62 protein-coding genes, 2 tRNA genes and 2 pseudogenes (1 of these 66 only partly in view) are annotated in these 55,065 nt (G+C 53.0%); 25 read left to right on the forward strand and 41 right to left on the reverse strand.

Going from position 1 to position 55,065, the window contains the following annotated elements; all coding sequences use genetic code 11:
- Nucleotides 1–20: 20 nt before the first annotated feature.
- From BP727_RS07420 to BP727_RS07435, 4 genes are read left to right on the forward strand one after another with little or no spacing between them, the layout of a single operon-like run.
- The gene (locus BP727_RS07420) at nucleotides 21–338 is read left to right on the forward strand and encodes a hypothetical protein (protein WP_286858114.1); all 318 of its coding nucleotides are present in this window, start codon (nucleotides 21–23) and stop codon (nucleotides 336–338) included.
- A gap of 4 nt (nucleotides 339–342) precedes the next feature.
- Nucleotides 343–765, forward strand: coding sequence for a hypothetical protein (locus tag BP727_RS07425; RefSeq protein WP_286858116.1), 423 nt, complete (start codon nucleotides 343–345; stop codon nucleotides 763–765).
- Entirely contained in the window at nucleotides 762–1,511 is a 750-nt protein-coding gene (cbiQ, locus tag BP727_RS07430; protein ID WP_286858118.1) for a cobalt ECF transporter T component CbiQ, read from the forward strand. The genes BP727_RS07425 and cbiQ overlap by 4 nt, the downstream gene beginning before the upstream one ends.
- Nucleotides 1,512–1,549: 38 nt before the next feature.
- A complete protein-coding gene (locus tag BP727_RS07435; protein WP_013719968.1) occupies nucleotides 1,550–2,380 on the forward strand; it encodes an energy-coupling factor ABC transporter ATP-binding protein in 831 nt (276 codons plus the stop codon).
- 193 nt (nucleotides 2,381–2,573) lie between these two features.
- Here the strand turns inward: BP727_RS07435 and BP727_RS07440 are convergent, their stop codons facing one another.
- From BP727_RS07440 to BP727_RS07455, 4 genes are all read right to left on the reverse strand, one after another.
- Nucleotides 2,574–3,314 carry a hypothetical protein gene (locus BP727_RS07440; RefSeq protein ID WP_273270707.1) on the reverse strand — a complete coding sequence of 247 codons (741 nt, stop codon included), beginning with the start codon at nucleotides 3,312–3,314 and terminating at the stop codon, nucleotides 2,574–2,576.
- A gap of 368 nt (nucleotides 3,315–3,682) precedes the next feature.
- Nucleotides 3,683–4,549, reverse strand: coding sequence for a DUF4198 domain-containing protein (locus tag BP727_RS07445; RefSeq protein WP_157863791.1), 867 nt, complete (start codon nucleotides 4,547–4,549; stop codon nucleotides 3,683–3,685).
- Between the two features lie 516 nt (nucleotides 4,550–5,065).
- The gene (locus BP727_RS07450; protein WP_286858121.1) at nucleotides 5,066–5,803 is read right to left on the reverse strand and encodes a hypothetical protein; all 738 of its coding nucleotides are present in this window, start codon (nucleotides 5,801–5,803) and stop codon (nucleotides 5,066–5,068) included.
- Nucleotides 5,804–6,174: 371 nt separating this feature from the next.
- Nucleotides 6,175–6,249: transfer RNA gene (locus BP727_RS07455), tRNA-Met, on the reverse strand.
- Between the two features lie 266 nt (nucleotides 6,250–6,515).
- Here BP727_RS07455 and rnhB point away from each other — a divergent pair.
- The 4 genes from rnhB to BP727_RS07475 all read left to right on the forward strand — a co-directional run bounded on the left by rnhB (nucleotide 6,516) and on the right by BP727_RS07475 (nucleotide 11,338).
- Nucleotides 6,516–7,148 (forward strand): ribonuclease HII, encoded by a 633-nt coding sequence (rnhB, locus tag BP727_RS07460; protein WP_013719972.1) that lies wholly within the window; start codon nucleotides 6,516–6,518, stop codon nucleotides 7,146–7,148.
- 35 nt (nucleotides 7,149–7,183) lie between these two features.
- Nucleotides 7,184–8,329, forward strand: coding sequence for a pyridoxal-phosphate-dependent aminotransferase family protein (locus tag BP727_RS07465; RefSeq protein ID WP_013719973.1), 1,146 nt, complete (start codon nucleotides 7,184–7,186; stop codon nucleotides 8,327–8,329).
- A gap of 466 nt (nucleotides 8,330–8,795) precedes the next feature.
- Nucleotides 8,796–10,148 carry a TrpB-like pyridoxal phosphate-dependent enzyme gene (locus tag BP727_RS07470; RefSeq protein WP_013719974.1) on the forward strand — a complete coding sequence of 451 codons (1,353 nt, stop codon included), beginning with the start codon at nucleotides 8,796–8,798 and terminating at the stop codon, nucleotides 10,146–10,148.
- Between the two features lie 65 nt (nucleotides 10,149–10,213).
- Complete coding sequence (locus tag BP727_RS07475) at nucleotides 10,214–11,338, forward strand: ATP-NAD kinase family protein (RefSeq protein ID WP_273271788.1); 1,125 nt, start codon at nucleotides 10,214–10,216, stop codon at nucleotides 11,336–11,338.
- 10 nt (nucleotides 11,339–11,348) lie between these two features.
- On the opposite strand, the gene BP727_RS07480 is transcribed toward BP727_RS07475, so the two are convergent.
- The 12 genes and pseudogenes from BP727_RS07480 to BP727_RS07535 all read right to left on the reverse strand — a co-directional run bounded on the left by BP727_RS07480 (nucleotide 11,349) and on the right by BP727_RS07535 (nucleotide 21,128).
- On the reverse strand, nucleotides 11,349–11,552 hold the full coding sequence (locus BP727_RS07480; RefSeq protein ID WP_048132363.1) for a hypothetical protein: 204 nt from the start codon (nucleotides 11,550–11,552) through the stop codon (nucleotides 11,349–11,351).
- Entirely contained in the window at nucleotides 11,545–12,240 is a 696-nt protein-coding gene (locus tag BP727_RS07485; protein WP_013719976.1) for a V-type ATP synthase subunit D, read from the reverse strand. Before BP727_RS07485 ends, BP727_RS07480 begins: the two co-directional genes overlap by 8 nt.
- Nucleotides 12,241–12,244: 4 nt before the next feature.
- Complete coding sequence (locus tag BP727_RS07490) at nucleotides 12,245–13,630, reverse strand: V-type ATP synthase subunit B (protein WP_013719977.1); 1,386 nt, start codon at nucleotides 13,628–13,630, stop codon at nucleotides 12,245–12,247.
- A 12-nt stretch (nucleotides 13,631–13,642) separates the two neighbouring features.
- Nucleotides 13,643–15,373 carry a V-type ATP synthase subunit A gene (locus BP727_RS07495; protein ID WP_013719978.1) on the reverse strand — a complete coding sequence of 577 codons (1,731 nt, stop codon included), beginning with the start codon at nucleotides 15,371–15,373 and terminating at the stop codon, nucleotides 13,643–13,645.
- Nucleotides 15,364–15,663: a V-type ATP synthase subunit F gene (locus BP727_RS07500; protein WP_013719979.1), complete on the reverse strand. Its 300-nt coding sequence runs from the start codon at nucleotides 15,661–15,663 to the stop codon at nucleotides 15,364–15,366. The genes BP727_RS07495 and BP727_RS07500 overlap by 10 nt, the downstream gene beginning before the upstream one ends.
- A gap of 1 nt (nucleotide 15,664) precedes the next feature.
- The gene (locus BP727_RS07505; RefSeq protein WP_048132365.1) at nucleotides 15,665–16,714 is read right to left on the reverse strand and encodes a V-type ATP synthase subunit C; all 1,050 of its coding nucleotides are present in this window, start codon (nucleotides 16,712–16,714) and stop codon (nucleotides 15,665–15,667) included.
- A gap of 5 nt (nucleotides 16,715–16,719) precedes the next feature.
- On the reverse strand, nucleotides 16,720–17,268 hold the full coding sequence (locus BP727_RS07510; RefSeq protein ID WP_013719981.1) for a V-type ATP synthase subunit E: 549 nt from the start codon (nucleotides 17,266–17,268) through the stop codon (nucleotides 16,720–16,722).
- A 28-nt stretch (nucleotides 17,269–17,296) separates the two neighbouring features.
- A complete protein-coding gene (locus BP727_RS07515; RefSeq protein WP_013719982.1) occupies nucleotides 17,297–17,563 on the reverse strand; it encodes an ATP synthase C subunit, lipid-binding protein in 267 nt (88 codons plus the stop codon).
- Between the two features lie 67 nt (nucleotides 17,564–17,630).
- On the reverse strand, nucleotides 17,631–19,646 hold the full coding sequence (locus tag BP727_RS07520) for a V-type ATP synthase subunit I (protein ID WP_273271789.1): 2,016 nt from the start codon (nucleotides 19,644–19,646) through the stop codon (nucleotides 17,631–17,633).
- 10 nt (nucleotides 19,647–19,656) lie between these two features.
- A complete protein-coding gene (gene ahaH, locus BP727_RS07525; RefSeq protein WP_013719984.1) occupies nucleotides 19,657–19,983 on the reverse strand; it encodes an ATP synthase archaeal subunit H in 327 nt (108 codons plus the stop codon).
- Nucleotides 19,984–20,139: 156 nt separating this feature from the next.
- A pseudogene (locus BP727_RS07530) lies at nucleotides 20,140–20,852 on the reverse strand (RuBisCO large subunit C-terminal-like domain-containing protein).
- A gap of 54 nt (nucleotides 20,853–20,906) precedes the next feature.
- Nucleotides 20,907–21,128, reverse strand: coding sequence for a hypothetical protein (locus BP727_RS07535; protein ID WP_269798798.1), 222 nt, complete (start codon nucleotides 21,126–21,128; stop codon nucleotides 20,907–20,909).
- Between the two features lie 363 nt (nucleotides 21,129–21,491).
- On the opposite strand from BP727_RS07535, the gene BP727_RS07540 reads away from it, so the two are divergent.
- From BP727_RS07540 to BP727_RS07555, 4 genes are all read left to right on the forward strand, one after another.
- Nucleotides 21,492–22,430, forward strand: a complete 939-nt coding sequence (locus BP727_RS07540) for a class 1 fructose-bisphosphatase (RefSeq protein WP_013719985.1) — start codon at nucleotides 21,492–21,494, stop codon at nucleotides 22,428–22,430.
- Nucleotides 22,431–22,484: 54 nt separating this feature from the next.
- Nucleotides 22,485–23,879 carry a class II fructose-bisphosphate aldolase gene (locus BP727_RS07545; RefSeq protein WP_013719986.1) on the forward strand — a complete coding sequence of 465 codons (1,395 nt, stop codon included), beginning with the start codon at nucleotides 22,485–22,487 and terminating at the stop codon, nucleotides 23,877–23,879.
- Between the two features lie 216 nt (nucleotides 23,880–24,095).
- A complete protein-coding gene (gene fbp, locus BP727_RS07550; RefSeq protein WP_013719987.1) occupies nucleotides 24,096–25,211 on the forward strand; it encodes a fructose-1,6-bisphosphate aldolase/phosphatase in 1,116 nt (371 codons plus the stop codon).
- A gap of 77 nt (nucleotides 25,212–25,288) precedes the next feature.
- On the forward strand, nucleotides 25,289–26,170 hold the full coding sequence (locus BP727_RS07555) for a hypothetical protein (RefSeq protein WP_273278371.1): 882 nt from the start codon (nucleotides 25,289–25,291) through the stop codon (nucleotides 26,168–26,170).
- A gap of 90 nt (nucleotides 26,171–26,260) precedes the next feature.
- Here BP727_RS07555 and BP727_RS07560 read toward each other — a convergent pair whose 3' ends face one another.
- The 5 genes from BP727_RS07560 to BP727_RS07580 all read right to left on the reverse strand — a co-directional run bounded on the left by BP727_RS07560 (nucleotide 26,261) and on the right by BP727_RS07580 (nucleotide 30,359).
- The gene (locus BP727_RS07560; protein ID WP_286858129.1) at nucleotides 26,261–26,968 is read right to left on the reverse strand and encodes an ABC transporter ATP-binding protein; all 708 of its coding nucleotides are present in this window, start codon (nucleotides 26,966–26,968) and stop codon (nucleotides 26,261–26,263) included.
- 31 nt (nucleotides 26,969–26,999) lie between these two features.
- Nucleotides 27,000–28,160, reverse strand: coding sequence for an ABC transporter permease (locus tag BP727_RS07565; RefSeq protein WP_013719993.1), 1,161 nt, complete (start codon nucleotides 28,158–28,160; stop codon nucleotides 27,000–27,002).
- A gap of 2 nt (nucleotides 28,161–28,162) precedes the next feature.
- The gene (locus BP727_RS07570; RefSeq protein WP_013719994.1) at nucleotides 28,163–29,329 is read right to left on the reverse strand and encodes an ABC transporter permease; all 1,167 of its coding nucleotides are present in this window, start codon (nucleotides 29,327–29,329) and stop codon (nucleotides 28,163–28,165) included.
- A gap of 1 nt (nucleotide 29,330) precedes the next feature.
- Nucleotides 29,331–29,678: a hypothetical protein gene (locus BP727_RS07575; RefSeq protein WP_013719995.1), complete on the reverse strand. Its 348-nt coding sequence runs from the start codon at nucleotides 29,676–29,678 to the stop codon at nucleotides 29,331–29,333.
- 66 nt (nucleotides 29,679–29,744) lie between these two features.
- Complete coding sequence (locus BP727_RS07580) at nucleotides 29,745–30,359, reverse strand: hypothetical protein (protein WP_286858132.1); 615 nt, start codon at nucleotides 30,357–30,359, stop codon at nucleotides 29,745–29,747.
- A gap of 187 nt (nucleotides 30,360–30,546) precedes the next feature.
- On the opposite strand from BP727_RS07580, the gene BP727_RS07585 reads away from it, so the two are divergent.
- On the forward strand, nucleotides 30,547–31,101 hold the full coding sequence (locus BP727_RS07585) for a helix-turn-helix domain-containing protein (protein WP_286858134.1): 555 nt from the start codon (nucleotides 30,547–30,549) through the stop codon (nucleotides 31,099–31,101).
- A 141-nt stretch (nucleotides 31,102–31,242) separates the two neighbouring features.
- Here BP727_RS07585 and BP727_RS07590 read toward each other — a convergent pair whose 3' ends face one another.
- The 5 genes from BP727_RS07590 to BP727_RS07610 all read right to left on the reverse strand — a co-directional run bounded on the left by BP727_RS07590 (nucleotide 31,243) and on the right by BP727_RS07610 (nucleotide 33,071).
- The gene (locus tag BP727_RS07590; RefSeq protein WP_157863794.1) at nucleotides 31,243–31,584 is read right to left on the reverse strand and encodes a hypothetical protein; all 342 of its coding nucleotides are present in this window, start codon (nucleotides 31,582–31,584) and stop codon (nucleotides 31,243–31,245) included.
- A 30-nt stretch (nucleotides 31,585–31,614) separates the two neighbouring features.
- Nucleotides 31,615–31,788: a hypothetical protein gene (locus BP727_RS07595; protein WP_286858137.1), complete on the reverse strand. Its 174-nt coding sequence runs from the start codon at nucleotides 31,786–31,788 to the stop codon at nucleotides 31,615–31,617.
- Between the two features lie 68 nt (nucleotides 31,789–31,856).
- Nucleotides 31,857–32,063 (reverse strand): helix-turn-helix transcriptional regulator, encoded by a 207-nt coding sequence (locus tag BP727_RS07600; protein WP_342766275.1) that lies wholly within the window; start codon nucleotides 32,061–32,063, stop codon nucleotides 31,857–31,859.
- A complete protein-coding gene (locus BP727_RS07605; protein ID WP_013720000.1) occupies nucleotides 32,060–32,443 on the reverse strand; it encodes a hypothetical protein in 384 nt (127 codons plus the stop codon). The genes BP727_RS07600 and BP727_RS07605 overlap by 4 nt, the downstream gene beginning before the upstream one ends.
- Before the next feature lie 235 nt (nucleotides 32,444–32,678).
- Nucleotides 32,679–33,071, reverse strand: a complete 393-nt coding sequence (locus BP727_RS07610) for a winged helix-turn-helix transcriptional regulator (protein ID WP_273271155.1) — start codon at nucleotides 33,069–33,071, stop codon at nucleotides 32,679–32,681.
- A 99-nt stretch (nucleotides 33,072–33,170) separates the two neighbouring features.
- On the opposite strand from BP727_RS07610, the gene BP727_RS07615 reads away from it, so the two are divergent.
- From BP727_RS07615 to BP727_RS07640, 6 genes are all read left to right on the forward strand, one after another.
- Entirely contained in the window at nucleotides 33,171–33,734 is a 564-nt protein-coding gene (locus BP727_RS07615) for a flavin reductase family protein (RefSeq protein WP_273278376.1), read from the forward strand.
- Nucleotides 33,735–33,756: 22 nt separating this feature from the next.
- Entirely contained in the window at nucleotides 33,757–34,575 is an 819-nt protein-coding gene (locus BP727_RS07620; RefSeq protein ID WP_273271152.1) for a nitroreductase family protein, read from the forward strand.
- 82 nt (nucleotides 34,576–34,657) lie between these two features.
- Nucleotides 34,658–35,392 carry a carboxymuconolactone decarboxylase family protein gene (locus tag BP727_RS07625; protein ID WP_273271151.1) on the forward strand — a complete coding sequence of 245 codons (735 nt, stop codon included), beginning with the start codon at nucleotides 34,658–34,660 and terminating at the stop codon, nucleotides 35,390–35,392.
- Nucleotides 35,393–35,660: 268 nt separating this feature from the next.
- On the forward strand, nucleotides 35,661–36,290 hold the full coding sequence (locus BP727_RS07630) for a TetR/AcrR family transcriptional regulator (RefSeq protein ID WP_273278377.1): 630 nt from the start codon (nucleotides 35,661–35,663) through the stop codon (nucleotides 36,288–36,290).
- A 4-nt stretch (nucleotides 36,291–36,294) separates the two neighbouring features.
- Entirely contained in the window at nucleotides 36,295–37,377 is a 1,083-nt protein-coding gene (locus BP727_RS07635) for a hypothetical protein (protein ID WP_286858141.1), read from the forward strand.
- A gap of 33 nt (nucleotides 37,378–37,410) precedes the next feature.
- A complete protein-coding gene (locus BP727_RS07640; RefSeq protein WP_048132375.1) occupies nucleotides 37,411–38,742 on the forward strand; it encodes an amidohydrolase family protein in 1,332 nt (443 codons plus the stop codon).
- A 400-nt stretch (nucleotides 38,743–39,142) separates the two neighbouring features.
- Here BP727_RS07640 and BP727_RS07645 read toward each other — a convergent pair whose 3' ends face one another.
- The 13 genes from BP727_RS07645 to BP727_RS07705 all read right to left on the reverse strand — a co-directional run bounded on the left by BP727_RS07645 (nucleotide 39,143) and on the right by BP727_RS07705 (nucleotide 47,412).
- Nucleotides 39,143–40,105, reverse strand: coding sequence for a polyprenyl synthetase family protein (locus tag BP727_RS07645; protein ID WP_273279063.1), 963 nt, complete (start codon nucleotides 40,103–40,105; stop codon nucleotides 39,143–39,145).
- Nucleotides 40,106–40,150: 45 nt separating this feature from the next.
- A complete protein-coding gene (locus BP727_RS07650) occupies nucleotides 40,151–41,488 on the reverse strand; it encodes an RNase J family beta-CASP ribonuclease (RefSeq protein ID WP_273278380.1) in 1,338 nt (445 codons plus the stop codon).
- A complete protein-coding gene (fni, locus tag BP727_RS07655) occupies nucleotides 41,485–42,582 on the reverse strand; it encodes a type 2 isopentenyl-diphosphate Delta-isomerase (RefSeq protein WP_013720010.1) in 1,098 nt (365 codons plus the stop codon). The genes BP727_RS07650 and fni overlap by 4 nt, the downstream gene beginning before the upstream one ends.
- The gene (locus BP727_RS07660; protein WP_013720011.1) at nucleotides 42,579–43,331 is read right to left on the reverse strand and encodes an isopentenyl phosphate kinase; all 753 of its coding nucleotides are present in this window, start codon (nucleotides 43,329–43,331) and stop codon (nucleotides 42,579–42,581) included. The genes fni and BP727_RS07660 overlap by 4 nt, the downstream gene beginning before the upstream one ends.
- A gap of 16 nt (nucleotides 43,332–43,347) precedes the next feature.
- Nucleotides 43,348–44,301, reverse strand: coding sequence for a mevalonate kinase (gene mvk, locus BP727_RS07665; protein WP_013720012.1), 954 nt, complete (start codon nucleotides 44,299–44,301; stop codon nucleotides 43,348–43,350).
- Between the two features lie 12 nt (nucleotides 44,302–44,313).
- A complete protein-coding gene (locus BP727_RS07670) occupies nucleotides 44,314–45,102 on the reverse strand; it encodes an MEMO1 family protein (RefSeq protein ID WP_048132377.1) in 789 nt (262 codons plus the stop codon).
- Nucleotides 45,103–45,106: 4 nt separating this feature from the next.
- Nucleotides 45,107–45,709: a 30S ribosomal protein S2 gene (gene rpsB, locus BP727_RS07675; RefSeq protein WP_048132379.1), complete on the reverse strand. Its 603-nt coding sequence runs from the start codon at nucleotides 45,707–45,709 to the stop codon at nucleotides 45,107–45,109.
- A gap of 32 nt (nucleotides 45,710–45,741) precedes the next feature.
- Nucleotides 45,742–45,921 (reverse strand): DNA-directed RNA polymerase subunit K, encoded by a 180-nt coding sequence (locus BP727_RS07680; protein WP_013720015.1) that lies wholly within the window; start codon nucleotides 45,919–45,921, stop codon nucleotides 45,742–45,744.
- Nucleotides 45,922–45,948: 27 nt separating this feature from the next.
- Nucleotides 45,949–46,023: transfer RNA gene (locus BP727_RS07685), tRNA-Pro, on the reverse strand.
- A 3-nt stretch (nucleotides 46,024–46,026) separates the two neighbouring features.
- Entirely contained in the window at nucleotides 46,027–46,212 is a 186-nt protein-coding gene (locus BP727_RS07690; RefSeq protein ID WP_013720016.1) for a DNA-directed RNA polymerase subunit N, read from the reverse strand.
- A 6-nt stretch (nucleotides 46,213–46,218) separates the two neighbouring features.
- Complete coding sequence (locus BP727_RS07695) at nucleotides 46,219–46,617, reverse strand: 30S ribosomal protein S9 (protein ID WP_013720017.1); 399 nt, start codon at nucleotides 46,615–46,617, stop codon at nucleotides 46,219–46,221.
- A 10-nt stretch (nucleotides 46,618–46,627) separates the two neighbouring features.
- Nucleotides 46,628–47,047, reverse strand: a complete 420-nt coding sequence (locus BP727_RS07700; protein ID WP_013720018.1) for a 50S ribosomal protein L13 — start codon at nucleotides 47,045–47,047, stop codon at nucleotides 46,628–46,630.
- 5 nt (nucleotides 47,048–47,052) lie between these two features.
- Nucleotides 47,053–47,412, reverse strand: coding sequence for a 50S ribosomal protein L18e (locus BP727_RS07705; RefSeq protein WP_273278381.1), 360 nt, complete (start codon nucleotides 47,410–47,412; stop codon nucleotides 47,053–47,055).
- 300 nt (nucleotides 47,413–47,712) lie between these two features.
- Here BP727_RS07705 and BP727_RS07710 point away from each other — a divergent pair, with 300 nt between their 5' ends.
- Nucleotides 47,713–48,984 carry a tripartite tricarboxylate transporter permease gene (locus BP727_RS07710; RefSeq protein ID WP_273271743.1) on the forward strand — a complete coding sequence of 424 codons (1,272 nt, stop codon included), beginning with the start codon at nucleotides 47,713–47,715 and terminating at the stop codon, nucleotides 48,982–48,984.
- A 16-nt stretch (nucleotides 48,985–49,000) separates the two neighbouring features.
- The gene (locus BP727_RS07715; RefSeq protein ID WP_273278382.1) at nucleotides 49,001–49,243 is read left to right on the forward strand and encodes a hypothetical protein; all 243 of its coding nucleotides are present in this window, start codon (nucleotides 49,001–49,003) and stop codon (nucleotides 49,241–49,243) included.
- A gap of 506 nt (nucleotides 49,244–49,749) precedes the next feature.
- Here the strand turns inward: BP727_RS07715 and istA are convergent.
- Nucleotides 49,750–50,398, reverse strand: a pseudogene (istA, locus tag BP727_RS07720) (IS21 family transposase); the annotation flags it as partial.
- A 39-nt stretch (nucleotides 50,399–50,437) separates the two neighbouring features.
- Nucleotides 50,438–51,121 (reverse strand): hypothetical protein, encoded by a 684-nt coding sequence (locus tag BP727_RS07725; RefSeq protein ID WP_013720021.1) that lies wholly within the window; start codon nucleotides 51,119–51,121, stop codon nucleotides 50,438–50,440.
- Nucleotides 51,122–51,215: 94 nt separating this feature from the next.
- On the opposite strand from BP727_RS07725, the gene glmU reads away from it, so the two are divergent.
- The 4 genes from glmU to BP727_RS07745 all read left to right on the forward strand — a co-directional run.
- Entirely contained in the window at nucleotides 51,216–52,430 is a 1,215-nt protein-coding gene (glmU, locus tag BP727_RS07730) for a bifunctional sugar-1-phosphate nucleotidylyltransferase/acetyltransferase (RefSeq protein WP_013720022.1), read from the forward strand.
- 70 nt (nucleotides 52,431–52,500) lie between these two features.
- On the forward strand, nucleotides 52,501–53,601 hold the full coding sequence (locus BP727_RS07735; RefSeq protein WP_013720023.1) for a DegT/DnrJ/EryC1/StrS family aminotransferase: 1,101 nt from the start codon (nucleotides 52,501–52,503) through the stop codon (nucleotides 53,599–53,601).
- 2 nt (nucleotides 53,602–53,603) lie between these two features.
- The gene (locus tag BP727_RS07740) at nucleotides 53,604–54,539 is read left to right on the forward strand and encodes a Gfo/Idh/MocA family protein (protein WP_286858151.1); all 936 of its coding nucleotides are present in this window, start codon (nucleotides 53,604–53,606) and stop codon (nucleotides 54,537–54,539) included.
- On the forward strand, nucleotides 54,536–55,065 hold the 5' portion of the coding sequence (locus BP727_RS07745; protein WP_273271745.1) for an acyltransferase. The gene runs 88 nt beyond the window's last position; 530 of the gene's 618 nt are visible here — the first part of the coding sequence; it begins with the start codon at nucleotides 54,536–54,538; the stop codon falls past the right edge of the window. Before BP727_RS07740 ends, BP727_RS07745 begins: the two co-directional genes overlap by 4 nt.

Raw genomic sequence — 55,065 nt, forward strand, 5'->3', positions numbered from 1 at the left:
GATTATGGAGGTAAATTGATATGAGGTGGATACTAGCTGTGATTATTGCCGCCCTGCTCCTGGCAGGAGCGGCCAGTGCTCACAGGATGTTTGTGGGCCAGCAGATAACCCTGGACCTTTTCGTCTTCTATGACGATGGCAGCCCGGCAGCCAATGCTGAGGTGAAGCTCTATCAGGAGGGAGCCCTTTTTGCCCAAAACGTCACCGATGCAACAGGGAGGTTTACCTTCACTCTTCCGGGAAAAGGAACGGGAGACTGGAGCTATGAGGTCGAGGGAGGAGGACATACTGAGAAGGGATCCATTATCATCAATAATACCCTCGCAAAAAGCAGGTGATGGCATGAAGGCTCGATTAGTCCTGATTCTCCTTCTTTTCCTTTTGACCTTAAATACTTCTTGCGGCCATAGGATGATGATGGGCTATCAGGTAAACGAGATTCAGGTGACCGCCCTATATGACGATGGAACCCCTGCAGGAGGAGTAGAGATCGAGGTTCAAAGCGACGGCAAGGCCATAGAAAAGGGGGTGACGGACGATGAGGGTGCCTATGTCCTCCGCCCCAGCAAGGGAACTGGAGATCTCAGGTTTGTGAGCTACTCTGCCGGACATAAGGCAGAGCTGGAGCTTGACCTGGAGCAGAAGGAAGCGGAAGAGCAGATCTCACGGCCACTCCGAGCAGCGGCAGGCATTGGCTATCTGCTGGGGATCGCAGGATTGTCAATGATCTTCATATCCAGAAAGAGAAGCCAGAAGAAAGCATGAGCATCTTCGACCCGGAAAGGTACTCTGACCTCGATTCTCCCTTGCACCGCTGGGAGACGCGAGCCAAACTCATATCCCTTTTTATGCTGCTCATCTCCATTGTAATTGCGGGAGGGATCGGTCAGGCCCTGGCTGGGCTGATAGTATCGATGCTGTTGGTCCTTATATCTGGGCTTCCTTTGAGTCATGTCCTGAGATTCATGAAGTGGCCTTTCCTATTCCTTCTCCCCTTGCTGGTCATCCTTCCCATCGCCGCTGGAGGGGATAACCTGTTTAGCTACCATATTCTGACTGTCAGCCGTCAGGGTCTGCAACTCGGAGTGCTGTTCATGATCAGGGGAATTGCCGCCGCCCTGCTTGCCCTGATTATGGTGGGAACAGCTCCATTCAATGTGAACATCAATGCCCTGAGGAGCCTTGGCATGCCCGGCCCTCTCACTCAGATCTTCCTATTCGCCTATCGCTATATCTTCCTCTTCTACGATGATCTGCAGACCATGAGAAGGTCTCTTGCCTCCAAGGGATTTGAGATGAGGTCATCTGCCAGATCCGCTCGCATCCTTGCGGTGTCTGTGGCAATGCTTCTCATCAGGAGCTATGAACGATCGGAGGATGTCTTCAATGCCATGCTCTCTCGTGGCTACCAGGGAAGATTGCCCTCTGGCCAGAAGATGATGATCAAAGGCGATGATCTGCTCAAGGGCTTTTTGGTCATCGCTGCAGCTCTCATTATACAATACGTCTAATGACTCTCATTTGATCGGCGATATTGGCAGGTATTACGATGAATCAAAAAATGGCCATAGAGGTTGAGAACCTCAGCTACAGCTACTCTGATGGAACGCGTGCCCTGAATCAAGTCAGCTTCTCCCTGGCAGAAGGTGAATCCTTGGCGATTCTCGGGCCCAATGGAGCAGGCAAGTCCACATTGCTGCTTCACTTGAATGGACTATTGAGGGGGCAGGGAAAGGTCAGGATCAGGAATAAAGAGATAGGCGATGAGAGCCTGAGATGGGTTCGAAGCCAGGTGGGAATGGTCTTTCAGGACCCGGATGATCAGCTCTTCATGTCCCGTCTGGAGGAGGATGTGGCCTTCGGTCCGACGAATATGGAATTATCCCAAAAGGAGGTGGACGAGAGAGTGCAGTGGGCACTGAAATGCGTTGGCCTTTCCGACCAGGCGGCAAAGGTGCCTCATCACCTGAGCTTCGGCCAGAGGAAGAGAGCCGCTTTTGCCACCGTCCTGTCCATGAGGCCACCGGTGTTGGTCCTGGATGAGCCCACCTCGAACCTGGATCCCCGTTCCAGGATGGAGATGGTCTCCCTTATCCGAGAGCAGCAGAGGAATGGGACGGCCATTATCACCGCCACCCATGATGTAAACCTTGTACCCCTGCTGGCGGACAGGGTTCTTCTCCTCAATAGGAGCATTGTGGCAGAGGGCAGTGTTCATCAGATCATGAGCAGGAGGGATTTGATGGATGATCTGGGCCTGGAGATGCCCATCCTTGCTGATCTATTCGAGACTCTGCAGGAGGAGGGCCTGTATTCCGGTGCCATTCCCTTTAAAAAAGGTGAGGCCATTGGGACTATAAGAGAGATGCTCCATCGATGAGATAGGCAGCAGACCTCGGATACGATCTTCATGGGCCAGGGCATCCCATCTTACTGGCCCAAAAAACCCCGCCCCGCTCCCCACAAGCACGGCGGCCTGACCGGAGAGCTATGATGAAGTGTGGAGGAGTGGGGCAAATCTGAGCAGGCTTCCATTAGGAATAGGAAACGCAGATACCAAAGCTGGTTGTTGCTCAAGGCGTCTTCTCGCTCATCCATGTCCTTATTTTATCAGAATTGATTTGCATCTCCTTTGCCAGAAGCGTCATGTTATTGTATACAGCCGAGGATTGACTGAAGATGACTGCCGTCTCATTATGCAATAAATAAGTGCGGTTTTGGCTCTCGATTGCCTGACCAGCGCTTTTTGCAGATGCATTGGCATAATCTCTGGCTTGCTCCATCATAGACTCTGTCCGGCTCGCATTTCCTTCTACCTCCTTAGAGAGTGCCAGCGTCTTTCTGCAAGCCTCATCAGTCATATTGAACAGGCCTCCTGCCCGAACGGCATTTGTGGCAGAGACATCTGCCCAGGATTCTGCTTTTACCAGTTGGGATTGGATATTTTTCTCCGCCTCGTTCATCTCCGCCAACAAGGATTTTGCCTCGCCATATGCCGCTTTTGCTTCATCTCTGGCAGATAAAGACTCATTTCTGGCAGCTACAGACTCGTCTTTGGCTCTAGCAGCCTCATCCATTAAGTTCTTAGCTTGAGTGATCATAATATTAGGGCTCAGGGCCATTGGCTGGGGAATGCTGGGCGCTACGAAACCGGACCTGGTAAACTGGTAGTTCTGGCCGGGCACCCTTGCACCCGCATCGAGATTTATGACCTGGTCTCTGATTCCGCTTCCCAGATAGATGCAATCCGATCCAACAGACGGCCAGGACAGTACGAGGAGCATCAGAATTGATACCGCGATTTTGCTATTCATGCAAGCTATCACTCCAATTTTGCTAGGTTTTTCTTTTTGCCTCTCCTCCTGACGAACCACGCATTGAGGAACCAGACCAGGAGAGGATGGTCTTTGAGGAAGAGTCCGGCCTGGCAACTCTGGCCGGAGCCCAACGACAGATAGACGACGGTAAAGGAGGTCAATGTGCTTTGTCGCTATTCGGTGAGTTAGGATAATACTGGTTAATAAACTTTTTGTTTTTAGTAGCAATAAGAGGGATATTTCGGATTCTGATTGGAATTGATTTCTCTGGATGGCGGTACAGGCCTCTCAAGAAAGAAAGACCAGGGAGAATGGCATAAGCCACCAAAAAAGAGAAAAGGAGGACCAGCAAATAGTCCACTGGATCAAAAGTCGGTTCTCAGGACCACGGTCGCCCTGTAGACAGGACCTACATACGACTTCTCATTGGAGGCCTCACCTCTGGGTGCGTCCCTCACCTCTACCACCCTGGTGTCCATGAGCGTATCGGCAACAACCACCCACTCGCTCAGCTCATCTGTGCTGGACAGATTGAGCATCGCCTTTCCCTCTGCATCGGTCGTGCCTCTTATCTTCGTATCATCGCCAACCTTCTGAGCGATCAGTTCCAGGTCGCTGAAAGGCTGGCCCTGATATAAAACCTGGAACTCGAAGTCGCCATTGCCCACTTCTGTGATATTGGTGAGGGGAATGATCTCCAGGATCTGTCCCACTGGCTTTGAGGCTATGGAGTAATCAGATTCTGGACCGGCAATGAATGATTTGCCATAGGTGTGGAGGGGATAAGACCTCTCGACATACCAGTCCTTGGCCCAGCCGGTCTTGTTGATGGCGTCAAAGTCGATCTCATCTACTATTCCCGCCTCCCAGTATCCAATCGCCGGGGGATTGGTGATGATGTGAGTCCAGGCTCCACCGCCGTTATAGGAGGTTATGACATACAATCCCGGATGCTCAACGTCGAAGCTGAATATGGGCCAGTTGCCCATGGTATCGCTCTTCTCATTGAGGATATGATCGATCACGCCGCCATCCTGTCTGATTACGGTCAGGTTGGTCAATCCCTCCGGCATCTCTGTGGAGGAGGTATTATGACCGGCGGCCACAGGGAGCATGGCTGTATCTCCTAAATTCGCAAAGCCGGATATGGGCCTGACGAAAATCTGATGCGCATCCACCGCAGCCGAGGAAAATAGCATTAGCAGCACAGCTATCAGCAATAGTCTTCTCATATATTGTACACCGATCTGATTTAGCGCTTCACTATACTTAAGCTTTGCTACAAATTCCAAAAAACCTCATCTTAAGTCATATTAAATATCTATATGGTGAACGCCCCCCACCCTAAACACTCATGGGCCTCAGGACTGGAGCCATACGAGGCAAATAAAAAGCAAGATCTATCGACATCTTAATCTTGTTTTCATGGAAAAGACGGGGGCTTCCCGCTTCGTCCTTCGCAACCCTACAGGTTAAATGGCTCCTCGCTATGTGGTATGGGTGAACATAAATCGGAAAAACTCTATGTCTCCGTGCCTTCTGTGGTGAACCGCTATGCTCTGACTCAACCACAGAGGCGCAGAGGAACAGAGGTTATAATCTCTGCCGGGCCTGATCCACATAATTCAGCGAAGAGCCGGTTAAATAGATTCCCTGAATCCTGTTTAAGATTCTCTTAAATTATCAGGAAAAGCAAACTAAACTACTGCATTAAAAAAAAAAGAGCGATTGCGCTCGCTCTATGCCAATTAAGCTGCGTTCAGCCACCTGTCTATTCCAATGGCCCAAGCAATATCGTTGTCGGAACTGCTCCAATACTCGCTGTTGATCTTCTTCTGGTATTCCTTTAAAGCAGCCTTATTGTCCAGGCCGGCTTGCGGGCCCATGCTGGTCTTGGGTACGCCGAAGATGGATGCCAGATAATCTCCGCCAGCCTCTCCTGCCAAGTAGCCTGTATCTACTATTGTCGGGGTAGTACCCAATGCATCTATCATCACTGTATTGCTAGCTGCCCCATCCATAATGAAGGAGACCTGATAGCTTCCAGGTGCATCAGCATATAGCTGAAGCTGGCTGGTGGGGAAGAGGAGGCAGTTGAAATCATATCTCTGCCCGTTGGGATGGTAGACGACAAAGGTTCCCTGACCTTCCTTGGTAGAGATGGCCAACAGATTCACCAATGAGCCCTGGGGTACAATGGCATATTGTGACCAGCTCGTTGCTCCAGCAATCCATAGGGAATTGCTGACTGCTGCGGGTTGATATGCAGAGTAGTCAACCTTCTGCATCGCTGTGCCTAAATAGACATATGCAGGTGCATTGCTCGTCAGATCAACCTGCACGGGAACTGTGAGCAGAGAGGTTGGCACAGATCCCATAATCGATCCATAGTATTCATTGAATGGGGCTGAGTTATCAAAATTGGCCAATGTGCCGCCTTGTTGGCTGTTTAATGCCACAGCTTCCGCTCCATTAGCTCCAGACATAAATGCAAATAGAATAAATGTCATTAAGGCCGAAGATAGCCAGTCAATTTTCATATTTCATCCTCCAAAGATTGATTACAGCTGGTACAATTAATTCCAAGTATATCTATTTTGCCTAATATTGCCAGGTATTAGAATAGTTAAACCTATGATATTTATATGCTTTTCGCTATTAAATACTTAAATAATTTTTTAATTAACAAATACATTAAAATGCATGGGGCAAATTTTCCGGGAGGGAGCATGAGATGCTCATCAATTGCTGCCGCTGGCAAGATTGATCGGTGCCAGCCCTCCCTTATCATGAAATATCTGCAATTGAAGGGGAATTAGAATGATTTTCTGCAGGACGAGAACGATGGCAAAAGTGATAGCGGGGAGTAGATTTGAACTACTGGTCTACGGGTTATGAGCCCGTCGGGATATCCTGACTACCCTACCCCGCTTCATATGGGACATACTCAGTGATTTATACTTGCTTATAAGGCTTGCGTATAGAAGCCATCGCCATTTGCCTGGATAGGCCCATATGGAGGATCGTCCTGCCCTCACTTCTCTTGAATTGTCCTCACCTACCGATGCCGTTCAGAATAGGCGAGGATAGATTAGGGGCTGGATTTGCTGTCTGCCACTGGTTGGCAATCATCTGCCTGCCGGGATACGTTAATCTGAGACTCGTTTACTTAATGTATCACCTGTTCAATCATCTTTTATGCTGCTGATGGGCGCAGACGAGGCAGGAAAAGGGCCTGTTATTGGTTCCATGTTCGTCGCTGGACTGGTGATCGATGAGGAGAGGTTTTTTGACCTGGCTGTTCTGGGGGTGAAAGACTCCAAGATGCTCTCGCCAGCGAAGAGGGAGGCTCTGGCAAGGAAGATCACCACCATTGCTACCGATCAATACATTCTAGAGGTCAGGGCGGAGGTGATCGACGAACTGCGCCTGGTTATGACCATGAATGATATCATGGTGAGAAGCTTCTCCCAGGTGGTGGGACGACTGCATGCCGATAGGGCGATTCTCGATGCCGCTGATGTTAATGCGGAGAGGTTTGCCCAGGCAGTTCGCAATCATTCAAAAACCAGCATGGATCTGATCGCAGAGCATAAGGCAGACCAGAGGCATCATGTAGTCTCTGCCGCCTCAATTCTGGCCAAGGTACGCAGGGACCGGTCCATGCGGGAGCTGGAGAACGAGATGCACTGCAAGATCGGGAGTGGATATCCTCATGATCGCGATACTATCGCCTTTCTCTCGGAGTGGGTTCGAGAGAATAAAGACCTCCCGCCCTGCGCCAGGCATAGCTGGACAACGGCGCAACGCATCAAAGCTAGTTTTATATAGGCCGCCTGAAATCAAGATGCCTAAGAAGGGATCAAATGGATATAGAGGATACTTTGCTCATGATTCCAGGGCCGGTCAAGGTCGCACCCCGAGTGTTGCGCGCCATGTCCAAGCCCATGATCAGCCATAGAAGCGGCGAGTTCGGAGCCATTTACAGCGAGTGCGCCGAACTGCTCAAGGAGTTCTTCCAGACCAAGAACCAGATCGCGATAATGACCGGCAGCGGAACGCTGGGCATGGATGCGGCCGTAGCAGGCATCATCGGTCATGAGGATAAGATAGTCACCATATCCAATGGCAAGTTCGGCGAGCGATTCACTGAGATCGGCGAGCGATATGGCAAGTGCGTGCCCGTGAAGTTCGACTGGGGCATGCCATTTGATCTGGATAGAGTCGAGGCTGCCCTGGAAGAGGGGGCCAAAGCGGTAGCCATGGTCCATAATGAGACCTCAGTAGGCCTGACCAACCCCGCGAAAGAGGTGGGAAGGCTGGCGAAGAAGTACGATGCGGTGTTCATAGTAGACGGCATATCCTCCATCGGCGGCAATGAGTTCCTCACCGATGAGTGGAACATTGACATCGCCATCACCGGCTCGCAGAAGGCTCTGGCTGTGCCCCCGGGCCTGGCGGTGGTATCCGTCTCCCCCAGGGCAGAGGAGAGGTTCCTTGCCCAGAGCGCAAGCTACTATGCCGACCTGAAGGCCCATCTGAAGAGCGCGAGAAAGAGCCCGGCTCAAACTCCGTTCACCCCAGCAGTGCCACTGTTCTTCGCCATGCAGGAGGCCTTGCATATGGCGGCGGAGGAGGGATTTGCCGCCCGGAGAGAGAGAGCAGCAAAACAGGCGGAATCGGTTCGATCTGCTGCCAAGGCGCTGGGGATAGAGCTCTTCCCCCAGACCAATGAAAACTCTCATTACTCCAATACAGTGACAGCTATGAAGATGCCTGAGGGCGTGAGCGATGACAAGCTGCGCGGCGGCATGAAGAAGAAAGGAGTCATCGTCTCCGGAGGCCAAGAGCAGCTAAAGGGCAAGATCTTCCGCATCGGTACCATGGGAGTCTGCTCTAGCGGCGACCTCTTGAGGACTATTCAGACCCTGGAGCTGATCCTGCTCAAAGAGGGCAATATCCACTCCTGCGGCGTAGGAGTGGAGGCGATGAGCAGAGTGCTGGACAGCTGATTGCTCTGCACTAAAATTTTTTTTGGTCGAAGATCAAGGCCTACCACAAGGATATTAGCCTGCCAATTCGTGCTCTGGCAGATAGAGCTATCACTTCCTGGGCCATTATCAGATATCTTGAAGAGAAAAGCATACTTCTACCATCTGGCAGAGAAAACGGGAAGCATAGCACGAAAGCGATTTCCCGGATCTGGATCCACATGAGCTGCTTGCGGAATCCTGGGTGGCCATTCATTAACAATGCTTGAGAGCAGAGGACCTGAAGCTCATGGCTGAAGAAGGCCAAAGTGATCTGATCTCCCTTCAGAAACCTTCTCCTCTAGGGCAAGGATTGGGGAGATCAGGCAAAATCTATTCAGACCATTTCAAAGCATTTAAATAATGACGCGTGGAAACCATCGATGTACATCAGACAGCATCTCAGCACAACGATGGAGTGCGCTAGCATAAAGATGGAGTGTCCCAGATGAAGATCAAGTACTTGCTCGACGAGGAAGAGATACCCAAAAAGTGGTACAACGTAGCCGCAGATATGCCAACGCCCTTGAAACCGCCTTTGAATCCAGGAACGCTCAAGCCGCTGACTGCCCAGGATATGGAAGCGATCTTTCCCAAAGCGCTTATCCAGCAGGAGATGAGCACTGAGCGCTGGATAGATATCCCAGAGGAGGTACGCGAGATCCTCAAGCTATGGAGGCCCACTCCCCTTTATCGGGCCGCTTCCCTGGAGAAGGCGCTCAAGACCCCTGCAAAGATATACTATAAATATGAGGGTGTGAGCCCCGCCGGTAGCCATAAGCCAAATACCGCTATCCCTCAGGCCTACTACAATATGAAGGAGGGAATAGAGAGGCTGGCGACGGAGACCGGAGCCGGGCAGTGGGGCTCGGCCCTAAGCCTGGCCACCTGTTTATTCGGCCTGCAGTGCACAGTCTATATGGTCAGATCAAGCTTCGATAGCAAGCCCTACCGCAAGAGCGCCATGCGAGTCTGGGGCGCTGAATGCCTATCTAGCCCCTCGGACCGGACGAACTTCGGCCGGCAGATTAGGGAAAAGATGCCTGACACGCCGGGAAGCCTGGGAATAGCCATATCTGAGGCGGTGGAGGATGCAGCAAGCCATGATAACACCAACTATTCATTGGGATCGGTCCTAAACCATGTCCTGCTCCACCAGACCATCGAGGGCCAGGAGCTGAAAAAGCAGTTCGATATGACTGAGGACTATCCCGATGTGATGTTCGGCTGCTGCGGTGGAGGGAGCAACTTCCCAGGAATGGTCTTCCCCTTCATTCCCGATAAACTAAAGGACAAAAAGGACCTGAGAATGGTAGCCTGCGAGCCCACAGCCTGCCCTACCCTTACTGAAGGTCTCTTTGCTTATGACTACGGCGATACCGCAGGCATGGCGCCGGTGATCATGATGTACACCCTGGGCCATGATTTCATTCCACCGGGCATTCACGCAGGCGGCCTGCGCTACCATGGAGATGCACCACTGCTCAGCAATCTGGTGCACGACGGCCTGATCGAGGCCACTGCTCTGCAGCAGACTGAGGTCTTCGAGGCGGCCACCCTCTTCGCCCGCACTGAGGGCATAATCCCCGCCCCAGAATCTGCCCATGCTATCAAGCCGGCCATAGACGAGGCCCTTAACTGCAGGAAGACCGGAGAAGAGAAGGTCATCTTCATCTCCCTGAGCGGCCACGGCCACTTCGATCTGTCATCCTATGATGCCTATAACGATGGCAAGCTGGTGGACTATGTATATCCCGCCGAATTGGTCAAGCAGTCCCTGGCCAAGCTGCCTAAACCCTGATCCAAAGAAGGAAAAAGCGCGAAGAAGCAAGATTGAGCAAGAATTGAGAGGAAGAGCAAGACATAATGGCAGCCGGTAAAGGGCGCATTGGCTTTCTGGTCAATCCCATTGCCGGCATGGGCGGGCCGGTAGGCCTCAAAGGGACGGACGGGCTGGCAGAGGAGGCAATAGCTATGGGAGCTAGGCCCAGGGCGATGGAGAGGGCCAGAGCGTGCCTTGATCTCCTTTCCAAAGAGAGGGATGCCATTCTCTTTTTTACTGCCAGCGGCTCTATGGGCGAAAGCTGTCTAGAAGAGTGCGGCCTGGACTATAAGGTGGTATATTCCGCTTTGCCCGTCACCAGCTCCAGGGACACCATCAGGACTTGCCAGGCTTTTTTGGATGAGGGGGTGGATCTCATTTTATTTTGTGGCGGCGATGGCACCGCCCGGGACGTGGCGGGAATAGCAGGCAGCACCCCTATACTTGCAATTCCAGCTGGTGTAAAGATGCATTCCGGGGTATTTGCCGCCAGCCCACAGGCAGCAGCTGATTTGGTGATACGATTTCTAAATGGAGAGCTGAATCTAAGGGATACGGAGATCGTGGATGTGGACGAGGAGCTCTATCGTGCAGGGATTCTCCAGACAAAGCTGTATGCTCTGGCCAAGACTCCCTACCTCCCCGTTCTGGTAGCGGAGCGAAAAAGGATCTATAGCTCAGACCAGGAGGATGAGTTCAAAGATCAGATCGCCTTATTCGCCAGCGAGTTCATGAGAGATGGCTCAGCTTATATAATCGGAGCAGGAACCACTACCAGCCGGATAGCGGATATCCTTGGTCTGGAGAAGACCCTTCTGGGGGTGGATGTGGTCAAGGACGGAAGGCTGATGATCACGGATGCTTCTGAGCAGGACCTTCTGGAGCTGCTTGACCGAGAGACCAGGGTCATGATCATCATCTCTCCCATAGGAGCGCAGGGTTTCATACTGGGCAGAGGAAATCAGCAGCTGAGCGCTGAGGTGATCCGCAGGGTGGGCATAGATAAGCTGATAATCATCTCCACCCCTCATAAGCTGGCTGAGATACCCTATCTCTTGGTGGATACAGGAGACGAGGATCTGGATGAATCTCTGGCCGGAATGAGGCAGGTGGTGACTGGCTATAGAATTGCTCAGATGAAGGATACCCTAGCAGCTTCCAGACTGTAGAGTGATATGTTTAACTCGCGCTGGTGAAGTGCTCCCAGGCCTGAATTATATACTCACCATAGAGTAGCCAGATCAGCACAAATATCCCAAAAATAACGTAGAGGTTGGTGATATACACCAACCACTGCAGAAGACGCATCTTCTTCTCAGGCGTCCCAAACCAGTCTTCAGATTTTCGCTCAAACCAGTTGCCCATTGCTTCAGGTTTACGCATCAGCCATGGCAGCGGCTGCAATCTCCGCTTCCTTCTTGGCCAGTTCTGCTGCGGCTTTCCTCTCGGACTTGCCCTTGAGCATCTTCATCTTGACCAGATTGTCCCTTTCCATCTCCTCCAGGGCCATGGAGATGAACTTGATGGTTAGCTTGAGGTCAGGAACCACCTTGAACTCCAGAGCATTGACACGCCTCTTAGTGCTATCGATATCCTCGACGAGCCTTATCATGGCGGTCTCTACCTCTGCAGCCAGGATGATCTTATCCAGCAGGACCTCATAGGCATCCGCAGCTTCATCAATTGCAGCACTGGTCCCAATTACGCCGTAGCCTCGCTCGTACATCTTCTTCTGCACGGCTTCAGCCTCGATCTTGGGAACCACTACGCCCATGATGTTTCGGGACTCGAGCTGGATGGTTGGCTCTTTTTGCAGGGAGTAGGCCACGCTTCCGATGGCAACTGTTCCCTCGATGGCCATGGCCATTTGAAGCCTCTGCTCAGCTATGAGCAGAGCTTCGACCAGCTCTTTCCGGACTGTCTTGGCCTTATTCAGCACCTCGAAGAACTCGATCATGAGGCCGTCTCGCTTCATTTTGAGGAGCGAGTGGCCAGTTTGAGCTACCTTCATTCGTTTCTTGAGAGCGATCAGGACCGCCCTGGTCGGTTTCGTTCCAGGAATTACGGGCATGATCTCACTTCTTCGCCGTGCTTGCGTACTTGGGATGATACTGCTTGATGTATTTGTCGTCAATCCTGGTGAGCATTGCTTCCGGAAGGTCGGCCAGGAGATCCCATCCGATCTGGAGGGTCTCGAATATGGACCTATCCTCATCTCTGCTCTGGTTGACGAATCTTCTCTCGAACTTGTCGGCGAACTCCAGGACCAATTTATCGCGTTCAGAGAGAGCCTCTTTGCCCACGATAGCCGCCAGGCCGCGCAGATCATTGCCCTCTGCATAATAAGCATAGAGCTGATCGGACACTGCTCTGTGATCCTCTCGAGTATGGCCTTTTCCGATACCGGAGTTCATCAGCCGGCTTAAGCTAGGCCTTATGTCAACGGGCGGATAGATGCCCTTTCTGTGCAGCTCTCGGGAGATGAGGATCTGACCCTCGGTGATGTATCCGGACAGGTCCGGAATGGGGTGGGTGATGTCGTCGCCGGGCATGGTCAGGATGGGGAACTGGGTGATGGATCCCTTCTTGCCCTTGATGATCCCTGCTCTCTCGTACTGGCAGGCCAGGTCGGTGTACATGTAACCTGGGTAGCCACGTCGTCCGGGCACCTCTTCACGAGCAGCACCCATCTGTCTGAGCGACTCGCAATAGTTGGTCATGTCGGTGTAGATGATGAGCACGTGCATGTCCAGATCGAATGCCAGGTACTCGGCGGTGGTCAGCCCCAGCCTGGGGGTGAGAATCCTCTCCACAGCCGGGTCATCGGCCAGGTTGAGGAAAACGACTGCTCTCTCCAGAGCGCCAGTTCTCTCGAAGTCAGCCAGGAAGTGCTGAGCCTCTTCGTTGGTGATGCCCATGGCGCAGAAGATAACTGCGAAGGACTCGGCCTCACCAAGGGCCTTGGCTTGCCTGGCGATCTGCAGAGCAAGATCGTTGTGAGGCAGACCAGCGCCCGAGAAGATGGGCAGCTTCTGGCCGCGCACCAGGGTATTTGTGCCATCGATAGTTGAGATGCCCGTCTGGATAAATGCACGAGGCTTCTCACGGGAAGCTGGATTGATGGCAGCTCCTGCAATATCTCTCAATACATCGGGTACGATCTCAGGGCCGCCGTCTCTGGGCTTTCCAGATCCGGACAGAACGCGTCCCACGATGGCGGGAGACAATGGCATCTTGATGACGTCTCCGGTGAAACTGACGGCAGAATCCTTGGACAGACCACCGGTTCCCTCGAATATCTGAATAACCACGATGTCATCAGAGGAATCCAGCACCTGTCCTCTTTTCAGATCTCCGCCAGTTCTGATTTCGACGAGCTCCATGTAGCCCACTGGCTCGGTCTTCTCCACGAAGATGAGTGGTCCGGAGATCTCAGTAATCGTCTTGTATTCCTTTGTCATTTTGAACCCTCCTCACTTCAGCGCCTTAAACTCGGCATCCATCTGAGTCAGAACCTTTGCCAGTATGGGCTCATACTCAGCTTCCAGTCTTACCTTGGCCAGAGCATCCTTGGATGGAACAGATGTGATCTGCCCAACAGGTATGCCTTTCTGGACTGCCTCGAAGGCGTAGTCCCTGTACTTCAGGATGGCTTCCAACAGGTCGAACTGCTTCTTGTAGGGAGAGAAGGTATCAACCGGGTGGAATGCGCTCTGTGCCAGCCAGAAGTTGATGATCATCCTGGCTACTTCCAGTGTGACCTGCTGATCCTCAGGCAGCGCATCGGATCCTACGAGCATCACAATCTCTTCCAGCTCGGCGTTCTCCTGCAGTATAGCCATGGCCCGTCTCTTGTTCTTGTTCCAGTCAGCGCTGACGTTCTCTACGAACCAGGGCTCGAGGTCCAGGTCGTATAGCGAGTAGGAATCCAGCCAGTTGATGGACGGGAAGTGCCTGCGTTGTGTCAGCTTGGAGTCAAGAGCCCAGAATACCTTGACCATTCTCAGTGTGTTCTGAGTAACGGGCTCGGTGAAATCTCCGCCGGCCGGGGACACGGCGCCTACAATGCTAACGGAACCCTGTCCGCCATTTAAAACCTCGGCACGCCCGGCACGCTCATAGAAGTCGGCGAGTCTGGCACCCAGGTATGCGGGATATCCTTCCTCACCAGGCATCTCTTCCAGACGAGAGCCCATCTCTCTCATGGCCTCTGCCCACCGGGAGGTGGAGTCAGCGGTCATCAGCACATCGTAGCCCATATCTCTGTAATACTCTGAGGTGGTCATTCCTGTGTAAACAGAAGCCTCACGAGCAGCCACAGGCATGTTGGAGGTATTGGCGTAAACGATGGACCTCTCCATCAGAGGCCTGCCGGTTCTGGGATCCTGCAGCTCGGGGAACTCATGGAGCAGGTCGGCCATCTCATTGCCACGTTCGCCGCAGCCCACATAGACCACAATGTCGACATCTGCCCACTTGGACAGGGTCTGCTGCATAACCGTCTTTCCGGTGCCGAATCCGCCGGGAATGGCTGCCGTTCCGCCTTTGGCCAGGGAGAAGAATCCGTCTATGACCCTCTGTCCTGTTCTCAGAGGAATGGTGGGTGCCAGTTTTTCTGTAACTGGTCGGGCCTGTCTTACCGGCCACTTATGCATCATGAAGAGCTTGGTTCCGTCATCCAAGACCGCAATGGTCTCATCAACGGTGAAGTTTCCATCATAGATCTCTTTGATGGCACCGCCCTTTAGGTTGGGTGGGACCATGATCTTATGCTTGATAAGAAGTTGCTCTTGGACCTCGCCAATGGCCTGGCCGGGCTTGACCGTATCGCCCTTTTTCACTACGGACTTGAACTCCCACTTCTTCTTGTGGTCGATGCCGTCTACGAACAGACCCCGGCTGATGAAATCTCCCGATGCCTCTGCCAGCTTGGGTAGCGGCCTTTGAATACCGTCGTAAATCTGGGTCAGAATGCCTGGTCCCAGTTGTGCTACGAGAGGAGCGCCTGTCTCCTTGACGGGCTCGCCAGGCCTGACGCCGCCCGTATCCTCGTATACCTGAATGATATGTTTATTGCCGGAAATGCCGATGACCTCGCTCATCAGGCCTTCCTCGCCGACCAATACCAGGTCGTACATGGAAGCCTTCAGGCCAGTGGCCTGAACCAGTGGTCCGGCGACTCGCTTAATTTTCCCTACTTCCATAAATCAACACCTATTGCCCTTTTAATCTTCTCTCTCATCTCTGTGCTCTGCTCGGTTCCGATGGTAATCATGGTAGGCTTGATAGACTCGGATAACTGCTCCTGAAGCCTCTTGGGCAGCTTATTATAATCCGATTGCTTCAACACCAGAATTCCAACACTGGAATCGGCCATGACATCGCCAATCTTTGAGACCATCTCATCTTCCGTGTTGGCAGCATATGACTTCTTGACTCCTGCCAGATTGAACCCGAGGACACTCTCGCTTCCACCTACAAAAGCAATCTCCATTTTAGGCCACCACCACTTGTTCCTCTATGAGTTCAGAGGGGAGTCCAGCTTCCTTGCCCCTAACGATCTTTCTGATGTTGGAAACCTCTGTCTCTTTGCTCACCATATATCCGAGCACCGGCAGGATGGATAGCGGATGATAATTGGAAAGAGCCCATGCATACCGTATGAGATAAGCCTTTAACCTGGCTTCGACTCTGCTAACGGCGTCAAGATCTGATGTTGCGATATCGGATATTGACGACCAGAAGGGGTATCCCTCCAATCCGCGCAGAAACTCGCCAAAAGGCTGACCTGCCATGCGGGACAGCTCATCGTGCAGCTTTCCTCCAGGAATAAGGTTCTCCTGTATTACGGCTGCATCGATGCCTGCTTTGTTCATCCGGAAGAGAGTGATCAGATTCTTGATATCTATCTCCCTGCGAACGTATTTGAGCAGCAGTCCTCCTCCTACCGATAATGTGCCGCCTACAGCGCGTTCCATCCTGAAGTAATAGAGCTTGTCCAGTGCATTCTCCAGAGATGCAAGATTCTTGCCATCGTATTGTGCCAGAGCGCTGGCATAATCGGTGCCATCAAAGGCGGAGATGATATCCTGAATGCTATCCTTCTTCGCCAGCTCCTCGAGGTGCTCTGGGGATAGCTCGCCCGCAGGCACGAGATATTTCATGATCTCTGTGTCGGAGGCTCCCGAGAACTTTCCTCGCAGGAGTGTCTTGATGTTCCAGACATCCCAGCGCCTCAGATACTCCAGAATCAGGAATGATGGCTCGTCTATGGAGACTTCCGCCAGCTTCCTGAAGGTCTTCGCCATATTGTCGAATGTGGCGTGTTCTATCAGATCCACTCCGGAGTAATCCTTGGCGAGCGCGTCGATTTCCTCTTTGTACTGGGTCTCTTCCAGGTATCGTGCGATCTCTGACATCTCCATGTTCATCATGCGGGGATACATCTCCGCAGGAATGAGCTTGGTCTTCATCGCTCTGACTCTGCCCGTGATGTAAGCGTACTTCACCGGTAAACCGAACTTCGGCAAACGTAGTACAGGCATAGTCCTCACCCGAATAGTACCTTGGAAACCTCTTTCATGCGGTTATTAAAGACCTCACGCGCAAGAGTTTCATATGACAAATCGTAACGTAGAGCTCCATCACCGCTCTCAACCACAACGCCGCCGATGATATCCAGGTTCCCGCCGTAATTGGGGGCGAGAGAGGATAGGAAGGCCTCATCTCGCTTGTTGGAGTAGACCTTCATATCCTTGAGATCGTATGGCTCGAGCATCTTCTTAAGCATGGCCTCATTATCCTTCTTGGGAAGATTGGATATCTTCTCAAGGAGCTTCGTCCTTGCTTTCTCCAGGAGATCCTTGTGAACATTAAGCTCCGATCTCTTAACCTCGAGATTGGCGCTGGAGATCTCCCTGCGCTCGATAGCCTCTATGGCGTGTCCGACCTCAGACTCCTTCCTGGATTTGATTTCAGCGGCACGTTCCCTAGCTTCATTGAGTATTCTTGCAGCCTCAAGGTCCGCTTCGCTCGTTATCTGAGCGACCTTGTCCTTACTGGTTGCCAGAACCGACTCAACCACTGCATCTAGTGCCATTGCCTCTCACCCTTTGGAAATGGCCAGCTCAGGGTGTCACTATTGCAGAGAAGGGCGTCCAGGCGAACATCAGGATCAGCGATACAGCGAGGCCGAAGATGATCAGGGTCTCAGGCAGAAGCATGAGGAAAAGACCCTTACCCAGGAATCCAGGCTCCTCAGCCACTACACCAACCACAGCCGCTCCGATACCCTGCTCACCAACACCTGCACCGATGCCTGCTAATCCAGTAGCGAGGCCAGCGCCGACAGCTATCAATCCATACAGTATTCCCGCATCTGCTACAACTACCATTTTCCTCAATCCTCCTTTTTATGAATATTACAATCTGTGCTCATATTTCTAATTTCAAAGATCGCTTTCATGCCTTCAAGAACCTCCGGACATGTCCGAAGGGGCTATACTCCACTCCACCACCATGCGCGCTGTAGAATTTGGTGAACATCTCCACATAATGCAACCTGAGAGGATGCATGAAGGGAGAGAGAATTCCCAGCAGAATGTTGATGAAATGCACTGCTACCAATACCATTATGCCTACGATGATCGCAAGTATCGAGAAATCGGCACTGTTAGTCGCTCCACCGCTCAACATGGGCATTATGACATAGAACGATAGCTGGTTGGCAGCATATGCCAGACCTACCGAAGCCAAGCCAATGGCCAGAAGCCTAAGGTAGGATATCAGGTTGCTCACATAGGATGGCACGTGTGCCAGACCCATGGCGCCTTCCGGACCCATGACCATCATCACTATGGATAATACGATCACTGCGGCACCGATGTACACCATGATCATCTGTCCCATGACCAATCCAAGAAGCGCCACGGCGAAGAACACCTGGAAGAGCATCACAGGAAGCCGCTCGAAATAGGCATGCCTCTTCTCGCCATAGTTCAACTCCGTCTTGATTCCCAGAATGGATCCCACAGAACAATGGATCACGCCGATGAACAGACTCACGCCGATCAAAAGCAGAACAGCATTCGTTGCCAATCTATATAACGGGAAGATCCCCAACGGGCCAAGCCTTCCCAGCGGGCCGAAAGTTCCTTCGCCGAAGAACAAGCCCATCTCCTGAAGCTCAATCATCTCATGATGAGATAGCATTCCTACCATATAGTTCCACAGGCCAAGGGGCCCGAAGATCTCACCGTAGAATATGCCGAATATGACTGACCATACTCCCGCAATCATGACGATGTTGATCAGCTGCTGCCACCCTTCTGTCCTGAATCTCTTCTTTAGCAGAGTCAGAATCAGCAGGATCACAATGCCATAGCCTACGTCTCCCAGGATCATGCCGAACATGATCGGGAAGAAGACGAATATAAGCAGCGATGGATCGAACTCCTTGTACTCCGGAATGGCGAATAGCCTGGTGATCAACTCATATGGCTTGACAATGCTTGGATTGTCCATCTTGGTTGGAACGTCTTCGCCGCCTTTGACAAGGTCATCGGCCTCTTTGTCGGCTATCAATTGGACGTCCAGCTTTCCTCCAGCAGCACTCTCCAACTCGCTCTTCAGCCGGCCGTACTGATCGCTAGGAACCCAGCCGTCTATCACAAAGGCGTTGTCCGTCTCTGCGAACCTGAGAGGAGACTCAGTCTTGCTGACCTGCATCGACAGATACTCATCCGTCGCCAGCATCAGATCTTCATATTGCTTCTTCACATCGACAAGCTTCTTATGGAGAGGCGCTAGCTCGCCTTCCAGAGATTTTATGCTGCCATTGAGTGAAGCAATAGCTGAATCAACACTGCCTTCGAGCTTGGGAACGGACATCTCAGAGAAACCGTGCTCGGAAAGGACCGCAGATACCTCGCTGGCCTTTTCTGCAGGCACAAATACTGCCACATAAGTCGCATTCTTGGCGGTGCCGGTAAAGATCTCATTTACTGGAGAGACCCGGGCTACATCTGCATCCACAGGCGTAACAGCAGTGCCTACGAATGTCGCCAGAGAATCATAACCATGATAAGCTTCCAGGGGCAACGGCAATATGGATAACGGAGTTAAAGCCCTGATCTGATCCTGCTTGGACTTGATCTCTGCTTCTATAGCAACGATCCTCTCGTAGGTGGCAGTGACATCGCCCCCCACGTTATTGAGAAGATTGTCCATCTCGGATAGAACCTGTGACTCAGGATATGTCTTCTCAGGCGCCTTGTTCTTTATATCAAGGTACCTGGTGACCGATCTGAGCTTAATGAGGTTCTCAGAGTACTCCCTGGCTTTGCCTATGGGCTTTCCCAATGCAAATTCAGGCTGGTTGCCATTGTAATTCACAATGTGCAATAAGCGCAACTCATGCAGCTTTTCTACTACTGGAGATATTACGTCCTTTGACCCGGCTACGACCACACGACTCATATTAACGGGCCTAAGCATGTAACGACCCCATAAACTCCTTTAGCAAATATTCAACTGCTTTGTCCAGCTTGGCACTGGCGCTGCCGCTCATTGAGGCGACGTTTTTATCGCCACTCTGGATGATTGACTGCTTCTTTGCCTTTACATCGCTCTCTGCTTTGGCAACGCTCTTGTCATAGTAGTCCTGTGCATCAATCTCGGCGGATTTGACGAGGTTCATTGCTTCGGTAGTGGCAGCGGCTATTTTTTTCTCCTTCTCCTCCAGAGCCTGCTGGACTGCAGCCCTGGATTGGGCCTCTGCCGATTTGATTTTCGATAAGATTTCGTCTCTAGCCATCTGATCCCTCTACATATTCCCTCACTACACCACTCCTGTTTTTCAAACAGCGCTACATCACTTTTGGCTCGTGATAAACGCTCTTTTGCATCCTCATCTACCAATATAAACTCTTCGGTTTTGGTTTGAAGAGAGGAGGGGCCATTGCCTCATCGCTTAACATCCCCAAAATTTCAGAGCAACTTCCAGCTCTTTGTGGTCTTTTGCATATTCTTTTAAGTCAATATGCTTTAACCAGGCCTCTGTCGCCTGCACCATTGCCCGCGCTCCAGCGGTGGTACCATCCGGATGGCCGTGGACGCCGCCCCCTGCCTGGACGATGCAGTCTATGCCATAGCCATCCAGGTTCCCGTGGACCTTTGCTGGATAGATCCCGCCCGAGGCCACGGGGAAGAACCTCTTATAGCTACCCATTCCTCTCGCAGAGCGTCGCGGCACAGGTCGTTCTCCTCCCTCTCAAGAGACATCTTGCCCATGCAGCTTCCGGTATGCAGGTTAGTGCCTCCCACCATGCGCACCAGCTTGGCTATGACCAGCATGGAGATGCCGTGGCTCTTGTCCCTGGCAGAGGCGCCTTGCAAGGTTCTGTGCACATGTATGGGGACGTTCAGGTTCTGGGAAAGGGGCTCAAGGGAGGAGAAGCCTGCGGGGAGGACATCGATCATGACCATATTGGCCCCATGGTCCACTGCTTCTTCCGCCCGCTCCAGGATTCTGTCCGCCCCAGCGGTGACACTTACTGCATAGAAGGCCTTCTTGCCCGTCTCCTTCTCCACCCGGCCCAGAGCGGACATGACCGCCTCCAGCCTGAGAATAAGGGGGCAAAAGCCCTGATCGGTGAGGGCCTCGTCGTCCTTGACCAGGCCCATCCTGGGCTTGACGATGGTGCCGACGAGGGGCTGGTCGTAGACGCCCAGAATCCTTCATGCATCCTCTATCCCGAACCGGGGACCCTTATGCGCCCGGATTATGCTCTGAGGAAAGATGACATCCTGCAGGCGCACCTTCTTGAGGTTTCCTGCCACCACCGAGAGGTACTGGGGGACGTTTCCCGGCTCGAAGAGATCATCGGGAAATGCGATCTCGACCTCACTGCCCTGAACGGATATCACCCGCGCGGCCAACGGATTGTCCTGGCCCCGCACATCGGTCCAGTTGCCGGTCGGCTGCTCGGCAGCAATGGCCTCCGCCGCCTTTTAGATGGGAAGGTCGGTTTCAACATGATATTTTGCAGCAAGTTCCATTACCGCTCCTGGCATCAATCATAGCCACCCATCAGACCGAGCAAGATCGTTCGCTATTAATAGCATTAGGCTTCATTGGCCGACTCCGCAGATAGATATCTCTGGCAAATACAAGTACTTCTGCAAAGATACCGAGAATTTGCGATTCACATTCATCAAAAAACGGCAATTAGAGAATCGATAATACATTTTTTTCAGTATGGGGCAACATCTTTATTATCGAGGAAAAACTTGCAGACTGCTAAAAGATATCGAGGAGAATCCATGGTTGACGGCATAAATAATCATACTCGATTTATCGTTGATCTGAGGCGGCACATGTGGATGAGTGGCATCGAGGTGGAACTGCGGCGGCTCATCTGGCAGATTGCTGTTGTTGGCAAGTATATCTCTGCAAAGATCCACGAATCAAACCGAAAGCTGGCCGGCTTCAAAAACGTTTATGGCGAGGACCAACTGGCGCTGGACCGCATCTCCGACGACATATTGAAAAATATGCTGCGGAACTCCGGATTTGTCCGCGAGTATGCCTCCGAGGAGCAGGAGGATATCATCACCATCGGTCAAGGGCAGGAACAGTATATTGTCACCGCTGATCCAGTGGACGGCTCTTCCCTGGTGGATACCAATCTGGCCATTGGGACGATCATCGGCATCCACAGAAATTCAATATTCGACTGCGGCAAAAATTCGATGGTCGCCGCTCTTTATATCACCTACGGCCCGCTCATCACCATGATCTACTCTGCAGGAAAGGGCGTGCATGAGTTCGTATTGGATCGCGAAGGAGAGTATGTCCTGTCCGAGGAGAATATCAGGCTCAATGAGAGAGGATCCATCTTTTCCCCTGGCGGTCTGCGCAAAGACTGGACGGACAGCCATCATAGGTATATCGATAAGCTGGAGGCAGATGGCTACAAGCTGCGCTATAGCGGTGGTTTCGTCCCCGATATTAATCAGGTCATCATCAAGAGGGGAGGGTTGTTCACCTATCCGGCACTGAAAAAATCGCCTCAGGGAAAGCTGCGGTTGCTGTTTGAGCTTCAGCCCATGGCCTTTATTGTGGAGCAGGCAGGAGGCATGGCAACTGATGGGAAAGACGATATACTATCCCTCAAAGTGAATTCAGTTAATCAGCGCTCGCCCATCTATATCGGTTCGAGGACGGAAGTGACCATGGCGAGAGAATTCCTGTCGCAGTAAATGAGTTATAATTAACATATAAATAATAAATACATTAGAGGGAAAGGTGCAGCAATGATTTACCAGAATGAAGATCAGCTGAAAAGGGGATGCGAATCCATACTCACCTGTCAAGAGGGTGATGTTCGCGTCCTGAATGAGCCCAGTTTTAGAGAAAAGCTAATCGATGATTTGATCTATACTGCCGTCTTCAGCCCCGACCCGGCTATTCAAGAAGCAGCGGCATATCTGATTCGTCGGGGCGCTGCCAGTATGGGAATTTTGCCTGCATCGATCCAATCCCTGTATGAGGCCATGGGCAGAAAAGAGGTCAGCGGGTTTACCGTTCCAGCGATAAATATCCGGGGCATCACTTACCACGTGGCGCAAGCGGTATTCAGGGCGTCAATGAAAGGCAATGTTGGTCCGGTCATTTTCGAAATCGCCCGTTCGGAGATAGGCTATACCAAGCAAAGGCCGCGGGAGTATGCCTGTGCCGTATTGGCGGCAGCGATCAAATCCGGATGGCGGGGCCCGGTCTTCCTGCAGGGCGATCATTTTCAGATAAACGCCAAAAAGTTCGCCGCGGACGGGGAAAAGGAGACCCAGTCGGTCAAGGATTTGATCCGGGAAGCCATCCAGGCCGGCTTTTACAATATCGACATCGATACCTCCACCCTGGTTGATCTATCTAAGGCCACCATCAAAGATCAGCAGAGATTGAACTACACCTTGGCGGCGGAGCTGACTGCCTTGATTCGCGATCTGGAGCCGGAAGGCATAACCGTCTCCGTGGGTGGGGAGATCGGTGAGGTTGGCGGCAAAAACAGCACAGTCGAGGAGCTGCAGACATTCATGGACGGCTACCTGGAAGAGCTCAAAAAGCGTGGACCGGCTTTAAAGGGAATCAGCAAGATCAGCGTGCAGACCGGGACGACCCATGGCGGCGTGCCCCTGGCCGACGGCACAGTGGCTAAGGTTAAGATCGATTTTGAGGTGCTGGAGAAGCTCTCGGAGACCGCCCGCGCCGAATACGGCCTCTCAGGGGCGGTTCAGCACGGGGCATCAACCCTTCCAGATGAGGCTTTTGATCGCTTTCCAGCTACCGGAACGGCCGAGATTCACCTGGCGACAGGCTTTCAGAACATAATCTATGATAGCAGGAGCTTCCCTGGCCAGCTGCGGTCTAAGATCTATGATCACCTGCGGGGAGAATTGAAAGGAGAATGGAAGGAAAAGGATACGGAAGAGCAGTTCATCTATAAGACCCGCAAGAAGGGCTTCGGACCGTTCAAGCCTGAGCTGTGGCAGCTGCCGACTGACGTCCGGGATGAGATCTGCGCAGAACTGGAAGGCAAATTCGCCTTTTTATTCGATAAGCTCATGGTTATGGGCACCCGGCCAGTGCTGGATCAATTCATCAAGCCTGCGGATGTGCCGCTGGAAATGCCGAAGATGCTGAAGGGCTAAAAGTTATCAATTAAGCAATGCCGGCATAAATGCGGCTGTGTTGGAGAACATCAGGAATGATCTGGGGAACTCCCAGACGCTCTCTTTTCAGGAGATCCCGCATTAGAGATTTTGGTCCACAAAGATTTATGACCATAAAGGCCATAATATATCGTATCTATTAGAGATAATAGTGATAAATACGCCGTTCTCCAGGGAGCGTCAGGTGGGATTGATATGACAAAGATAACTATAAGCTTAATAAAAGCCGATGTAGGCGGCTATCCCGGCCACTGTTCGGTCCATCCAGAATTGATCAAGACTGCGGAGGAGAAGCTGGAAGAGGCCAAAAAGTCCGGCTGTCTGGTGGACTACAGGGTTATGGCCTGCGGCGACGATCTGGAGCTGCTCATGAGCCACAGGACGGGCTGCGACTGCGGCGACATCCACGGCCTAGCCTGGGAGACATTCGAGGCAGCCACTGAGACGGCCAAGGGCCTCAAGCTTTATGGCTATGGCCAGGACCTGCTGGCGGACGCCTTCTCCGGAAACATCAAGGGCATGGGTCCAGGGGTTGCGGAGATGGAGATAACCGAGCGCACGGCAGAGCCCATCATCGCTTTTATGATGGACAAGACCGAGCCCGGAGCCTTCAATCTCCCCATCTTCAAGATGTTTGCCGATCCATTCAACACCGCCGGGCTGATAATAGATCCCTCCTTCCATCACGGCTTCACTTTTGAGGTCTGGGATATCCTAGAGCACAAGAAGGTCCTCATGAACTGCCCGGAGGAGATGTACGATATGCTGGCGCTGATCGGTGCCAAGAGCCGATATGTGATCAAGAGAGTCTTTGCCAAGCCCGGCAGCAAGATACCCCAGAGTGAGCCGGTGGCGGTGATCAGCACTGAGAAGCTCTACCAGACCGCTGGCAAGTATGTGGGCAAGGACGATCCCGTGGCCTTAGTGAGGTCGCAGTCCGGCCTGCCCGCGCTGGGCGAGGTGCTCGAGCCCTTCTCCATCGGGCACCTGGTGAGCGGATGGATGCGGGGCAGCCACAACGGGCCACTTATGCCCTGCTCATTTGATACCGCTCATCCCACCAGGTTCGACGGCCCGCCACGGGTGATAGCCGCCGGATTCCAGCTAGCCGAGGGGAAGTTCGTGGGGCCGGTGGATCTCTTCAATGACCTGGCCTTCGACCGCGTCCGGCAGAGGTGTCTGGAGATCACCGATTACATGAGGGCGCACGGCCCCTTCGAGCCGCACCGGCTGCCCATGGAGGAAATGGAGTATACCACCCTGCCTCATGTAATGGATTGCCTGAGAGATCGGTTCGTGGATACGGAGTAATTTTGTTGGGACAACGCGCATGGGTGTTATCCGCGGAGGAGCATAAAGCCAAATATTTGTAGCTTTATGAATCTGCCATGAACCTTCCAGATGACGACAGGAGGCTATTTCTGAAGCTGTACCATTCACTATTGCTTTATGTAAATAACAAACACAAGATTCTGAAGGACTTTCAGAGTCCTGAGGATCTCTTCAAGGAGGCTCTGGAGGACATTGAGAAGCTCAAAGAGAAGCTCTACTCCAAGCCCGATCAGATCGATTCATTTGTGCGGGAGAATCCTCAGGGCTTTTCAGCAGAAGAGCTGGAGATCATATCCAGCTGGCAACATTTCGTGAAAGGCAGATTCTACATCGTCCGATTTCTCAAGGATCATGCAGTCTTCATGAATGAAGGCCGTTCACCCAAGGCTTACGGCGTTAAGGGACTGGCCATGCAGTGGGAGCTGATCGGCAATCTGCCCAGAATCGTCCAAGCCACCCTTCTGCCCTTTAAAGGAAAGATCATCTTCGATGGCTCATTCAGCTGCTACAATATATTTTTCGGTTCAGGGATGAAAAGCAGCATCAACGACAGCTTCCGCCAGGCTAAAGCGAGCTATGGAATTATAACCTCGCTGCCTTTCTCACCCAAGGATGCCGCCCCCAGCGATGCAGAGAGGCTGAGGGCATTTCTGCGGTCCCAGGAGAGCAGAGACATTCACTGGCAGGAGATTGAGGAGCTGCTCAGTAAAAAACCAGAGCTATTGCCCATATACAGCGAGGAGATGGGCAGGGTCCAGGCAAGAAAGTATCGAAAGAAGCTTAAAGATATCGGCATTAACGAAGGCTGGTTTGCCATAATCGAAGGGATAATAATCGCCGGCGGGCAGGATCAAAAGGAGGTGGAAAAAATAGCATATTCACTCCTCCCGGAGGAGAAGAGAAAGCTCGTCCACATATTCCACCTGAAGAGAAAATAGACCCGCTCCTCGAAAGGCCCGAAGCAGCTTTTCACTCTGCCCACCCAATATTTTAGGCAGGAGTAGTTTGCTTTTGCAGCTTCTTTCATCTCACAGGCACTCTACAAATCCGCCGTTCTCTCTGCGCATCTCGCTCACTATCCTCCCGTCAACCAGCCGGAGGATTCGATCGGTTTTCTGAGCCATGCTCATATCATGTGTCACCAGGATGAAGGTCTGTTTTATCTCCCGGTTCAGCTTTCTCAGCAGCTCATAGACCATCTCCGAGCTCTTGGTGTCCAGGTTCCCAGTGGGCTCGTCGCCGATCACGATAGATGGCCTGTTAGCCAGGGCCCGGGCTACAGCCACTCTCTGGCTCTGGCCTCCCGACAGCTCGCTTGGTTTGTGGTTCAGCCGTTCCACGAGCCCCATCTCCCGCAATAGCTCCTCGCTCCTATGGCGAGCTGCTTTTTTGTCTTCCCCGGCAATGAGCTGAGGAATCATGACGTTCTCCAGCGCAGTGAACTCCGGCAAGAGATGATGATACTGGAAGATGAATCCCAGTTCCTTGTTTCGAAGCCGGGACCTCTCCAGGGAGCTGGATTGCGACACTTCCCTGCCCTTCAGCCATATCTCGCCTCCCGATGGCTTATCCAGCAGCCCAAGCATGTTCAGCAGAGTGGACTTGCCGCTGCCGCTGGGACCGGTTATGGAGAGGAACTCCCCCTCCAGGATCGTCAGGTCGACATCGTCCAGAGCCAGCAACTCCACGCCGTTTCCGAAGACCTTTCTCAACTTATTGGCGACGATTATGTTCATGATATCATTCTCCTGAAAATTAACACTAAATTTAAGCCGAGGCTATGGCCTCGACCGGATCCATTCGAGATGCCTTATAGGCAGGATACAGTCCCGCTGCCAGATCCACCATCATGGCAAAAGCTACGGCATAGGCGAAGATCTCGGGGCTTAAGAGGATGCTCATCCTGGAAGCGGCATAGACCTCAGCGGGGATCTCAATCGGAAATGCCTCGATCAGCTTGGCAGCTACATAAGCCAAAAGGCATCCCAGAGCGGCTGATGGAGGACCGAGGATCAGGCTCTCGGCCATAAAGATCTTGATTATAGATCCTCTGTTGGCACCGATGGCCATGAGGATGCCAATTTCTCTGGTCCTGCGGGAGATGGTCATAATCATGGTGTTGACCACGCCAAATCCGGAGATGACGAATATGAGCAGGTAAAAGAGGTAAGTGAAAAACCTCTGTGTATCCAGGAGATTCAGGAGGTTCCGGCTCTTATCCTGCCAGCTCTGGGCCTTATAGAAACTGTCCCGGCTCAACCCGGAAGCGATGGCTGGGGCCTCATAGAGATCTGATGTTTTAATCCCAATCTCAGAGACTACATCTCCTTCTCCCATCAGCCTCTGAGCAGTCTCCAGGGGAAGGTACACTAGCGACTCATCAGCTCCGGTTCCCGTCCGGATGTAGCCTGCTGGGGTTACCTTTAAAGACACTCCCTTGCGAACCAGGTAAAAACCATCCCCAGGCTTCAGCTTCAGATCTTCTGCCAGCTTGGCTCCAACGATGGCCGAATGCTTCTTGAAAGCCAGATCATTGAAATCGCCCCAGACCAGGTCGCTTTGCACACCCAGGAGAGGATCTTCAAGCAGCGGGTCGATGCCTATGATGGAGACTCCTTTCACCTGTTCTCTGTACTTGGCCGCAGCCATCCCCAAGAGCCTGGGCGAGACCGCCTCAACCCCGGAATAGCCCCAGATCACGCTTGAGAGCGTCTTGTAGAGGTGGATATAGTCTTCACCCTCCTTCGGCTCAACCGTCAGGTAGGGGCTGTTCTCCACTGTGCTGCTGATGATCTCCTCCCTGTAACTCTCCATGAGCCCCATCATAGCTGCTATAACCATCACAGCCAGGGCCACAGCGAGGACGGGGAAGAGCACCATCCTGGGGCTGGCTGTGATATGCCTCCAGGCAATGATAAGCTCAAACATCTCTATCCCCTCAGGGACTCTACCGGGTCCAGCTTCGAGGCTATATGTGCAGGATAGATCCCGGCCGCAAGGCTCAGAATCAGCGCTATTAATGAGAGCGTGACCATATCCTGATAGGAGAGGATTACGGGCAGATCGACCATGCCGCCGGTGGGCATCTCGATCTGAAGGCTTCGAAGCCTGATGGCTAAAACGAGGCTCATGGCGCAGCCAAGCAAGGCCCCCATGAGGCCGAGAAGGCCGCTCTCCAGGAGGAAGATCTTCCTGATATGAGAGCTATCAGCCCCTGCTGCCATCAGCATCCCTATCTCCCGTGTCTTTTCAAGGACCAGCATATTCATGATGCTGGCTATTCCGAAGGTGGCGATGACCATGATCAAAAGCAGGGTGATCATGTTAGAGGCCTTCTCATAGGCCAGGCTTTCCACGATTTCAGGATTGGATTCCTGCCATACCTGGACCTCGTACCTATCCGAAGAGATCTGCCCAGCCACGGCTTGGGCTTGGTCGATGTCATTCAGTTTGATATCGATTTGGGTCACTACATTCCCTTCGTTCAAAAACACCTGAGCAGTCTCCAGGGATACGTAGGATGTCTTCTCATCGACGGAGGCATAACCAGTATCGAAGATCCCCGATACTGTGAGGTTGAGGTCCCTGGCATCGGGAAAGTCAGCGTGCACCGTATCTCCCAGCTTCATGTCGAGCTTCTCTGCCAAAGATCTGCCCAGGAGGATCTTTTTTCCTCCAATGATGGAGTTCAGGTCTCCCTGCACCATGCTCTCACTTATCTTGCTGATCTTATCGGCCTCGAAAGGCAGAACTCCAAGCATTGCAGCATTTGCGACCTTGTCTTCGTGGGTGAAGGTCGCGGTGGCCGCCAGGACCGGTGAGACCCCTACTACCCCCTCCAGGCCCCAGACGCCATCTATGACATTCTGATAGAGGTTGAGGTAGTTCTCTCCGTCTATGGGCTTGATGATTATATGAGGGAGGCTCTTGAATACTATATCCAGCATGTAATCGGAGAAGCCGTTTTGAACTGCTATGATCAGGAGGGATACGGCCACCGCCATTCCAACAGCTGTTATGGCCAGAGCTGCTTGCCGCTTGCGGTAAGTTATATGTCTCATGGCCACGAAGATCTCGAATGAAGAGAAGGCCAGCATCTCAGCGCCTCCCGCGGATTACATAAATGATCCCTGCAAAAGCGACCAGGCCAAGCAGGCCTAAGATCATGCTCGAGGATGAGTCTTTGGGCGTTTCTGTCTTGACGGCGGTCAGATTAGTCCTGGCCTTTGCCTCGATCACCCTCTCAGTAAAGTCTATCAGATCTCCTTCTGTACCCAAGAGCTGGATTTTCAGCTGGTATATCCCGGGGTTCAGGGTCTTGTTCCAGGATACTTCAATCGTCTCGTCATCTCCTTTGAGAAGAACGGGGGTCTTCTTCTCCAGAGTAGCGAGGGACCTTTCATCCTGCGAGAGGAGAAACCTCAGGAAACCGTGAAAGGGAGTCATGGATTTCCCCAGAATCGTGGCGCTGGCACCTGTCTCGTCCTCATAAGTGTCGGTAATCCTCGCATCCTACCGGGCCAGAAAGGAGCTCATGAAGGCTCGGGTCTGACCGGTCTCCTTTTCTACGATCTTAATCCGACCCGAGTATTGCTCGCCCCTCACAAGAAGCTGCTTCCAGTCAAAATCGATATTGCGAATGCCGTCTGATATGGAAACGGGGCTTTCGCGAGCGACATATAGGGCTTTTCCATCTTTAATGAGCATGTGATAGATATCCACTATCGCCAGGTCCGGAGAATAGATCAGAAGATGAACCCCGCTGCTGTCTGCTTGATAGTCCCTTACATCGAACTTCACCGGAACCCGCCCACCATGGTGAAAGTCAATGCTCTTCTCTGATAGGAGAGATCCATTCCGGAAAAGCGTCGCCCGGGCGCTGTAGGATCCCTCCGTCGAGGGCATTTTGTCCCATCTCGCTACCCAGGTTCCCGGACCGTCCAGAGCTAGGGTCCTGGACTGCAATACCTTCCCTGAGGAGAAGAGCTCTAGCTTGAGCAGATCGCCCGCTCCTGTTCCAGCAACAGTCACATCGCAGGACTGGAGGTCGGAGTAGAGGTCAACGACCTCCTGCCTAAAGCGGGCAAAAGGAGAAGGCTTGAAGCCATGAGGATAAAGAACGCGCACTTCATGGCCGTTATAGAATCTACCTGGCGGATAATTAGCTTGTGCCGTTCATGTGGGGTACTTTTTATACCTGGTAGAGAATCAAGTCTTTATGAGAAAGGCGACAGTGGAGTTGGTTCCGCATCCTTTTTTGAAGGATCTGCTGCATGATTTTTTTGAGAAGATAGAATACGCCGAAATCTTGCAGATGATCCACCTCGATTTTGATAGAGACATCAAGACGGCTATAGTCAGGTGTATTATGAGGGATGGATACTCCCCGGAAGACCTGCCCTATCCGCCAGGCATTGAAGTAATGGATGTCTTAAAGGTTGACGGAAAAGAGGCCATATGTCTGATGAGGGGAAAGGTGTCAGATAAGCTAAAGTTCGTGTATAAAGAGCTTGACCTGGAACTGGTCTGGGATCAGCCCACCTATTCCACCTCCGAGAAGCTCGTCTATACCGTCATAGGCGACCAGCCGAACCTGAAGAGATTCTTCGAGAGAATCAGATTGATGGGAGAAATTAAAAGCATCAGCTGCCAGAGGGCAAGCTATCAGCATTATGATGTCTTATCCTGCCTTACCAACAGGCAACGAGATATCCTCATCAAGGCCAAGAAGGGCGGCTACTATGATTACCCCAGGCGGATCAACGCAGACCAGCTCGCAGAGAGGCTGGGGATCGGCAAGTCTGCGACCGTAGAGCACCTGCGCAAGGCTGAAGGGCGAATCATATCGCACATCTTTTCCGGATACTGAAACGAAGGTGATTTATCGACAGCGTATTGCCATAACAGTTTTGATCTTCTAGATCGCATAGCGTCATGATCGGTCACAGAGTAGAAGATGTCGCAGGAGTTTTGGTATGCGGTCTTCGTCTCAGGCAGACCACGCACCAAATCACGAGTGCGACGTGAAGCAATAAACGAAGGCACTATTATACAGCAGCATAGCTATAATCAGTCCCCTCGCAGCCACGCTATAAACATCGTTTCGAGCCAGCCAATATGCAGCGCTAAGGGAAAGCAGCGCCACCCCAGCTCCACGAGCAATGCTAAACGCCACCGGCGTATCTGGGGGCGCACCCAGTAGCATAAAAATCGATGCCGAAGGCAGCAGCACCAAGGCTGCCCCAGCCATTCCTTCAAGAATTGCCGATACGATCAGAAGACGTCTCATATAGCTGATTTCTAATCCCGCCCTCGCATTTATTCGCCGCAGCGAACGCATTTTCATTGCCATCAACGTGGAAATCCGGCAATCCGCAATAATTCAGTTGAGGACTCCGTTTACCGGAGCCAGATAGCTTATTCGGCTCCCGTCAGGGCTGATCTTGACGCTGGTCTTGTCCGGGTTGCCGAACAGTATCTGACGGGGGATTAAAGAGCCGTCTTCGCCAAGGGGGCTGGGACTGCAATATCCATCTCTGGATAACAGAATGAGCATGAAAATCAGCAGCAATAATCCTGAAAGCTTTTTGATACGATCGCTAAAACTATGATCTCGGCTTTGTCTCATTTCAGATCCTCCTCCTCGAAAATGAATATCTCATCGATGCTGGCCTGCAGAGCCAGGGCGATCTTGCAGGCAAGCTTTAGCGATGGATTGTATTTGCCCTTCTCCAAGAAGAGAATCGTCTCCCGCCGCACTCCTACCATTCGGGCCAGCTCCTCCTGGGTGAGCCCGTGTCTGGCCCTCAGCTCTTTGATGCGCGTTCTCAGGACCAATCCACATCGCCCCGGCGGTGAAGAACGGCGAGCGAGACGATGGCGCTGCCGGTCATAATGTAAATGGTGATCGATAAGGCCGTGATAGCATCAATAGAGATGAATCCCATGATTGTGGCACAGAAAATGATCAGGACTATAATTATGCTCACCAACCAAGAATAGGCCAAGCCGAAGGCCCTGATCTTATTCGTCCTTTCGTCCTTTTCCGGCTCATTACCTCTCTGCCATCTCCGGACAGCGGTCGTGGCCAGTGCGGCTACCCCTCCTGCCACCAGGAAGAATGCATCGTATCCCGCTTGAGTTAAAAGTACTCCCGCAAAGATCAATGCCGCTCCGAGCAGCATGCCTGCTGAAAATCTATCTATTCTCATGATTACCTCTTCTGTCCGTTAGGCGATGGCCTTGGTCATCGGCCACCCCACCCGATGGACTGCAGTGTTTCTCAGTATGTATGTTAGGTATTTATCACATGGAGATATTTAAATGTTTTGTATTTCTAACATCATAAACGGTGGATGAGCATATCCGCTGCGCCGGATTCAATTAACTCAAAATCATTTGCCATAAAACGAAAGCCAGAGCGAACTCGATCTTGGAGTGAGCACATCACTCGCAAACCTCATTTCTTCTTTGCTGCTTCTGTCGACACTGGCGCGCGGATGCATCCTCATCCTCGATCCCAAGATAGTTTGCTCCCCAGTTACAGAGCGCTTCAAGGACTGGAATCAATGTCTTTCCGAAATCCGTGATTCTGTATTCCACCCGGGGTGGAACTTCTGGATAGATCGTTCGCTTGATAACCCCATCCTCTTCCAGCTCGCGAAGCTGCTTTGTCAGCATCTTGGTATTGACCCCCGGTATCGCTTTTTGCAGCTCATTAAAGCGCAACACTGCATCTCCGAGGGCCCAAAGGATAAGGGGTTTCCACTTGCCGCCGATCACATCCAGTGCCGCCTCCACCGGGCAGTGAAAGGTCTTCCCGTTCTTGGTATAGGTCATAGTTACTCCTATGATATTATGTTACTATTTTGACTGTATTTCCTATATATACAGTTAACGCAAATTTTTCGCTAACAGTTCAGATTGCAGGAGAGAACTATGGACAAAATGCAGATCGGACAGAACTTTTTCATTCCGATGCCTGTGGTTCTTGTAGGGACGCAGGTTTCAGGAATCGCCAATTTCATGGCTGTTGGCTGGTGCACGCGGGCAAATGCAACTCCGCCTATGCTCGTCTGCGGGATTGCGAATCACCACTATACACCGAAAGGCATAGCAGAGACAAAGACCTTCTCAGTGAACATCCCATCATCGGAGCTTCTGGATAAGACCGATTACTGCGGGCTTGTGTCTGGAGAAAAGGTCGACAAATCGGAGACCTTCGAGATCTTCTACGGCTCGCTGAAGACCGCCCCGATGATCCGGGAATGCCCGGTCTCGCTTGAGTGCCGGCTCGTCCAGATCGTGCCCCTCCCAACCAACAGCCTCTACATCGGCGAGATAGTCGGTGCATATGCAGATGGCAGGGTAATCAAAGACGGAAAGCCTGATTTCCCGGGGATCGACCCGCTCTTCCTGACCATGCCCGACAACCGCTACTGGACGCTTGGGAAGCATGCCGGTGACGCGTGGAGCGCCGGAAAGAAGCTGATACGGCGATGACATCATAGCAAGAGCGATTTACATGACAACCATACTGGTCGACCAAGATCTCTGCACTCGTTGCGGGATCTGCTCCACGGTCTGCATAATGGGTATCATTGAGCCTGCCGATGAGAACTCACTGCCGAAAACGAATGACACCAAAGCTGGCATTTGCATCCAATGCAGGCATTGTGAAGCCCACTGCCCGTCGCAGGCGCTAATCCTGGAAGATCGCCCGGACGAAAAGATGCGCCTGCCAGCGGGAGCGGGGGATATTGCACCTGATAATATGGGATACTACCTGAGGAAGCGGCGCTCTGTCCGGCACTATACGAAGGATCCGGTGCCAAAGAAAAAGATCCTCGAACTCCTCGATATCGCCCGGTATGCCGCATCCGCGGGAAACAGACAGCCAGTGGAATGGATCGTTGTCCACGATCAGGAGAGGGTGAAGAAGATCGCTGCCATGACCATCGAATGGATGAGAACGCTCGCCGGCTCAAACCATCCCATGAGCGGCTACGTCCCGGCGCTCATTAGGGGATGGGAGAGCGGCAGCGATGTTATCTGTCGGGGCGCCCCGCACCTGCTCGTAGCCACCATACCGGAAGAATATCCAGTGGCCCAGACCGATGCCATCATTGCGCTCACCCACTTCGATCTCGCGGCGCCGGCACACGGGATTGGTACCTGCTGGGCCGGCTTTGTTGCGATGGCGGCATCATCGTACAAGCCGCTGCAAAAAGACCTAAGTATCCCCGCCGGGCGGAGAAGCGCCTATGCGATGATATTCGGCCACCCGCAGCACGAGATCTACGGGATTCCGCGCCGCAAGCCACTCGTGGTTGCGTGGCTGTAGGGCTGGCATGATGGATTTGCCTGAAAGGGAGGAACAATGAAAGACTACGCAGAGATTGGAAGGAGAAAACTGCTCCAGATCGATGGAAGCCGGAATCCAGGTCGAAGAGACCATCAACAGGATCTGCCCCGACCTTGCCCGGTACCTCATCGAATACTCGTTCGGCGAGATTTATGCTCGTGACGGACTCGACAACAGGACCCGAGAACTCGCGGTGGTTGCCGCCCTGACAGCCATGGGCACTGCAGCGCCTCAGCTGAAGGTCCACACCCATGCCGCACTTCATGTCGGCTGCACACCGGAGGAGATCCGCGAGGTCATCATTCAGATGTGCGGGTACGCTGGGTTCCCGGCAACACTGAACGCCATGAAGACGCTTGTCGAGGTCCTGCAGGAGACCGGCCAAGCGCTCCCGACGGATTCCCTTCACGCCGGATCCGAAGGGAGGTATGAAAGAGGGAAGAATCTGCTTGCCATGATTGCGCCTGAACAGGAACGCATCCTTAAGGAGACATACGACCCGATCAACCCGGACATCGCAAAATACGTCATTGCATTCGGGTATGGCGATATCTATGCACGGGGTCTCCTCTCCCTGCGGGACCGACAGGTCGCGACCATTGCAGCGCTTGCGGCAAAAGGGACGGCCCCATCGCAGCTCCGGTTTCATATTGGCGGCGGGTTCAGGGCAGGCCTCTCCGAGGCGGAGATCGTCGAGATAATGCTGCTCATCTCAATCTATGCCGGCTTTCCAGCCGCCTTGAACGGCATCCTCGCCACCCATGAGGTCGCCGCCTCAATGAAGGAAAATGAATGAAGATTAGCGAGGAGCCGTAAAATCCTCTGCAACGGGAAGCCCGAAACAGCGCGAAACGGCAACAGAGTTTAGGGAATTGGATCCGGGCAACATTGGGGGAGGATTTCTCCAGCAGGATTCTTCCCCGGAAATTTGACTTGTGGACAATCTATTTATATATGAATGCTGAAACGGATTTTTGATCGCATGATCAAAAAATTGAGCATACAGTCAAAAAGGCATGGGCGCTTGAACGAGAGCGTTTGGGCCGATCCCAAAGGGAGAAGAGATGACAAACGATAAAGAAGCAGACGAAAGGCAATCGTTCATTGCTGAGGCGAGGCGAGAGCAGATAATCGAGGCCACGATTGCCACTCTCGATGAGATCGGCTATGTAAACGCCAGCCTTGCGCAAATAGCCAAGAGAGCTGGAATCAGCACGCCCCTGATCTCATACCATTTCAGCGATAAAAACGACCTGATAAACCAGACTTTGACGACACTGCTCTCTGAGGCTAACGCGTATGTAACAGAGCGATTGAAAGAAGGAAGTACAGCGCGGGAGAAGCTGCGCATATTCATCGAGGCAAGGCTTGCATACCAGGGAACGCATTCCAAACATAACGTCGCCCTGATCGAGATCGTTTTCAATGCCAGGACGCTCGACAACGTTCCCTATTATAAGCTGTCCGATGATGGGGAGGACCCGGTTGTATATGCGCTTGAACAGCTCCTTACCGAAGGCCAGGCCAGCGGCGAGTTCCGCGAGTTCGATATCCATGCCATGGCCAGCGCTATCCAGGGGGCCATTGGCGAGTATCTGGCAGATCAGTACCTCATCGCCATAGTCGGCCTGGAGACCTACTGTGCCGAGATCTTCGAGATATTTGATCGGGCAACCAAAGCGGATCAGAGGTAAGACTATGGATCGTACGATATCTCAAACAGTTGGATTGAGAAAGCCTCAAAGGGGATTGGGCTTCTGGAATAGCATCGCACCTGTGCTCGGGCTATTCTTCTTGGCGCCTCTGACCGCGGAGTATCTCATCGGCTATTCGTCTGAGACCTTCACCGAGATGCTGGTGGGTTTATTGCTCTTAGCGCCGACTTATGGTGGCGCAGCCATCATCATCCGAGAGAGCGCTCGCCGCACAGGCCGTGGCTGGCCGACGATAATTCTGCTCTCACTTGCTTTCGGAATCTTCATGGCGGGCTTGATCGACCACAGCCTGTTCGATCCATCCTTTCAGATCACAGAATTATGGCATGACATGCCAAATCCCACATATATCCCGGCACTAGGCATCAGCTATCTGGATGCACTGTATTTCGTTTTGGGGCATGTGATCTGGAGCATAAGCGCGCCCATCGCAATAATTGAGACCTTTGTTCCCAGGAGCAGGACGGTGCCGTGGTTGGGCAACCTCGGGTTAGCTATTATATCGCTCCTGTATATCCTGGCGTCCTCAATCCTCTGCTGGGGGATAGCTATAGATGACCAGTTTTTCCCATCTGCTCTTCAGATGGCTGGAACGGCCATCGTCGTTATGGCCTTGATCGCCCTGGCGTTTTCCGTCAGATTAGAAGAGCGGCCCTTTGCCGCCATACGGCTGCCCAAACCATGGGTGGTTGGAACTGCTGCCTTTATGCTCTTGAGCCTGCCGAACATCATAGAAACAGGATGCGAAATGCTTGGCATCCCTTCGATGTTCATGATCGACTGGCCAGGCTTCATAATTAACATCCTCACAGTAGGCCTGCTGGCTGCCCTGACATGGCGATGGTCGCAGAGCAGAGATTGGAGCGCCTCCCATACACTCTCTTTGGCTGGGGGAGCTCTCCTGACCAGAGCATGGATTGCCTTCCTCTTAGTGCCATTTGATGAGGCGATGTTTTATGACGAGCTGGTTCAGAGAACAGTCTTCTTACTTGGCGTGGTTATGCTGCTTCTATTGGCGGCATGGAAGATAAGAGCAGAAAAAAAGAGATATGAAGCTTGGGTATAGCAGAAAATTCAAAACGTCTTGGGGGAAAAGCAAATGAGCGAATCCTTTCACTTGAAGCGCATCTTGCTGGATGCATTTGCAGTAGTCGCGATCCTTGTTGCAGGCTGTTTTATCTGCTATAATGCAACGCTTTACACAGCCGGAGCGGCACAGGAGGGATACCTTGCCCTGACCAATGCGACTGTGCTGGAAGGAGAAGACTTAGAACCGATCAATAGGGCTGAGGTCCTCATTAAAGATGGCACGATAATTGAGGTCGGAGAAGAGGGCAAAATCGACATCCCACCTGGAGCAAAAGTTCTCGACCTGACCAGCTACACCCTGATGCCGGGCCTTATCGATATGCATGTGCATCTGGGACCGCAGACTTATAAAGCCAATGAAGAGCCGGGCATCCTGGAGATGCCAAAGCTGGTCTTCGACTGGGTGCGCTTCTACCCCGATACGCGGCGTGCATTTCTGGAGAACGGCGTCACCACCGTCCGGGACCTGGGGAACGAGCATGGCTGGATCATGGAGCTTCGCCGGCATCTTCGAGACGGTTCCCTGGAAGGGCCGCGCCTGTTTGCTGCCGGCCCCATATTCACGACGCCGGGCGGCCATCCAGTGGCTACCTTTGGAGTTGATCCGGCATCTGACTCAGTGCGACTTCCAAGCACCACGGAAGAAGCCCGCAGAGCAGTGAAGGAGCTCGCCAGCGGCGAAGATCGAGCAGACCTCATCAAGGTGGTTCAGGAGCGAGGCGGGCCTGGGCGCGACCTTGAACCAATAGCCCCCGAAGTCCTTGATGCTATTGTGACTGAGGCGCACGAGCAAGGCCTTGCCGTCACCGCCCATTGGGGCACCCTCGAAGACCTGGAGGACGTTCTCGCCGCCGGGGTTGACGGATTGGAGCATGTCGAAGCGAGGGCTGTTCTTGATGGCTGGCCAGAGGATGTCCTGGACAGACTGGTGGAACAAAACGTGCCAATTACGCCGACGCTGTCAGTCACAGACGCGGTACTTCCTCCACAGATCTCTTCGCAGCTCAGACTGCGAGTGGGAGAGCTTTATGCTGCAGGAGGTTGGATCGTTGTGGGAAGCGACGCGCCCATAAACGGCGTTCCCTTCGGCGCCGGCGTTCACCGCGAGCTGGAGCTGCTGGTGGATTGTGGACTCACCCCACAGGAGGCCCTGAGAGCTGCGACCATTGAGGCCGCCCGGGCACTGAGAACGGATAGCATCGGAGCTATTGAACCCGGGCGCGCTGCAGACCTGCTGGTAGTGGATGGCGACCCGCTCCAGGACATTAAGGATGCTCAAAATGTGGTCATGCTTTTCCGGGACGGGCGAAGGGTGGTTGACTGCCAAAGCAGAGGGCAGTGAATATCTCTCCAAGAAAGCTCGATTGCGTATGGTCCTTTTAGGGTGTCCTCTACCGTTTTTTTCATCGTTAGGCTGGGGCAATCGTTCCAAATCAGAAAAGGTTCCTCGCTATTTTGAATGGGTGAACCTGAATCGCTAATTCTCTGTATCTTTTTGCCTCTGTGGTGAAACGCTATGCTCTGACCCAACCAAAGAGAAACAGAGGAACAGAGGCCATATTCTCTTCTTGACTTCCCCCACATATTTCAGCGAAGAGCCTCAGAAAAGATATCATCGATATCTGCAAAGGTAATCTCCATTGGATGCAAATGATTTTGAATTAGAGATAAAAATAGTATCAGAAGAACTCAAAGCCGATACCAATCCGATACCGGCTCAATTCTTGCACTCTTCGCTTGACCTAGTACCTTCTGCGGATCATGTAGTCGGCCAGCTCCAGCAACGTCTCTTTGGCCGGTGATGGAGGCAGAACATCCAAAGCCCTCTTGCCCTGTACTACCATCTCCTCTGCTCTGGACCTGGCATACTCAATCGAGCCGCTCCCTTCCAGAATGGAGATCGACCGGAAGATCTCCTCTGCCGATGCATCCTTCTTGCTGAAGACCGGCACCACTATGTCATTGGCAAAGGCATGGATCATGATCAATGTCTTCTTCCCCTCGATCAGATCCCCGCCCTGCTTCTTTCCCGAGACCTCCTCCGGGGTCAAAAGATCGATGACATCATCCTGGAGCTGAAATCCCATGCCCGTCAGCCGGCCAAACTCATCCAGCGCCCTGACCACCTCGAGCGGTGCCCCGGCCAGGAGCGCCCCCATCCCAGCAGAAGCGCCATAGAGAACACCGGTCTTCTTCTCGATCATCTCCATGTACTCGTTCTCAGTCACCCGGTCTTTGGATTCGAACTCCATGTCCAGCCACTGGCCCTCGCAAATCGCTGTACAGGTTCGGGAGAGCATATTCATCGCCCCTAAGATCCGCTCCGGGCTGGCAGCAGTCATCCCCAAAACCTGAAAGGCCTTGGAGTAAAGGGTATCGCCAGCCAGAATAGCTCCCGACTGCCCCCAGATCTTATGCACCGCAGGCCTCCCCCGACGCACATCGGCATTGTCCATGATGTCATCATGAATGAGAGTGAAGTTATGGACCAATTCGATGGATACCGCCGCCGGAGCCAGGGCGAGAGCCTCTCCACCCGCAGCCTCAGCCGCAAGTAGCAGCATCGACGGCCTCAACCTCTTCCCGCCGGAGTCCACCAGGTGCCGGCTCGCCTCATACAGGCCGCGCGGATGCATCACTGGGAGCAGCTTTTCGATGGTTGCCGTTACCAGAGCCGCACGCCTCTCCAGCTCTTCCTCCATCATCCTTCTCACAACCTCCCTATCCCTTGATTCTATTTAAATTAAGCTTCAATCGATGAGAAGCTCCTGGCCGTTCCTCACCAGATGGATATTCGATCCCAGAGAGTAGCCAGTCTCCTCAGCCATCATCAGATAGCTGCCATGACTGGCCAGCGTCCCATGGCTCGGTATGACATGCTCCGGATTGATCATCCGCAACAGCTCCCAGTGATCCTCCCGACAGGCATGCCCGGAGACATGCACATTATCGTAGATCCTGCCTCCTCTCATCTTTAGCTTGGTCACCACAGTATGGCGGTTGGACTCGTTCAGAGGCTGGGGAATGATTCCTGCGGAGAAGATCACTCGATCTCCGGAATCCACCAGAAAGTCGGTCTCTCCATTGGCCACCCGGCTCAATATCGCCCCCGGCTCACCCTGATGGCCGGTCATGATGGGCAGATACTTGTCCTTGCCTTCGCTCATGATCCTCTTCAGGGCCTTGTCCACCGACTTTCTCCTTCCAAAGACTGAGACTTCCCCCTGCTGGGCATAACCGGTCCGCACTGCCGTACCCCAGTACTTCTCCATGGACCGGCCTAAGAGCACCGGCTTTCTCCCCATCTTATGAGCTGCTTCGATTATCGCTCTGATCCGGGCGATATGGGAGGAGAAGGTGGTGACCATGACCCCAGACCTGGATTCCTCTGTGCCGATAAGAACGTCCATCACCAGGTCCTTGGCTATCTGCTCGGACGGCGTCTTTCCGGAGATGGCGGCATTGGTGGTCTCGGTGATGAGAGCCAGCACCCCCTCCTTTCCCAAGGCCCTCAGCCGGGCAAAGTCTGGCGGCTCACCCAATGTCGGCGATCGATCGATCTTGAAGTCATTGGCATAGAGAATAATCCCTTTGGGAGTGTGAATGGCGGCAAACACGCAGTCCACAATGCTGTGCTGTACCCGCACGAACTCCAGATCGATATCCGGCGTAACCTGAAAACGCTCTCCAGCGTTCATGGTCTTCAGGGGATTGTTCACCCCGAAGATCTTCTCCGACTTGATCTCCTGATTTATCAGGTCTGCCGTAAACGGAGAGGCAATTATCGGAGCATGGTACTTATGAGCCAGCTTGGATATGGCTCCGATATGATCGAGGTGACCATGAGTGCAGGCGATAGCCCTGACCTTTCCATCAACGTTCTCCATTATGCTGTCATCGGGAATGGCGCCTATGTTGATCAGGTCTGCGGCATGCAGGGACTCTACATCGGTATCCTCATGAATCTGCACCCGATCCAGCCTGATCCCCATATCCATTACTACAATATCTTTTCCTATCCTTATCGCAGTCATGTTGCGGCCGATCTCATTATAGCCGCCGACGGCGATTATCGCAATATCTTTCATTTTGTCAACTCTCTATAAGCAGAAAACTCATTCAAATCATAACCCCGGGCCCCAAGCCATTCTCTGGTCCTTCCTAGAACCACAAGAGGGACTCCTTTCAGCTCCCCAGCCCTTCTGCAACCGGTGAGGAACATACAGATCCTCAGAGCGCGCAGATACGGGCTCATGGCTCTGACCACGGCTTTTGCATCTTTTGTTGCCGGTTTAAGCATGGGAAGGGCAGTCCCGGCAAGGCTCGCCCCCAGTGAGAGGCTCTTTGCAACATCCAGGCCGCTCCGGATCCCTCCCGAGGAGATGACGTCCAGGCCGATAGATCGGCACTCGACGATGCTCACAGGAGTAGGAATTCCCCAGCTCCAAAACAGCCTTCCCATCTCCTCCAGGTCACAATCGCCGATCTCAGCTGCCCGGTAGGTCTCAACTCCGGCCCAGGAGAGGCCCCCCTGCCCGGATACGTCTATCATCTTGACTCCCACATCTGCCAGGCTGGCAGCCGTCTCCCTGGATATGCCCGCCCCCGTCTCCTTGACGATTATGGGCACCGATCCATTTGCTGCCTCTCCTAACACTTTGACCACCCCGGAGGCATCTCGATCCCCCTCCGGCTGAATGCTCTCCTGGAGGAAGTTCAGATGAACGGCGATAGCATCGGCATCTATCATCTCTGCCAGCTGATCCAAAATCCCGGGTCCGGACCGCTTCAGCTGCACCGCGCCGATGTTTCCGATGATCGGAATATCGGGAGCGGCATCCCGCACCGCGGAGAAGGTATCCTTCAGGCTCTCTTCCTCAAGAGCTGCCCTCTGCGAGCCCACTCCCATGGCTATGCCAAGCTCGGATGCAGCCAGAGCTAGATTTACGTTGATCTCCTTGACGCTGGGATGGCCTCCGGTCATAGCGCTGATCATGAGTGGTGCTGATAGCTTTCTTCCCAAAAACCGGCAGGAAGTATCGATATCTGCCTCGTCGATTTCCGGCAGAGCCTTATGGACAAGCACCAGATCATCAAAGGACCTAGCCACCACTCCCTCAGACTCCACAGGATTGTCCAGACAGATTCTGATATGATCGAGCTTTCGACTGGAGGTGGTCAATCCGGCCTCCAGACCTTGGTCCCTATGGCCTCGCCCCGCAGAGCCCGCACGATGTTCCCCTCTTTGGAGGCATTGAATATCATTGAGCTCATGCCCATATCTGCCAGGTCCAGTAATTCATCCAGCTTTCCCTTCATCCCGCCGGTGACGTCAATACCTGCGCTTCCTCCGATGGCTCCCTCAATTAACGGAAGATCCGATCTCTTGACCTCTGCCATGGGACGGCCAGAGAACAGTACCCCATCCACATTGCAGCCCACGGCCACAATCTCTGCCTTGAGAGCTCTGGCCAGATGGCTTACCAACTGGTCCCCGGATACTATCCCTGCCCTCTGAGTCAAGTCCATGGCCACATCACCATGCAATATGGGCATAATGCCATCCTCCAGCATCTTTTTTATCGGCTCAGTGGCAAAGCTCTCTATTCTTCCTCCGGACAGGATCAAGCAGGATAAGGGGTGGACGGGCAGGGCCCCGACCCCTGCTTTGGCCAGGGCCTCGAGCACCAGACGGTTCAGTCTGACCACCGACTCATGGGTCACCCTCAAGCCCTCCGGACTGAACCTCTGTGGCAGGCCATATTGTCTGGCAGGAATATGTCCAAATGACCCTGCTCCGTGCACCAGCACCAGATCGTGGGGCCTGGAGGCGACCTCTCTGGCCACCCGCTCAATCTCCATGGGCAGGGCGCCTCTCTCACAGCTCTTATCGGTCAGAATGCTTCCTCCGATCTTCAAGACCCGAACCATTGCTCGCCCTCCCGACTCACGCAACCTCCAGCCGGACGCCCTCACAGCCCATCATAGCTGCAAATGCCATTCCTCTGGCCTGCCTCAAGGCCACCAATAATGCATCCTTTCCGGCCATCCCGGGAAGGGCGATCATGCATCCTCCTCCTCCCGCTCCCGTCAGCTTGGCCCCTAAGGCTCCTCCGGTATTCCTCGCCGCATAGACTAGCTCGGACAGCTCTCTGGAGCCCACCCCCAGGGCCTCCAAGAGGCCATGGTTGATGTCCATCAGCTCGCCCAGATCTTTCAGTCTCTGCTCTCGGATCAGAGGAGCAGCCCTCTCGGATATGGCTCCTATGGCCTGGAATATGGGACCCACCAGGTCTGGATAGCGCTCTTTTAAGAGCTGGACCTTCTCCACCAGGGAAAAGGTATCATGAGGCAGTCTGGTGTATCCCACCACCATCTCTAAAGGTGGAAGATCGAGACGCTGGTTGTCATCTGCAATCCTCTGGTAGCCGCCATATGTGGCCAGAGCAGTATCCATGGGGCTGCCTCTCCCCTTTTGAACCTCCTTCTCTATGCGGTAGGAGAGAGCTGCAATCTCTTTTTGTGATAATTCCAGGCCCAGGTGACCGTTTAGAGCAGCTACCGTGGCAACCACTATGGACGCCGATGATCCGAGACCCGCTGCCGGCGGGATGTCCGACTCGATCATGACCCTAACATCCCTTGCACCAAGCTCCTTTAAAACAGCTGATACATATCTGGTAGCATAGGCCGCACTGGCTGACCTGATCTCCCCGGTAGAGAGATCCAGAGAAAAACCTCGTAGTGAAAGGTCGTCAGTCTCTATCAAAATCCTTCCCGGCAGGCTCTGCACAATAGCCCTAGCTCGCAGATCTATGGCTCCTCCCAATGCGGCAGTGCCGGAGACAACGGCATGCTCTCCGAAGAGGATGATTTTGCCGGGAGCCGATGCCATCGTCATGAGAAGCCCTCTTCAGGTGAAGACAATCGCTCCGTATCCTACTACCTGGCTATAGTCGCCGCTCACGTCCCCACTTGTGCCGTAGCAGAGCAGCTTGCCGCTGCTGGCCCCCAAGAGGCGAGAGGCGGCAATGGTTGCCGCAATCGGTCCGATGCCACATGAGGATGCATTAAAGCGGTAGACCCGGGAGTAGATCTGGGGGATATCCATATTCAGGATGGCCTCAATGACCTGTGAATCCACCTTTCTTGCCACTTCCCTTGGCTCATAATGGGTAAAATCGCTGCTAGCAATCACGGTGCACTTTCGCCCAAGCTTCAAGGCCGCCCGGGCGATCTCCTCGCCCACCTCTACTGCCGTCTCCTCATCCTGCATTCCCATGGAGATGGCGAGGATCTTGAAATCCTCAAACCGTTTCTGAAGAAATGGAATCTGCACCTCAATTGAGTGCTCATGCTGGTGAGCGGCCTCATCATGGTCGATGATGCTCCCGGTCAGAAGATCGGCCAGCTCGAGGTCTGGCGTGACCACCCCCAGAGCAGTTCTCCATGAATCGCGAGATAGTGCTACCGGAGATCCTAAGCCATGATGGTTAGGCCCCAGGATCACATAGGTCTCTCTCTTTGGCAAGCGGGAGTAGACCATTGCGGCAATCCGGCCAGAATAGACATATCCGGCATGGGGGACCACGCCGCCCACTATTGGCATCTCCTCTACAGGAGGCATAAATTCATCCAGCTGGCGCCTAAGCTCCGCTGAGCTACCTGGGTAGAACTGGCCGGCAACAGCTGGAGGCCTCACGGACTCAGAACTCCATCTCGAAGTCCGAGATAGTGTACTTGAACCGGTCCTCTTGTCCACTCTCACGCAGCACCTGGCGAGCAAGGAGCCAGTAGATCAGAGTGAGAGCCTTTCTGCCCTTGTTGTTGGTGGGTATAACCAGGTCGACATTTGAGGTCATATTGTTGGTATCGCACAGGGCGATCACTGGTATCCCCACATCAACCGCCTCATTTACCGCCTGAGCGTCCCCGCTGGGATCAGTGGCAATGATCACATCCGGCTCTATGAATCCCCGAAAGGCCGGATTGGTCAGGGTATTGGGCACGAAGCGTCCCACATTTGCCGTTGCTCCTGTAGCCTTGGCGAACATCAGGGCAGGCCTCTGGCCGTACTGCCTGGCGGATACAATCAGAATATTTGTCGGATCGTATTTGGACAGGAACTTGGCGGCCAGGCGGATGCGCTTATCTGTGGATTGAACATCCAGGACATAGAGCCCGTCTGACCTTACCCGGTAAATGTAAGGCATCATATCATTTGTCTTCTGCTGAGTACCAATATGTACGCCCGCGGCGAGGTACTCATCTATCGGTATGAGAGTCTCATATTCTCCCGCTACCGTCATCACCTCATCTTCTTCCAACTAATTCACCTACCTTAATAGCGATTGCGTTTTACGGTGATGGGAATTACGCCCAGTCTCATCTCTTCAAGCGCTATTTCAAGAGGGTCGGTATGATTTGTATCGATCAATACTGGAGCGCCCATGAAAACCTGCAAAGCTCGTGCTCCTACGATGCGCGCACGTTCATATCTGGTATATTTCTCGCCCTTCAAATAGCCACCTCAAAAGGAAGAGTATGATGGGGTTGCTGAGATTCGAACTCAGGTCACAGCGTCCCGAACGCTGTAGGATGGACCAGGCTACCCTACAACCCCCTTCTACTGGTACCGCCTCAGGGTATCTACTATCTCCACATGGGAGAGCAGCATACGCCTGCAGCAATATTTGTCTATTCCCAGGTCATCCATGACTTTGCCGGGAGGCTCTGTCTTGATGCGCTCCCGGTATTCCTCCCATACATGGGATATCACTCTGCCGCAGGAAAAGCACCTGACTGGTATCAAGCAGTTTCACCTGTAGGACTTCTGGTATTTGGATCTGGCACCAGGGCCACCGAACTTCTTCCTCTCTTTCTGGCGGTGATCGCTGACGAGAAGATTTCGGTCGTATTCGGAATAGGCCTCTTTCAGTGCCGTATCGCCCGTCCACTCTACTATGCCCTTGGCAATTGCAGTGCGGACGGCGTCAGTCTGCCCCATGATCCCGCCGCCACTGACGACGACATCGATGTTCATTCCTTTTAATAGGTCTCCGGCGATCTCGACCGGTTCCTGAATCTTGAGTCTGGCAAGCCTGGGCTCGTGGATATCCAGAGGCACCTTGTTGATACGCACGATGCCCTTTCCTTCCTTCAGAGTGGCCCTTGCAGTTGCCGCCTTTTTCTTGCCAGAGGTATTAATAATCTTCATATTGAACCTCTCAGAAGTTTGCTCCGAGCCTCTTGCTCAAGGCGCCAAGCTCGATGTACTTGTTGTTGCTCTCAGTTCTCATCTTAGCAGCATCAGGCTGGGATAACTCCATTCCCTTGAACTCTCTGGGAATGCCCACATAGATCTTGAGCCTGGAGAATGCATCTCTTCCCCGCCTCATCTTGTAGGGAAGCATGCCCCGCACCGTCCTCTTCAGGATCATCTCCGGTCGTCGGGGGAAGTAGGGGCCTCTCTCTTTGCCGCCACGCGCCCTAGTCTGACCGTAATCCGTAAAGATGTGCTCCTTGTCCCCGGTGATGAGAGCTTTCTCGGCATTGACGATATTGACCTCTTCTCCTGCCAGGAGGCTCTTGGCGGTGACGCTTGCTAAGCGCCCCAGGACCAATCCAGTTGCATCTACTACTAACATCGCTCTCACCTCAAAATCTTAATGCCCGATCCCTTGGGGTGCTCTTGCATCAGGTTCTCTATCCGAATGCACCTGCCGCCAGCCTGCTGAATCTTGGACATGGCCTGGCTGCTGAAGTTGAGGGCGGCCACGGTCACATTGTGCTCCAGATTGCCTGAGGCCAGGACCTTTCCGGCCACGAGAACAGTATCATTTGACTGGGTGTGCCTGTTGATCTTGCTAAGGTTCACAGCAGCATAGTTGCGACTGGGCTTCTCCAATCTCCGGGCAATATCACGCCAGAGGGGAGCGCCCGTATCGCGGGTGGCTGCCTTCAATTCGCCGATAAGGCGGACTATCCTTGGGTTTGTCTTCTCAAACGTCATTTGAATCCTCCGCATGGCCGAAATAGGCCGACTCACGCGTCTTGTGCGCGTTCGAACCATGTGGTTCATGCGCCCAGGGCATAATAATCCCTGTGCGGAATATGTAGCTCGACAATCCACCAGTATTTAAGGGTTTGCTAGGGGGATATTTGGCTGCGGGGCCTATCAGCTGATGAAAGTAGCTGATAGTATTAGCTGATAATATTTGCTGATGATATTATTGCTTTTGATATTAATATTCCAGCATGCTCCGTCGAAGACTTATTATAAATTAAGGCTAAGTTGGTCTGGGCGAATTTAATGATCGAATTCATCGACATGACCCTCGCGTTCTGTGTAGCTTTAGGATTTGCCCTGGGGATCATCAGCGGCCTGACACCCGGCCTGCATCTGAACAACTTCGCCTCCATGCTCCTGGCCATCTCTCCCCAGCTCATCCTCCTCGGCTTGACTCCCTTTCAGATGGCCTCCATAATCCTCGCCGCCAGCATCTCCCAAACGTTCTTCGATGCTATCCCGGCGATATTCCTGGGAGCACCTGACTCAGAGACCGCCCTCTCCGTTCTTCCCGGCCAGAGATTGATGCTGGAGGGGCGGGGGATTGAGGCGGTTCGCCTCTCGGCCCTGGGAAGCGCGGGCTCGATCGCCTTCGCCCTTCTCCTGGTCTATCCCCTATCCTGGATCATCTCCAGCTACTACGACTACCTGGTCAAGTATGTGGGCGTTCTCCTCCTGGCCATCTCCCTGATGATGATCAAGTCCGAGAGGGGACCGTGGATCGAGGGCCAGGGCAGTCTGGTTCACTGGAAGTATAAATTGATCGCAGGGATGCTCTTCCTGACCAGCGGCGTTCTGGGCATATTCGCCTTTGAGCATGAGGATCTGCTATACTCCCCACTGGATCTCGAGCCACAGGTTCTCCTCCCCCTCCTATCAGGGATCTTCGGAGCCTCATCCCTGATCCTGAGCCTCACCACAAAGGTCCAGATTCCCAAGCAGACGGAGAGCAAAATCAAGATGCCGGGCCCAACCATTGCCAAGGCGGTACTGTCCGGCGGCCTGGGCGGATCGCTGGTGGCCTGGATTCCAGGAGTCTCGCCCTCAGTGGCCTCGATCGCCGCCCGCCTGGGGTCCCCCGGCACTGCAGAGGAATTTCTGGTTTCCATCGCCGGGGTGAACTCGGCCAATGCCCTATTCTCGCTCGTCGCCCTCTATGTGATAGACCGGCCCAGGAGCGGGGCTGCGGCAGCCATCCAGCAGCTCCTCACCCTGGACCAGAACATCATGGCTCAGATGATGATTATGGCAGTAATTGTGGTCCTGGCATCATATCTGGCTACCATCGCCGCTGCCCAGCTGGCTGCCAGGAGCATATCCAGCCTGAACTACCCCAGGCTCTGCATCATTGTGCTGGTCTTCCTGCTGGCAATGACCTATGCCTTCACCGGCATCTTCGGCCTGTTCGTCTTCTTCCTCTCCACCATCGTGGGGCTGATCGCCCCGGTGGCAGGCATCCACCGGATCCATGCCATGGGAGTATTGATGCTGCCCCTGATCGTGATGTATATTTGACGGAAATATAATTTGGATGCTTCATATTGCGGCGTCCTCTCCGAAAAATTTTCCAGATAGAGAGTACTTGGAAGGGAAGGTCCGGAAATTCATCGGCAAAATCAGCATAGGGTTTGACTACTGGTTCACGTTCATTCTCAATCCTGACGTGGAGCCGATAAATAATAGGGCAGAGAGGATTGGGGTGTCTCCAAATGCTAACCGCAAGACTAGCCAGCTAAACATATACGATATTTTAAATACTATCGAATCCTATTAGTAATAATATTAGGCAAGTTAGGGGCTATTTAAGAACCTTAAGATGCCGCCTGAACCTTCATCTCAAAGGCTCTCCATGCGAATCGCCTGTTAGATTGGTGTTGAAAACAATAAATCGAGGATATATGGTGCTTTGTAAGAATTGCAAAGAGAGGGCAAAGCCGAATATACATTGCAGATGGAGCGATTTTATTCGGGGTCTGGGCATCATATATTTGATTTATATCTTCACAAAGATTCCCCAATGTCCGAACTGCAATTTTCCTATGCCCAGGAGAACTATAATTTTTGCCTTCCATTTGCCACGATACTTTGGAGAATTGGCAGAGAGTGTATCACAACGGACCTATCTGAAAGATATTATAGAATCCGACTCTCCGAGGTCTTATCTAAAGCGCAAATTCGATCTATCTCAATACATTGCGAGTATGAAAAAATACCAAATCCCGTCTCAAAATCTTTGGTCTGGGGTCGATAGGGACGACACAAACGGGGAATAAATCCTTAATGCTCGAAAAAGTCCTGGAAATGAGAATTCCAGGTGGAATTCGATGATTTTAGGGCTTGCTTTTTCACGATTTGTGTTATGTTATCATATAGAAGATCTTGCGGATAACCTTCAAAATACCCAAACGCATTTATGTGACATTGGATGAGGGAATAAACGTCTATTCGCAGAGGAAATTCGGCATATCTCATTCGCGAATAACCAAGAACCATGGTGAAACAGTAGAGTTTCCTTTTGTCTCCACCGATATCGATATAACCGCATTCGGCCCAATCAACCTGAGCTTGAATTCCTGGTTTGGTCTCGTATCGTATATCGCTGGAACTCCGATCTTAGGTCGGACTTCATGCACGAAATCCTTAACAATTGTATATTTTCCTGTAATCCTCTATCCTGGATTTCACGATAAATGCGGCTAGCAGAAAGAGGGCACTCTTTGAGTTTATCGATTATGTATTCCCTGAGGTCATCCAGTTTGGTTGGCTTCCGGGATCTCTTCTGGGTCAAAGGAGGGACCTGCGAATTCAGATACTTCCGCACCGTAACCCGGCTGTGTCCAGTCTGTCTGACGATCTCGCTGATGCTCAAATCTTTGTCGAATGACTGCTTATCGAGAGGGAGATGATCAGGGTGATGATCTTGCCTTATGGCGAGAAAATCATCACCAAGACATTGTTTGAGAGCTGATCACTCACTCTCTTTCTGTCCGGGCGCCTCTTTCCTCTTCCTCCGGGTCGGCCTTTTAGCCTTCCCGACCTGCACCTTCCCGCCCTCCTTTTTTTCGGCTTTCGCCTTTTCCTCCGTTTTCTCCTCTGGAGAGGCCCTTCTTCGATCCCGTATCATCCCCTTGCGGACCATCCTCTCCTTGATCATCATCCGCACCTCATCGCCGCCCACGCTGAAGACCTCGGATATCAATTCCTTCGCCACCTCCAGCTCCCTGCCGATGAGGGGATCGGACGCACTCGACCTTCCCGCCAGGCGACAGAGATGGTCTAAGGGCTTGTCAACCAGCTGGGAGGAGTATCGGTCCTGCTCTTCTTTGTAGATCTTGAGCATGCCATAGACGTAGGGATATAGGGGTGTGGCCGGACTGAGCCGGTAAAAGGTGTTGGTCTTCTTCTTAGCCTCGGCACGGGGAGAGGGGAGGATTCTCTTCTCCATGACCACTACCCCCAACCTCTCCAGCTTGTCCAGCTTATTGATGAGGGTGGTCTGGTTCCAGAATGGTCCCCCGCCGGTGGGCCCCAGCTCCCGCCAGATCTGGTTCAGCTGCACAAACCCCCCCTTCCTCTTAAGATAGACGAGCAGCATTGCCAGAGGCATTTGATCGCGCTGCAGGGCGGTATAGCGGGCGAACTCATCCAACATGAGGACCTCTGGGACAAATAACCGTAAAGCCTTTTCGGTTTTTTTGCAGAAGCATTTTTATCCCCCTTGCATCCTCAGATCTCAGGGTTAGACAATGCAAGCGATCATTCTCGCCGCGGGAGAAGGAAGCAGGATGCGCCCACTGACCGCAGGGGTGCCAAAGGTCATGCTCCCAATAGCTGGCAGACCACTTCTCGAGCATATCGTTCTCCGGGCCAAAGAGGCAGGAATTGATAGGTTCGTTCTGGTGGTGGGTTACGGCGCCGACTCAGTCCGGGATCATTTCCAGGACGGCCGGAGCCTCGGGGTGAAGATAGAATATGCTCACCAGAATGAGCAGCTGGGAACTGCCCATGCGCTGATGGCGGCGGAGAGCCTGGCCGAGGACAGTTTCATGGTATTGAATGGGGACGTTCTTCCCGATATTGGCGCACTGAAGGAGCTGGCTGCCAAGGGTATGGCGGTCTCGGCGATCAAGGTCGATGACCCAGGCAGGTATGGCGTCTTTTTGGAGGAGGACGGCATCTTCCAGTCGGTGGTGGAGAAGAGCGAAGATCCTCCCTCAAACCTGGCCAATGCAGGCATCTATCTCTTCAAGAAATGGATCTTCGATGAGCTGCGGTTAATACCCAAATCCACTCGGGGCGAGTACGAGCTGACAGACGGCCTGAACCGGGCGGCAAACAAAGAGGCCATAGAGATCGTAGAGCTGAACAGCTGGCTGGAGATCGGCCGGCCCTGGGATATCCTGGAGGCTAATCTTGCGCTGCTCGCTCAGGTCGAGCCCCGGATCTTAGGAGAGGTGGAAGAGGGAGCGACCCTGAAAGGAAAGATCTCCATCGGCAGGGGAACAGTCGTCCGCTCTGGATCATATATAGAGGGACCGGTTATGATCGGCCAGGACTCGGAGATCGGGCCCAACTGCTATATCCGGCCTACATGCTGCATAGGGGACAACGTCCGAATAGGCAATGCCGTGGAGATCAAGAACAGCACCATTATGAATGGCACCAAGATCGGCCACCTCTCTTATGTGGGAGACAGCATCATCGGGGAGAGATGCAACTTCGGCGCAGGGACCATCTGCTCAAACCTGCGCCACGATAAGGGTAGCATTAAGTCATATCTCAAAGGGGAGAAGGTAGACAGCGGCAGGCGCAAGCTTGGTGTGATCATGGGCCATGGAGTCATGACCGGGATCAACACCTCAATCTACCCGGGAACGGTGATTGAGGCCGGCTACTGGGGCAAGCCTGCAGAGGTCATACGGGGCCATATATCTCCAGAAATGAAAGATAATGGGCTTTAGTGACAAGCCTTTTCAAGGGTGAAGATGAGCACAGGATATAGCGACCAGAACAGGATACAAGGAGATCTTGATGAGAGATTTTATTTCCATAGCCAAGCCCACGGTGGGGGAAGAAGAGATAGAGGCGGTGGGAGAGGTGCTGAGGAGCGGCATGCTCACTCAGGGCGAAAAGGTCAAGAATTTTGAAGAGGAGTTCAGCGAGTATTTGGGTGTAGAGCATTCTATTGCCGTCAGCAACGGCACTGTGGCCCTGGACCTGGCCCTTAAAGGATTGGGGCTCGAGCCGGGAGACGAGGTCATTTCACCGGCATTCACCTTTATTGCTACCGCCAATACCGTTCTCTACCAGGGCTCGGTGCCCGTCTTCGCTGATGTGGATCCCAGGACGTTCAATATCGATCCAGACGACCTCTCCGAGAAGATCACCCCTCGTACCCGAGCGGTGATCGGGGTTCACCTCTACGGCCAGCCCTTCGATGCCAAAGCCGTATGTCAGATCTGCGAGGATCGTAATATTGCCCTGGTGGAGGATTGCGCTCAGGCCCACGGTGCGATGATGGGGGGAAGGATGGCGGGCTCATTCGGAACCGGTTGTTTCTCCTTTTATCCTACAAAGAACATGACCACCGGCGAGGGAGGCATGATCACCACCAACGATGACGCCCTGGCCGATCGCATGCGGCTGCTCCGAAACCACGGCGACACCGGAAAGTACAACCACATATCAATAGGCTACAACTACCGGATGACGAACATTCAGGGTGCCATAGGCTCGGGCCAGCTCAAACGGCTGGAGGGATTCATCGCCAAGAGGATCGAGAATGCCGATACCTTGAATAAAACGATCAAGATCGATGGGCTGACAGTTCCCTTCCGGACGGCGGATGTACGCCATGTCTACAACCAGTATGTACTGCGGGTGGAAGATGACTTCCCCGTCTCCAGAGAGAAGCTGATGGAGTATCTCAATGCCAATGGCATCGCCACCGCAGTACATTATCCCAAAGCGGTCTATGAGCAGCCCATCTACCAAAAGCTGGGTTATGGACGGGATAGGTGCCCGGTATCAGAGGACGTATCCCGCCGGGTGATGAGCCTTCCTGTGCATCCCTCATTGAGCGCCTCTGATCTCCAGCATATCGCCCAGACCATAAATTGCTTCGAGGACTGAACATGGACGTTGGAGTTATCGGCGTCGGGGCCATGGGAAAGAATCATGTTCGTGTCTACTCAGAGCTGAAAGGGGTAGATACAGTCTACGTCTACGATCCCATATCGGAAAATGCTCAGCGTGCCAGTGACCTCGCCACCGTCTGCTCAAGCCCCGAGGAGCTGCTGGCACGGGCAGAGGCGGTAAGCGTATGCGTTCCCACTCGATACCACTTCGATACTGCCAGCAAGGTCATAAACGCAGGGGTAAACTGCCTGATCGAGAAGCCCATCACAATGACTGTCCAGGAGGCAGAGCGTCTCTTGGGGCTGATCGAGAAGACCGATCTTGTGGTGGGGGTGGGCCATATCGAGAGGTTCAATCCAATCGTGGAGGAGATCAAGAAGATCGCCGAGCGACCGGACTACGTCTCCATCAAGAGACATAATCCCACCTCCAACCGCATAACCGATGCCTCAGTGGTCGAGGACCTCATGATCCATGATATCGACATAGTCTTCAATGTCCTCTTCAAAGGGGAGGAGGACTACCAGATCTTCAGCGCCGGCAGCCGCAACGTCTGCGAGGCGATGGCGGTCTTCTCCGAATCCGTGGTCTCCATCTCCGCCAGCCGCCTGTCCTCCAAGAAGTTCCGCACCTTCTATGTGGAGGCAGAGGAGTTCACCACCGAGGGCGACTTCATGACCCAGGAGGTATACGTCTACCGAAAACCAGGAAAATACCGGGTAGAGGACGAGAGGTATATGCAGGAGAACATCATCGAGAAGGTTCTGGTTAACAAGGTAGAGCCCCTCAAGGTGGAACTGAAGACGTTCCTGGACTGCGTCCGGCAGAATAAGAGCTTCCCGGTCACTCCAGAAGAGGGCAAACGGAACCTGGAGATCTGCGAGAGGATCAAATCGGGATTGAATGCCAAGAAGGGATCAATATCGGAATGACAAAATCCCAGGGCAATTCTAAAGGCAATTCTCAGGATGAGTCCCAGGCCTATTATGCTCATCCCACAGCCATTGTGGAGAGCGAATCCATCGGCGAGGGAACGAAGATCTGGCACTTTGCCCATGTGCGCCCTAGCTCTAAGATCGGTAAGGGCTGCAACATCGGTAAGAGCGTCTACATAGATATCGGGGCAGAGGTAGGGGACAATGTGAAGATCCAGAACTTCGTCTCCGTCTACAAGGGAGTTAAGATCGAGGACGATGTCTTCGTGGGCCCATCAGCTACATTCACCAATGACCTCTATCCTCGCGCCTTTATCTGGGACGAAGAGCACGTCTCAGCTACCAGGATCTGCCGGGGGTCAAGCATTGGGGCCAATGCCACCATTGTATGCGGAATAACAATAGGCGAGTATGCCATGATCGGAGCGGGAAGCGTGGTGGCAGAGGACGTGCCATCCCATGCCCTGATCCTGGGCAATCCGGGCCGGCAGAGGGGTTGGGTCTGCCGCTGCGGCCGTCGTCT

The organism is Methanosaeta sp. UBA356 (genome assembly GCF_002496465.1).
GTDB classification, from domain to species: domain Archaea; phylum Halobacteriota; class Methanosarcinia; order Methanotrichales; family Methanotrichaceae; genus Methanothrix; species Methanothrix soehngenii.

Bases quoted from the DNA above. Each gene is read 5' to 3' on its own strand.
- BP727_RS07420 (WP_286858114.1), top strand. From the start codon at position 21: ATGAGGTGGATACTAGCTGTGATTATTGCCGCCCTGCTCCTGGCAGGA.
- BP727_RS07425 (WP_286858116.1), top strand. From the start codon at position 343: ATGAAGGCTCGATTAGTCCTGATTCTCCTTCTTTTCCTTTTGACCTTA.
- cbiQ (WP_286858118.1), top strand. From the start codon at position 762: ATGAGCATCTTCGACCCGGAAAGGTACTCTGACCTCGATTCTCCCTTG.
- BP727_RS07435 (WP_013719968.1), top strand. From the start codon at position 1,550: ATGAATCAAAAAATGGCCATAGAGGTTGAGAACCTCAGCTACAGCTAC.
- BP727_RS07440 (WP_273270707.1), bottom strand. From the start codon at position 3,314: ATGAATAGCAAAATCGCGGTATCAATTCTGATGCTCCTCGTACTGTCC.
- BP727_RS07445 (WP_157863791.1), bottom strand. From the start codon at position 4,549: ATGAGAAGACTATTGCTGATAGCTGTGCTGCTAATGCTATTTTCCTCG.
- BP727_RS07450 (WP_286858121.1), bottom strand. From the start codon at position 5,803: ATGTCTGGAGCTAATGGAGCGGAAGCTGTGGCATTAAACAGCCAACAA.
- rnhB (WP_013719972.1), top strand. From the start codon at position 6,516: ATGCTGCTGATGGGCGCAGACGAGGCAGGAAAAGGGCCTGTTATTGGT.
- BP727_RS07465 (WP_013719973.1), top strand. From the start codon at position 7,184: ATGGATATAGAGGATACTTTGCTCATGATTCCAGGGCCGGTCAAGGTC.
- BP727_RS07470 (WP_013719974.1), top strand. From the start codon at position 8,796: ATGAAGATCAAGTACTTGCTCGACGAGGAAGAGATACCCAAAAAGTGG.
- BP727_RS07475 (WP_273271788.1), top strand. From the start codon at position 10,214: ATGGCAGCCGGTAAAGGGCGCATTGGCTTTCTGGTCAATCCCATTGCC.
- BP727_RS07480 (WP_048132363.1), bottom strand. From the start codon at position 11,552: ATGCGTAAACCTGAAGCAATGGGCAACTGGTTTGAGCGAAAATCTGAA.
- BP727_RS07485 (WP_013719976.1), bottom strand. From the start codon at position 12,240: ATGCCCGTAATTCCTGGAACGAAACCGACCAGGGCGGTCCTGATCGCT.
- BP727_RS07490 (WP_013719977.1), bottom strand. From the start codon at position 13,630: ATGACAAAGGAATACAAGACGATTACTGAGATCTCCGGACCACTCATC.
- BP727_RS07495 (WP_013719978.1), bottom strand. From the start codon at position 15,373: ATGGAAGTAGGGAAAATTAAGCGAGTCGCCGGACCACTGGTTCAGGCC.
- BP727_RS07500 (WP_013719979.1), bottom strand. From the start codon at position 15,663: ATGGAGATTGCTTTTGTAGGTGGAAGCGAGAGTGTCCTCGGGTTCAAT.
- BP727_RS07505 (WP_048132365.1), bottom strand. From the start codon at position 16,714: ATGCCTGTACTACGTTTGCCGAAGTTCGGTTTACCGGTGAAGTACGCT.
- BP727_RS07510 (WP_013719981.1), bottom strand. From the start codon at position 17,268: ATGGCACTAGATGCAGTGGTTGAGTCGGTTCTGGCAACCAGTAAGGAC.
- BP727_RS07515 (WP_013719982.1), bottom strand. From the start codon at position 17,563: ATGGTAGTTGTAGCAGATGCGGGAATACTGTATGGATTGATAGCTGTC.
- BP727_RS07520 (WP_273271789.1), bottom strand. From the start codon at position 19,646: ATGAGTCGTGTGGTCGTAGCCGGGTCAAAGGACGTAATATCTCCAGTA.
- ahaH (WP_013719984.1), bottom strand. From the start codon at position 19,983: ATGGCTAGAGACGAAATCTTATCGAAAATCAAATCGGCAGAGGCCCAA.
- BP727_RS07540 (WP_013719985.1), top strand. From the start codon at position 21,492: ATGGTTGACGGCATAAATAATCATACTCGATTTATCGTTGATCTGAGG.
- BP727_RS07545 (WP_013719986.1), top strand. From the start codon at position 22,485: ATGATTTACCAGAATGAAGATCAGCTGAAAAGGGGATGCGAATCCATA.
- fbp (WP_013719987.1), top strand. From the start codon at position 24,096: ATGACAAAGATAACTATAAGCTTAATAAAAGCCGATGTAGGCGGCTAT.
- BP727_RS07555 (WP_273278371.1), top strand. From the start codon at position 25,289: ATGAACCTTCCAGATGACGACAGGAGGCTATTTCTGAAGCTGTACCAT.
- BP727_RS07560 (WP_286858129.1), bottom strand. From the start codon at position 26,968: ATGAACATAATCGTCGCCAATAAGTTGAGAAAGGTCTTCGGAAACGGC.
- BP727_RS07565 (WP_013719993.1), bottom strand. From the start codon at position 28,160: ATGTTTGAGCTTATCATTGCCTGGAGGCATATCACAGCCAGCCCCAGG.
- BP727_RS07570 (WP_013719994.1), bottom strand. From the start codon at position 29,329: ATGCTGGCCTTCTCTTCATTCGAGATCTTCGTGGCCATGAGACATATA.
- BP727_RS07575 (WP_013719995.1), bottom strand. From the start codon at position 29,678: ATGACTCCCTTTCACGGTTTCCTGAGGTTTCTCCTCTCGCAGGATGAA.
- BP727_RS07585 (WP_286858134.1), top strand. From the start codon at position 30,547: ATGATCCACCTCGATTTTGATAGAGACATCAAGACGGCTATAGTCAGG.
- BP727_RS07590 (WP_157863794.1), bottom strand. From the start codon at position 31,584: ATGGCAATGAAAATGCGTTCGCTGCGGCGAATAAATGCGAGGGCGGGA.
- BP727_RS07595 (WP_286858137.1), bottom strand. From the start codon at position 31,788: ATGCTCATTCTGTTATCCAGAGATGGATATTGCAGTCCCAGCCCCCTT.
- BP727_RS07605 (WP_013720000.1), bottom strand. From the start codon at position 32,443: ATGAGAATAGATAGATTTTCAGCAGGCATGCTGCTCGGAGCGGCATTG.
- BP727_RS07610 (WP_273271155.1), bottom strand. From the start codon at position 33,071: ATGACCTATACCAAGAACGGGAAGACCTTTCACTGCCCGGTGGAGGCG.
- BP727_RS07615 (WP_273278376.1), top strand. From the start codon at position 33,171: ATGGACAAAATGCAGATCGGACAGAACTTTTTCATTCCGATGCCTGTG.
- BP727_RS07620 (WP_273271152.1), top strand. From the start codon at position 33,757: ATGACAACCATACTGGTCGACCAAGATCTCTGCACTCGTTGCGGGATC.
- BP727_RS07625 (WP_273271151.1), top strand. From the start codon at position 34,658: ATGGAAGCCGGAATCCAGGTCGAAGAGACCATCAACAGGATCTGCCCC.
- BP727_RS07630 (WP_273278377.1), top strand. From the start codon at position 35,661: ATGACAAACGATAAAGAAGCAGACGAAAGGCAATCGTTCATTGCTGAG.
- BP727_RS07635 (WP_286858141.1), top strand. From the start codon at position 36,295: ATGGATCGTACGATATCTCAAACAGTTGGATTGAGAAAGCCTCAAAGG.
- BP727_RS07640 (WP_048132375.1), top strand. From the start codon at position 37,411: ATGAGCGAATCCTTTCACTTGAAGCGCATCTTGCTGGATGCATTTGCA.
- BP727_RS07645 (WP_273279063.1), bottom strand. From the start codon at position 40,105: ATGATGGAGGAAGAGCTGGAGAGGCGTGCGGCTCTGGTAACGGCAACC.
- BP727_RS07650 (WP_273278380.1), bottom strand. From the start codon at position 41,488: ATGAAAGATATTGCGATAATCGCCGTCGGCGGCTATAATGAGATCGGC.
- BP727_RS07660 (WP_013720011.1), bottom strand. From the start codon at position 43,331: ATGGTTCGGGTCTTGAAGATCGGAGGAAGCATTCTGACCGATAAGAGC.
- mvk (WP_013720012.1), bottom strand. From the start codon at position 44,301: ATGACGATGGCATCGGCTCCCGGCAAAATCATCCTCTTCGGAGAGCAT.
- rpsB (WP_048132379.1), bottom strand. From the start codon at position 45,709: ATGACGGTAGCGGGAGAATATGAGACTCTCATACCGATAGATGAGTAC.
- BP727_RS07695 (WP_013720017.1), bottom strand. From the start codon at position 46,617: ATGAAGATTATTAATACCTCTGGCAAGAAAAAGGCGGCAACTGCAAGG.
- BP727_RS07700 (WP_013720018.1), bottom strand. From the start codon at position 47,047: ATGTTAGTAGTAGATGCAACTGGATTGGTCCTGGGGCGCTTAGCAAGC.
- BP727_RS07705 (WP_273278381.1), bottom strand. From the start codon at position 47,412: ATGACGTTTGAGAAGACAAACCCAAGGATAGTCCGCCTTATCGGCGAA.
- BP727_RS07710 (WP_273271743.1), top strand. From the start codon at position 47,713: ATGATCGAATTCATCGACATGACCCTCGCGTTCTGTGTAGCTTTAGGA.
- BP727_RS07715 (WP_273278382.1), top strand. From the start codon at position 49,001: ATGCTTCATATTGCGGCGTCCTCTCCGAAAAATTTTCCAGATAGAGAG.
- BP727_RS07725 (WP_013720021.1), bottom strand. From the start codon at position 51,121: ATGTTGGATGAGTTCGCCCGCTATACCGCCCTGCAGCGCGATCAAATG.
- glmU (WP_013720022.1), top strand. From the start codon at position 51,216: ATGCAAGCGATCATTCTCGCCGCGGGAGAAGGAAGCAGGATGCGCCCA.
- BP727_RS07735 (WP_013720023.1), top strand. From the start codon at position 52,501: ATGAGAGATTTTATTTCCATAGCCAAGCCCACGGTGGGGGAAGAAGAG.
- BP727_RS07740 (WP_286858151.1), top strand. From the start codon at position 53,604: ATGGACGTTGGAGTTATCGGCGTCGGGGCCATGGGAAAGAATCATGTT.